The sequence below is a fragment of the Halomonas sp. HAL1 genome (assembly GCF_030544485.1).
GTDB classification, from domain to species: Bacteria; Pseudomonadota; Gammaproteobacteria; order Pseudomonadales; family Halomonadaceae; genus Vreelandella; species Vreelandella arctica.
Window position 1 is genome coordinate 3,147,786 of the sequence record NZ_CP130610.1, and the last position, 57,671, is coordinate 3,205,456.

Here is a 57,671-nt window from a genome sequence, read left to right on the forward strand (position 1 = left end):
GATCACCGACTGACCAATCATGGCGCAGCCCGCCATGCCACCCAGTAGGCCAGAGCCAATATTGGCAAGCCCCTGCCCCTTACATTCGCGATTTTTATTACTCGGCGTATCGGTCAGGTCATCGACAATGGTGGCGGTCATCATCGACTCAAGCAGGCCCACCACAGTCAGCATCAACGCGTAAGGTAAAATGATCCATAGCGTTTCCAGGTTCAGCGGCACACTGGGCCACAGAAAAACAGGCAGCGTATCGGGCAGTTCTCCCATATCACCGACGCTGCGGATATCCATCCCGCTGATCATATAGACCGCGGTAAGCACCACAATGCAGACCAGCGGTGAAGGAATCGATTTACCGATGATCGGTAAATAGGGGAACAGATAGATAATGCCCAAGCCCGCCAACGTCATGGCATATACATGCCAGGTCACATCGGTCAATTCCGGTAGTTGCGCCATGAAAATCAAAATCGCCAGCGCATTAACAAACCCGGTAACCACTGAGCGCGACACGAAGCGCATCAAATCCGCGAGTTTCAGGTAACCGGCTATAATCTGCAGTACACCGGTAAGCAGCGTTGCCGCCAGTAGATATTCAAGCCCATGTTCGCGCACCAGCGTCACCATCAGTAACGCCATAGCGCCAGTTGCCGCTGAAATCATGCCGGGGCGACCACCGGTGAAGGCAATAATTACTGCGATACAGAATGAGGCATAAAGACCAACTTTGGGGTCAACGCCTGCGATGATTGAAAAGGCAATCGCCTCGGGAATCAGCGCGAGGGCGACCACGATTCCCGAGAGCGTGTCGCCTTTAATATTGGAAAACCACTCTTGCTTACTATAGAGAGACATTCAGGGAGTCCATGGCTGGAGGTTAAAATAGTACAAACCCTCGACGCGACACAGTGGCGCACGCAAGACGCGCGGTATCAGACTAATGAGCCAGTGCTGGAGCAATCTAAGGTTCGGCCCGCCAATCGGCGGAAGAATGGCAATAGCATGCCGTAACGCCATGACAACGCAATTAACGTGTCTAGACGTATCGCTTGGGGAGGGGGAAACCTAGGGCGGAGTCATCAGCCCTGAAGTGGGTAGTACTTGTGTTGAATTTGAGAGGGTCATTACTGTTATGCCTTGCTGTCAGAAGAACGCCTGTCAGAAGAACGCAATGTTAAATCGCGTTGTAATAAGCCGCCGCATTCTAGCAGCAATTATTGCTGACTGCACCCGTCCTACACCCTTTGCAGGGTGCCCTCTAGGTTCAATTTGGCGTACCATTGCACCGCTAAAAGAGACATTTAATCCCAACTTTTCACGTTGAAGCGGCACGCCATTCCTTGCCCCATAAGCATGCCGAATAAGCCTGCCGATTAAAGAGGAGCAGCACATGAGCCAATCTATTGCAGTCATCAAAGGCGACGGTATCGGCCCCGAAATTATGCAGGCCACGCTACGAGTACTCGACGCGTTAGATTGCGGCTTGACCTACCAACATATTGACGCCGGCCTGGGCGCACTTGAAAAGCACGGCACGCTGATTCCCCAGGAATCGCTGGATGCCATCGAAAAATACGGCATTGCCCTTAAAGGCCCGCTGACTACGCCGATTGGCAAGGGCTTCTCCTCAATCAACGTACAGCTGCGCCGTCACTTTGATCTTTACGCCAACGTGCGTCCTGCGATTAGCTTCCCCGGCACTAAATCGCGTTACGACGACATCGACATGATCACCGTGCGCGAAAACACCGAAGGCGCCTACCTTTCCGACGGTCAGGAAATGATCGACGACGGCAATACCGGCATTTCGGTGATTAAAGTCACCCGCAAGGGCTCTGAACGTATTGTGCGCTACGCCTTTGAGCTGGCCAAAAACAACGGCCGCAAAAAAGTCACCGCGGTACATAAAGCCAACATCATCAAAACCAGCTCTGGGCTGTTCTTGGACGTGGCGCGTGAGATCGCCAAAGAGTACCCCGAGATCGAATTCCAGGAGATGATCGTCGATAACGCCTGCATGCAGCTGGTGATGAACCCGCATCAGTTCGATGTGGTGGTCACTACCAACCTGTTTGGCGATATTCTCTCTGACCTATGTGCTGGCTTGGTCGGTGGTCTGGGCCTGGCGCCTGGGGCGAACATCGGCGAAAAAGCGGCAATCTTTGAGGCCGTGCACGGCTCCGCGCCGGATATCGAAGGCAAAAACATTGCTAACCCCTGTGCCCTACTGCTGGCTGCCGCGCAAATGCTCGATCACCTGGGCATGAACGAGAAAGGCGACGCTATCCGCCAGGGTATTCGTACCGTGCTGGAAACCCGCCGCGATATGGTGACCCCCGACATGGGCGGAACCGGCAGCACCGATTCCTTTGCCCAGGCGTTGGTCGAGTACGTACAGGGCTAGTTCATAACTAACCAGGTGGTTTGTCTTAAACGTCGTTAAAGCGGTAACGTAATAAATGCAACGCATTGAGGGTGACCAGCACGGTCGCCCCGGTGTCCGCCATTACCGCGACCCACATCCCCGTAATTCCCAGCGCGGTAGAGACCAGAAACAGCGCTTTAAAGCCAAGCGCCAAGGCCACATTGGTTTTAACATTACGCATGGTCGCCCGGGAGAGCGCAATCATTTCGGCAATGCCCGCTACGCGGTTTTTAAGCAAAGCGGCGTCGGCGGTTTCTAGCGCCACATCGGTGCCGCTGCCCATCGCAATACCTACTTCCGCTGCCGCGAGCGCCGGTGCGTCGTTAATACCATCGCCCACTTTACCTATCGGCCCAAGACCTTGTGCCTGCCACTGGCGCACACGCTGGGCTTTGTCTTCGGGCATCAGCTCGCCTTCGGCTTCAATGCCCAACTGCTCACCAATGGCGGCCACGGTGCGGGCGTTATCTCCACTAAGCATCAGGGCCTGTACGCCTAGGCGCTCAAGCGCTTGGAGTCCTTCGCGAGCATCTTCACGGGGCTCATCACGCAAGGCAATCAGCCCTAACGGGCGCTCATTTTCTACCTCTATTTCTATCAAGACGGCCACGCTTTTACCCTGCGCTTCCAGCGCGGCAATGCGCTTATCGCCGTCACTGGTGGGCCAGTTGAAACGTTGCAAGTAGCGCGGACTTACCAGCATTAACTCACGCCCATCCACCCGCCCAGCAACGCCATGCCCTGCTAGCGCATGGGCACCTTGCACAGTAGGCAGCGGAGCATCCTGCTGCCGGTGAAAATACTCACTAATCGCCACGGCGAGGGGGTGGCTCGAGCCCTGCTCCAGCGCAGCGGCGAGACGCACTATTTCATCCCGCCTGTTTTTATCAACACTGCCGTCAGTTTCAAAGCTCTCAACATCTGTCACCGTGGGCATGCCCGCGGTTAGCGTGCCGGTTTTATCCAGCGCGACCCGTTTAAGCTTGCCTAACTGCTCTAATACCGCGCCGCCTTTCATTAACAGGCCGTGACGAGCGCCCACCGACAAGCCTGCTGCAATGGCCGCGGGGGTCGAGATCACTAGCGCACAGGGACAAGCGATCAACAGCAGCGCCAGGGCGCGGTAGATGGATTCCGACCACAGCATTGGCGACACCAGCGGCGGTATAATAGCGACCAGCAGCGCTACTGCCACCACCGCAGGCATATAGTAAAAAGCAAAGCGGTCGATAAAACGCGCCACCGGTGCTTTCGCCGCCTGGGCCTCCTCCACCAGCTTGATCACTCGGGCAATTGTATTGTTTTCAGCGCTTTTGGTTACCTCGACCTCCAGCACGCCGTCCAGGTTGACGGTGCCCGCAAACACTCCCTCGCTTTCACCACGCTCACTCGGCACCGATTCACCATTGACTGGTGATTCATCAATTGAGGAGCGTCCCGCCATAATAAGTCCATCGCAGGGTAGCCGGTCACCAGGGCGTACCTGCACCCGCTGGCCGGGCTGAAGTAAAGCGGCAGCGACGTCACGAATGCTGCCTTGCTCCATTAATCGCGCGGTAGAGGGCGTCAGCTTAGAAAGCGCGGAAATACTGCGGCGCGCCTGGGCGGCGGCAACCCCTTCCAGCATTTCCCCCACCGCAAACAAAAACACCACGACCGCGGCTTCGGCGGCGGCGTTAATCGCCAGCGCCCCAATGGCGGCAATGCTCATCAGCATCTCAATGGTGAATGGATTCCCCATCTTCAGCGCCTGCCCAGCACGCTGAACAATCGGCACAAGGCCAACCACCGTTGCGACGACAAACGGCCAAGTGCCCAGGCTAGGCCAGGCAAATTTAAGCGCCCAAGCAAGCGCCAGCAATACCCCACTCACAAGCACTAAACGCCCTTTAGGCGTTTTCCACCAAGGCGTATGAGTGGTCGCTTCAACCGTGTCCGCCGACTCATCAATTACCTGGTAACCCAATGCAGTGATGGTCGACTCTATCTCGGAATGGGGCAGCGTTTTCCCAGGCAGCGCGGTCAATCGCACCGAGCCGGTAACAGAACTCGCGGAGACTTCTTCGACATGGTTTAAACGCGTTAGCGCCGCTTCGACTTTACGCTCGCAGCCGCCACAATCCATGCCCTGTACTCGCAGAGTGGTGGGCGTGGCCGTCGCTTGTGGGGTCTTATCTTGCGTGGTTTTAGTAGGGGTCGTGTGACTCATCGCATGGAACTCCCAGTTCGACTATCTTAAGAGCAGCGTAATACCTGTAGCGACTAGAGGTTCAAGTAATGAAAGAACATTCTCCAACGCTCTCCACCACTGAGCGTTATATTGGCATTGGTGAACTGGCACGTGAGTCCGGCTGCAAACCGGAAACGGTGCGCTATTACGAGCGCATTGGTCTACTGCCTTCAGCACCGCGCAACGAAGGCAACCAGCGCCGCTATACGGCGTCGGCTGTCCGTCGATTAACGTTTATTCGTCATGCGCGGGATTTTGGCTTTTCGGTTGAGGCCGTACGGGAGCTTTTACAAATGGCGGATTATCCCGCCATGCCTTGCGAAGAGGTCGATACCTTGGCTAAACATCACCTAGCCGAAGTAGAAGCACGGCTTGCGCGGCTAACCGCGGTGCGCGATGAGCTACAGCGCATGATCAATCAGTGCGCGGGAGGCAATATTGGCCAGTGCCATATTATTGACGTGCTGAGCGACCATCGCCTGTGTGAGCACTCTGGCCCCCACGGTGGCGCGGATGTCATCGGTTAACGTGAAGTTAGCCCAGCCACACATCCAGAAACAGCATAATCACCAGCCCCATCGCTAAACCAAAGGTGGCTTTCTTCTGATGGCCGGATCGGTGGGTTTCAGGAATGATTTCATGGCTGATCACATACAGCATGGCGCCAGCGGCAAAGGCTAAGCCCCATGGCAGCAGTATTTGCGAAACGCTGACAATACTGGCGCCAAACAGCCCACCAATGGGTTCGATCAAGCCGGTTAGCGCAGCAATCGACCAGGAGCGCCACTTCGAGTAGCCCTCGCCCATCAACGCAACCGCGACGGCTAGCCCTTCCGGCATGTTCTGCAGGCCAATGCCGATCGCCAGCGGCATGCCGCCTTCTAGCCCATTGGCGCCAAAACCGACGCCCACCGCCATGCCTTCTGGCAGGTTGTGAATGGTAATGGCAAATACAAACAACCATACCCGGCGCAGTGATGCAGCCGCTGGCCCTTCGCGCCCCTGGGCAAAATGCTCATGGGGAAGATGCTCGTTAAGCAGCGCAATCGCGCCCATGCCTAACAAAATAGCGGTACACACAATCGCAGCGGGCACTGGTCCGCCGGAATAATAGATTTCAGCAGCATCCAGCGCGGGAATAATCAGCGAAAAGAACGACGCCGCCAGCATCACCCCAGCGGCAAAACCCAGCGCCAAATCGCGAAAGCCACGGCTGGGCGCTTTGCCTAGCAGCACTGGTAATGCGCCTACAGCCGTTAGCAGCCCGGCCGTTAAGCTGCCCAAAAACCCTAATAACAACGTATTTTCCATGAACAACATAAACCCGGTTAGCAATTAGCAAGACATAAAACAGAACGACACGTTGTTGTCTAGGTTTTGTACGAAAAGTCGCTGGAGAAAGGCCCGACTAGGCCAAAATCGGCGATCGTCACCTCGCCCGCCTCACTCTGCATTGCGCATCGCCAACGAGTCAATTAACACCTAGGCCTGGCGGTCTCAATAACCAAGCCCCCTTCTATTCCGCTGCATGTAAAATTTCACTTACAATGTGTTAATAACATTGTGTGCTATATCGCTACAAAAAAGTGATTTTACACGGAATGTCTATTATGATCTGCATAACTATACAAGCCCTATACGATCGAGACATTTTATAAATGCTAAGCCTTCACCGCCATTCACCTCAACATAGCGCCCTATTGCAACATACTGCCTGTATTTCATTCACCCCTGCTGGTGAGATTAAAGAGGCAAGCCCTCTATTTTTGAACGCTGTGGGCTACACGCTCGAGCAGGTTAAGGGACAGCATCACCGTATGTTTTGCTTTCCTGAAGAAACCAACCAGCCCGAATACGCCGCTTTTTGGGAAACACTCGCCGCAGGCTACAGCCAGCAAGGGCGCTTTCGGCGCTTAAACGCTGAAGGGAAAGAAATTTGGCTTGAAGCGACCTATATACCCATCAAAAACCGGCGTGGAAAAGTTATACAAATATTTAAAGTCGCTAGCGACGTTACAGACAAACATCAAAATGCGGCGCGTGAGCGAGCCATTCTTCAGGCTCTGAATAGCTCTATGGCAGTGATTGAATTCACTCCAGATGGGTATGTGCTGGATACAAACAGTAATTTTGAACAAACAATGGGCTACGCAGCTGAACAGATAAGAGGTGTTCATCACCGTCAATTTTGCCCTGATGCGTTTTACCAGCAGCACCCTGATTTTTGGGAGCAGTTAAGCCGTGGCGAACTGAAGCAGGGTAAATTCGAGCGCATTGATGCCCGTGGTAACACCATCTGGCTGGAAGCTACTTATAATCCAATCCACGATGAGCAAGGAAAAATCATCAAAGTAGTCAAATTTGCCACCGATATTACCCGCTCAATTCAAGCCTCAGAAGCAGCGCATGTCACGGTTAATACGGCGCAAACTTCATCAACACAGACTGAAAAAATAGCCCAGAGCGGCTTAATCCACCTCAAACAAATACTTGAGGATTCAGAACAAGCCACACACACGCTCAACGAGGCACAGAGCTTAATAGCAGCCCTTAATCAACAAGCTGATCAAATTAATAAAATCACCGCCTCAATTGCGCAAATTGCCAATCAGACCAATCTGTTGTCACTTAATGCGGCGGTAGAAGCAGCGCGAGCCGGCGAGCAAGGCCGCGGTTTTGCGGTGGTCGCGCATGAAGTACGCCGTTTAGCCAAGGGCTCCAGCGAAGCGGTTGAAGAAATTACCCGAGTGCTTAAAGACAACAGTGCATTGGTGGAACGCACTACGCATGCTATGCAGCAGGTGGTGGAACAGGGCAAATCGAGCCAAGCCAGCGTGGGCGAAATTGAGGTCATTGTGAATGAAATACTGATTGGTGCGCGCAGTGTGTCAACGTCTATTGAGCAGCTAGCGTTGGAATCTCCTCGCTGATCCAATAAAAAAGCCAGCACTGATGTACTGGCTTTTTTAGCTTATACCACGCTGTTAACGCAGGGGCGTTTTGCGCAAATAGGGCAGGATCGTTTCGTATTCGCCATATTTCTGTTTGGCGTCTTCATCAGAAACGCTAGGGGGAATAATGACGTCTTGCCCTACCATCCAGTCAGCCGGAGTGGCAACACCGTGCTTCGTGGTGGTTTGCAGTGCATCCAGGGCACGCAGAATTTCAGCAAAATTACGCCCCACGGTCATGGGGTATGTCATCGAGAGCTTCAACTGCTTATCCGGCCCGATAATAAATACCGAACGCACCGTGGCACTGTCTGCCGGCGTGCGGCCATCAGGTAAATAGGCATCTTCAGGCAGCATATCGAATAGCTTGGAAACAGTCAGGCTATCGTCGGCGATGATAGGAAAATCAACATCGCTGCCGGAGACGTTCTTAATGTCGGTGCCCCAGCGTTTGTGGTCTTCCACGCCATCTACCGATACACCAATCACCTTGGTGCCGCGTTTTTTCCACTCTTCGCTCAGGGTGGCAACAGCACCAAATTCCGTCGTACAGACCGGGGTAAAGTCTTTGGGGTGTGAAAATAGGATAGCCCAGCTATCGCCAATCCATTCGTGAAATTGAATCGGCCCCTGGCTAGTCTCCGCTTTAAAATCAGGCACGACTGCATTGATACGTAATGACATTGCTTTCCTCCTTATTGGACGTTGAACGCCCTAATACTTTATTTGTCTTTCAACGCCTTCACTATAGATCATTCAGTGCTAAGACAGCCAGTGGCAAGACAACGTTCACTCTGTATGGCCAAGCCCAGTATAAAGGCGTAAAACCCTAACGATAAAACGTACAACGGCGCCCTAAGGCGCCGTTGCATAACAATAAGCTGTAAAAGGATTACTCAGCCGCTTTGGCGTTTTTATCATCCCGCTTAACGCGCTTGATCCACTGCTGTTTCGCGTAGTGGCGCAAATTGGCTACATTGTCGGTCTCATCGACAATGTCCTGCCCCAGAATGGTTTCGATAATATCTTCAAGCGTAATCAAGCCGACAAAGGTGCCGTGCTCATCATAAACCACCCGCATATGCAGGTGATCTTTAAGCATCGAGGTAAACACCTGCTCTACATTATTTGAAACATCCACGCTACCAATCGGGTGCATCAGCTCACGCATCGTTTTGGCATCGTCTGCATGGTACATATCAGCTTTATGCACATAGCCAAACGCCTGCTCGCCGTTATCCATCACGGGAAAACGCGTAAACGGTGCTTTGCCATACTGCTCATCAAACGCGGAGACGGTCATATCAGGCAGCACCGTGACACACACGGTACGTGGCGTCATCGCTTTGCTCACCAGGATATCGTGCAAGTTGAGCATATTGATGATGGTGCGTGACTCATCCGCATCCAGCACGTTCTCCTCCAAGCCCACGCGCGCGAGGACTTTGATTTCATCGCGCAGGTCGACATCGTGCTCCGATTTACCCAAGCGACGGGTAATCTGCTCTGACATCCAGATAAAGGGTAGCAGACCCAGAATCATCGGTTTCAACAGGCGTGGCAGAAACGGCGATAAACCGCGCCAGTACGTTGCACCAATGGTCTTCGGAATAATTTCCGACAGGATCAAAATTGCCATTGTCATCACCGCCGAAACGATGGCAATAGAGGCTTCACCAAATACCACGGCCGCCTGAGCACCTACCGCCGTTGCCCCCACTGTATGGGCGATCGTATTGAGCGTCAAAATAGCCGCAAGTGGCCGGTCGATATTGGCTTTTAGCTGCGTAAGCGAGGCATGCAACTTAGGATTATCTTCTTTCTGCTTAGCAATATAGCTGGGTGTAATCGAAAGAAGCGCCGCTTCAAGGATGGAACATAAGAACGAGAACGCGATTGAAAGGGTAGCAATCGTGATTAAGAGGAACATGAGGGCCTAGGGTGATGGATTATTTCGCGTTTATAGGGGTAAGGCGGCCGAATGTCAATATCAGCTATCACCAAAGCAGTAGAAACCATCAGTTGGCCTCTTACACCGCCCCCATCGCGTGCGCCTTTCATAGTTAACTTTTGTTCACATTTGAATGGTTACAAACCTAGTGTAAAGAGAACTATATTATTAAAAATGAGTTAAGATTCATCAATAAGGATGCAGTTAATAAAAATTAATCTCGCTTGATGATAAAGCCTCTTTTCACTTAGGTGCCTCCCCTTGTGCCTGTGCTCCCAGTATTATTTAACTAAATACAGAGAAGGCAAAATGTACAATACCTTTTTTAACGCATCACTCTATAAAGCATTACTAAATCATACGGCCTGTATTTTCTTTACGCCACAAGGGGTTATCAAGCACGCTAGCCAATCGTTTTTAGAGGTAATGGGCTGTCGGCTACAGGAAATTAAAGGGCAACATCACCGTATTTTCTGCGATGCCGCCGAAACACAACGCCCAGAGTATCAAAAATTTTGGCTGTCGCTTGCCGCTGGTAAAAGCCACCATGGGCGCTTTCGCCGTTTTAAAGAAGATGGAGAAGAGGTGTGGCTTGAAGCAACCTACCTGCCAATATGCACGCGTATGGGTAAAGTAACTCAAATTCTTAAAATAGCGAATGAAGTTACTAAAAGCCATCAAGAAGCTAGACACCAAGATGCGCTGTTGCATGCCCTACACCGCTCCATGGCCGTGATTGAGTTTACGCCAGAAGGCGATATCTTGGATGTAAACCAAAACTTTGAAAAAGTAATGGGTTATCGCAAAGAGGCACTGATCGGCAAACATCACTCTATGTTTTGCCGACCTGATTTCTATCGCCAGCAGCCCCGATTTTGGCAGAGTCTTGCCAGTGGCGAATTCAACAAAGGCCGCTTTGAACGGGTAGATGCACAGGGCAAAACCGTATGGCTTGAAGCGACGTATAACCCTGTTGAGGATGAAGACGGTAATGTTATAGAAGTCGTTAAATTTGCCAGCAACATTACGCCACTGGTAGAAAAAGCCACCGCCACGACAGGTACGATAAGCTCAGCACAAAGCAGTACGTCGCAAATCGAGCAAACCGCTAAAGACAGCTTGAGCCACTTAGATGAGATGGTTAAAGGCGCAGAGCAGGCAGCGCAAACGCTAGCCCAAGCGCAAGAACTGATCGATGAACTGCATAAGCAGTCACAAAGTATTAATAAAATTACCGATTCGATTGCAAAAATTGCCAGTCAAACCAACCTGCTCTCGCTAAACGCCGCTGTAGAAGCCGCCCGCGCGGGCGAGCAGGGCCGCGGTTTTGCCGTTGTAGCCAATGAGGTACGTCAACTCGCCAAAGGGGCCACCGAGGCGGTAGCGCAAATAACCCAGGTACTTAAAGACAACAGCAGCTTGGTAGAACGTACGACCCAATCCATGCAGCAAGTGATTCAGCAGGGCAAAGCCAGCCAGTCCAGCGTTAGTGAGATTGATACCATTGTGAATAAAATTCTTCACGACGCACGCAATGTCGCTAACTCTATCGAACAACTCGCCGCCGATACGCATGTTTAGCCAGACCTATTTCATGCACAAGGAAGTGCACCCTTTACATAGGTACACCGGCTGCTAATGACGCCGGTGCGGATAAGTAAAGACAGCCTCGGTTCCCCACGCTAAGCCCTTAACGGCAACGCAACCCCGATAGCAACAAAGATACCGCCGCAGGTGCGGTTAAATCCGCGGCCAACGCGTTTTAGCCAGTGACGAATGCGGTTGGCCATATTGGCGAGTAAGCCTTCAACTAAACATTCAATCGCCACAAAGGTGCCTGCCAGCACGAAGAATTGCAGCATTAAACTGCCTTGTGGGTCGATAAACTGAGGTAGGAAGGCGCTGAAAAACAGTAGCACCTTGGGGTTGGTAATCGATGCCAGTACGCCTTGCCGATACAGGTGCCACCCGCTCGCTCGGCTTGCATTAATATCAATGTCGCCCGTAATTGGCGGCGAACGCCATACCTGAATACCCAACCAAATAAGATAGGCCCCGCCGACCCATTTCAGCACGGTCAGCCATACCACTGATGATTTAAGCAATGCACCAATTCCAAACATGCACAGGGCAATAATCAGCATAAACCCTGTCGCACCGCCAACAATGGTAAATAGGGTTTTACGGCTGCCATGCATGGCGCCGTGGGTCAGCGCTAACAGGCCGTTTGGCCCTGGCGAAAGCGATAGGCCAATGCAGGCGATCAGGTATAAAAGCCAAGTGTCCAGTAGCATGTTAATGCCTCACCCGTGGGAAAATGCGTGCGTGTTGCCAGCATGTCACCGTTGCTTGGCGTTTTCCATTCGTAAATGCACGCCAATAAAAACGCCTCCTGGGCGTATACCCAGGAGGCGTTCGGCTTCTTACTTTAATAACACGTTCGCGCGTCGCTGATGCGGTTACATAACGCTTAGGCGAAGACTTCCGTCCACTCGTTGCGCTTGGCCAGCAGGTTGCGGGCCAGTTCCTGGGCGCCTTCCAGGCTGTGGCTGGCGGCCCAGCCGCACTGCATTTCATTGCAGGCAGGCACTTCGGTAGCAACTAGCACATCGTTCAGCGTTTGTTCGATGATAGTGATTACGCCGTCGTAGTCGTCGTGATTGATCATCGCGATATAAAAGCCGGTTTGGCAGCCCATGGGGCTGATATCGACCACTTTATCGGTGTGATTGCGCGACAGCTCAGCCATTAAGTGCTCAAGGGAGTGCAGCGCTGGCATCTCCATGTGATCTTTATTGGGCTGGCAGATCCGCAGGTCGTACTTATGGATACGGTCGCCGTTCTGGCCTTCTTTGATGTCGGCTAAACGCACGTACGGGGCTTTTACCTTGGTGTGATCCAGGTTAAAGCTTTCGACGTTCATCTTTTTATCGGTCATGTTGGCTCCTTTTTGCTTAAACCTTTTCGCTTACACCTTGGGCGCGTCAAAATTCCATGGCTCATCGGTGTAAACGCACACGTTGGCATCTTCAATATCACCATCGGGCGACTCAACGTGCTTGGCGAAGAAGTCTTGAATCTCTTTACGCTGGCAGTGCGCTTCAAACTCTTCACGACTGGCCCAAATTTCATGAAATACGATCGGATAACCGGTGCCCTGGGCAAAGGGATTGTCGATCTGGCGCGTTACCGTGTAGTGAATGCAAGCATCTTCCCGGTGCGTATTCGGCTCTAGGGTCTGAAGTGCTTTAAATACGGCTTCTTCCTTGCCTGGTTTGGGCTTAAAGCCGGCAACACAGTAAATTTTTTCTGACATGCTCATATCCTAAGTCGTTAAGCGTGCGTCATTATGCGGCTTGTCTACGCAGGTTCACAACCTAGCGAATAATGCGTTCGGCCAATGCGCCTAAATCAGTGACCGTCATATCGGGCTCAATGCCCCAGGGGTCAAAAGGCGCATCGGAATTACGCCGTATCCAGGCGCTGCGTAACCCGGCGTGGGTGGCGCCAATCACATCAAAGGGATTGCTGGAAATTAGCCAGGTGTGTTCTGGGCGGGTTTCCAGGCGGCTACGCAGATGGGAATACACGGCGGGGTCCGGCTTGAAGCGCTTGACTTCATCCGCGCTAATGACGTCATCCATATGGCTCTCAACGCCCGCACGCGTCAGTAGCGTCGAGACGGCATCGGCAGTGCCATTCGAAAACGCCACACAGCGGATGCCCGCATCGCGCAGCTGATCCAAGGCGGGCACGACATCGTCAAACGCAGGTAGCTCACCATACACCGCCATCAAGTGATCGTGATCGTTATCGGAAAGGCCGGTTTGTAGCGCCCGGTCGATAAAGACCAGCGCTTCGCGGGTACATTCAGAAAAAGGCACATAGGCGCCCATCAGGCCGTGGCGGAAGCTGTATTCAAGCTGCTTCTCCCGCCAGCGGCGGGCAAATTCGCCTGCTTTGGAAGCATCGGCCAAGCGTCGTTCCAGCTCAACGGTCACTCCCTGGGTATCAATCAGCGTGCCGTAAACATCGAAGGCTAATACCGGCTGCATCGTGGGCCTCTCCTTTACTATCAATTGGCTAACAACTGTATTCAGCATAGTCGTGGCCTACAAAAACAAAAGCGCCGCTGCACAGGCAGCGGCGCTCAAAAGGCTAAAACAGGTGATTAAACTGTAAAGGCAGCCTCCTGCTGGCCAGTTTTAAGGTCGCCGGAGCGCACTAGTTCATCAGTTACGCGGTCGATGGCGCGTTTGGCGCGGCCAATCATTTCGTCCACTTCACCCCGGTTAATGGTCAGCGGCGGTGCAAAGCCGAGAATGTCGCCTTGGGGCATGGCGCGGGCAATCAGGTTCTCTTCCATCGCGGCTGCTGCAACACGCGGGCCGACTTTCAGCGCTGGGTCGAAGTGCAGGCGCTGCTTGGCGTCTGGCGAGAACTCCAGCGCCGCCATCAGGCCTACACCGCGCACGTCGCCCAATAGCGGATGACCTTCAAAGTTAGCTTTTAGCTGCTGCTGGAAGTAGGCACCGGTTTCCGACGCGTTACCCACCAGGTTTTCACGCTCAATGATATCCAGGTTAGCAAGCCCTGCCGCACAGCCCAGCGCATGGCCTGAGTAAGTCCAGCCGTGGCCGATGGGGCCGTATTCGCCGGTGCCTTGCTCAAGCACTTGCCACACTTTCTCACCGACAATCACGCCGGAAAGCGGTTGGTAAGCACTGGTTAAGCCTTTGGCGATGGTGACCAGGTCAGGCTTCATGTTGTAGTGATGGCTGCCGAAATCAGAACCGGTACGGCCAAAGCCACACACCACTTCATCGGCAATCAGCAGCACGTCATACTTCGCCAGCACGGCTTGGATGGCATCCCAGTAGCCTTCCGGCGGCGGTACGATACCGCCCGTACCCAGCACGGGCTCGCCGATAAAGGCGGCGACGGTATCCGGGCCTTCTTCCAAAATCATCGCTTCGAGTTTCTCGGCGCAATAGGCAGAGAACTCAAGCTCGGTCATGCCGTGCTGCTCAGCGGCGCGCAGGTAATAGTGCGGAGCTTCGGTATGGCGAATGGTGTCAATCGGCAGATCGAAGTGATCGTGGAACGCTTTCAGACCGGTCAGCGAGCCAGAGGCGATACCGGAACCGTGGTAACCACGCATACGCGAGATGACCTTTTTCTTCAGCGGGCGACCCAGTACGTTATTGTAGTAGCGCACGATCTTGAGCTGGGTTTCGTTGGCGTCTGAACCGGACATGCCATAGTAGACCTTGGACATGTTCATGCCAGCGATCTTCAGAATACGCTCGGAAAGCTCGATCTGCGGCTCGTTAGAGTGGCCTACGTAGGTATGGTAGTAGGAGAGCTCTAGCGCTTGCTTGTAGATTGCCTCAGCGACTTCGGTGCGGCCATAGCCGATGTTGACGCAGTAAAGCCCGGCAAAGCCGTCGATAAATTCACGACCATCCTTATCCACGATGTTGATGCCTTTACCGCCGGTAATCACGCGGCCCGGCAGGTCGCCGTGGGCGAAATCACGCAGGTGGGTAGAGGCGTGGAAAGTGACTTTACGATCGCGTTCGATCAAATCCTGATGCAAGCTCATAGCGTTCTCTCTGTACGGTAAACCTCCCCGCATTGCGGGGAGGATGTTTTAAATTATTGTCAACTTGGCGATTAGCTGCCTGAGACTGAACCCAGCGCACCCAGGCAGTAATATTTCGTTTCCAGATATTCATCAATACCGGTGGCGCCACCTTCACGGCCAAGGCCGGACTGCTTCACGCCGCCAAAGGGTACCGGCGGGCCGGTCATTTTGACGGAGTTAACGCTGACCATGCCGTATTCCAGTGCGCGCATCAGCTTCCAGATACGGCGGATATCGTGGGTGTAGATGTACGCGGCCAAGCCGTACTCGGTGTCGTTGGCCATTTCGATCACTTCGTCATCGGTGCTGTAAGCGGTAATCCCGGCTACCGGAGCGAAGTTCTCTTCCCGCCATACCTTCATTTTTGGCGTTACGCCGGTCAGCATCACCGGCATAAAGAAGTTCTCACCGGGCGCCTGGCTTTGGTCTCCGCCAATCATCTTGGCGCCTTTGGAAATGGCGTCATCGACAATAGCCGCCGCTTTTTCCACCGCCTGACGGTGAATCAGCGGGCCCAGGTCAATTTCACCCTGAAGGCCATTCCCCACGGTGAGTGCCGCCATGCGCTCGGCGAACTGCTCGACGAACTCATCATGAATGGATTCGTGTACCAAAATTCGGTTGGCGGCTAGGCAGTCCTGCCCGGCGGTTTGGAACTTGGCATCGACTGCTGCGTAGGCGGCCTGCTTCGGGTCCATATCCGGCCCAACGATAAACGGCGCGTTGCCACCCAACTCCAAAGAGAGTCGCTTAACGGTATTAGCACTCTGCTCGATCAGCAAGCGGCCCACGCGGGTGGAGCCGGTGAAGGAGAGCGCACGAATACGCGACTCGCCGCAAAGAATTTTTGAGACTTCCGCCGGGTCGCCCAGCACGACGTTGAAAATCCCTGCCGGAATCCCTGCCCGCTCGGCAAGCTCCGCCAGCGCCAGCGCCGAGAATGGCGTTTCGTTGGCAGGCTTCACAATCACCGGGCAACCCGCTGCCAGTGCTGCGGCGGCCTTGCGGGTGATCATCGCCAGCGGGAAGTTCCACGGCGTAATCATCGCGGCAATGCCGACCGGCTCTTTAATGGTGCCGAGTGACGCATTCGGGATATGACTGGGAATAGTTTCGCCGTAGGTACGCTTGCCCTCTTCCGCGAACCAGCGTACGAAGCTGGCACCGTACTCGACTTCGCCACGAGCATCGGGCAGTGGCTTGCCCTGCTCCAGCGTCATGATGGTGGCGAGGTCTTCACGGTTGGCTTGAATCAGGTCGTACCAGGCCAGCAAACGCTCGCAGCGTTCATCAGCGCGCAGTGCCCGCCAGTGTACAAACGCCGCCTCTGCAGCATCCACAGCGGCAGTGATCTGCTCGGCTTCCAGCAACGGGATATGGCCAATGGCTTCATTGGTGGCGGGGTCATAAACCGCTTCTTCGCGACCGCCTTCCCCATGGGTCCATTTACCGTTCACGTAGGCGTACTGCCGAAACAGACGCGGATCTTCCAGGCGCTTGGCAAGCGTGGTCGATAGTGTGGTCATGGAAACCTCCCTCAAATGCAGTCTGGCTAACCGAGCGCTGCAATAACTGTGTGGCATTGTCAGCAAGCGCTCATTAGCCTTGCCATCGAATGCACATAGGTTAACGGAGAGGCACCACGAAGTGTTTTTGAAAACCGAGGCTTATCACGCAACTTTTTTTGTCAGAGGGCATTTGGCAGTGGTTTTTTTTGGTGCAGCATTCATTTAACGCTTTGTGACGACAGCGCGCCTCGGACAGAAAAATTAAACAATTGTTGCGAATAAATATTTCAGCCCCACACAGGTAATTTCTCGGTTAAGCTTGGTTTCTCTTTATTAAAATTAGCCAGCAAGCTATAGCAGTGTGATGGAGTCATTGTTTGTAAAACTGTTTGAAGAACTTTGAGAGGGTGTCCGTGTTTCGACTTTCTTATTACCAGCAGCTCTCACAATGTATCGGCACCATGTCGGTACGGCATAAGTACGATATCGACCGCCACGATGTGCGTCTTCGGTCACTGCATTTGCACACTTCACTACTGGCACTGTTCTATTTTTCTTACACGCTGGTCGATATTTTCTTGCTACCCGATGTCGCTATCCGCTCGTTGTTACTGCGCACCCTCATCGTTGGCCCGCCCACTATCATGCTCTTTGCTTATTTCAAGCGCCCTGTTTCGGTAATCCCCCCATTTATAACCGAAGCGATAAGTAGAGTTGGTTAGGCCGCCATGGCCACCTTCTGTTTCGGTGTTATCCCACCCAATGCCATGTTCGGTCGCTCGTGGTTGTACGTCCAGAGCCAGCGTGTGGCAAAATCCTGTACTTCAGCGATCGAGTCGAAAAGATAATGGCTCAACCAATCATAACGGACTGTTCGGTTGTAGCGTTCAACATAAGCATTCTGCTGCGGATTCCCCGGCTGGATATATCGAAGTTCAATGCCTTCCTGCCTTGCCCAGGTAACGAGCTTACCGCTGATGTATTCCGGGCCGTTGTCACAGCGAATGGCTTTTGGCTTGCCGCGCCATTCGATCAACTGCGTGAGAGAGCGTATTACGCGCTCTGCCGGCAGCGAGAAGTCTGCATCGATGATCAGACCTTCCCGGTTGTAGTCATCGAGCACGTTGAACAATCGATACGTTCGGCCGTCTGCCAACTGGTCGTGCATGAAGTCCATAGACCAACAGCCGTTCAGAACCTGCGGTACCGACAAGGGTTCCGGCTTTTTCCGCACCAGTCGCTTCTTGGGCTTGATCCGCAGGTTAAGCTCCAGCTCCCGGTAAATCCGGTAGATGCGCTTATGGTTCCAGCCGAAGCCCTTCACGTTGCGCAGATACAGGTAACACAGCCCAAACCCCCAGTTACGCTGGTTATGGGTTAAACGCACCAGCCAGTCGGCAATCACCGCGTTCTCATGGCTCAGCTTTGCCCGGTAGCGATAACAGGTCTCACTGATACCAAAGGCCACACAGGCCAGCCGTACACTGCAGCGATCGGCATCAACTGCATTTTTTGCCATCTCTCGGCGTTGAGATGGCTTTACCACTTTCCCTCAAGGGCCTCCTGGCGAAGCTCGGATTTCAAGCGCTCTTCGGCGTACATCTTCTTGAGTCGACGGTTTTCGTCTTCCAGGTCCTTGAGGCGCTTCATCATGGACGCGTCCATACCGCCATACTTCGAACGCCATTTATAAAACGTGGCACTGCTCATACCGTGCTCGCGGCAAAGTTCAGGAACCGGCACGCCAGATTCGGCTTGCTTCAGAATCGCCATGATCTGGCTGTCGGTAAAACGTGATTTTCGCATGTGGAATCTCCTGTCTGTTCAGAGTACAAAATTCCACTTATCACCGCGATTATTTTTCGGGGGGATTACCTTTCTATACGCCGAAAAGAGCTGGCGGCCGTGTTGGTGGTATGCATTGCTACCGTGGTTTGGTGTGCCGTACTGCTTGGTTCCGAGAATCCGCACGTCTTGGGCTACTTTTACGCGGGGCTGGTGTTTCTTATGGTGTTAACCATTGTCCTCATGCCGGCTTTTGAATACAGCTTCTACGGCTCACTGTTTGTCTTCGCGTGCCTGTATGCCACGATAGGTTTTTTAGCTGGGGCCGACAGCAGCTATGTAGTGAACCATTTGGCGCTTAGTGTCCCTGTGCTGGTATTAACGTTATTAGCCAATTACCGTTTTTGTGCAGAGTCCCTGCGGCTCTACTTGGAAAAGGTGAGTGTCGAAACGCTGCGCGAAGAGCTAGCCGCACGCAATGCCGAGCTTGAAAGAATTTCCCATGTGGATCCGTTAACAGGGCTTGCCAATCGTCGAGCTCTCGACCGCCACGCCGCAGAGCTTCAGCAACAGCCCCCCAGGCAAAGCTACATTGCAGTTATTATTGTCGATGTGGACTATTTCAAAACCTTTAACGACTACTATGGCCACTCCGAAGGGGATCGCTGTCTGCGCGCCGTTGCCAGCGCGATTCGCACCGCCTGCGACGCGGATGATATCGTGTGCCGTTTTGGGGGCGAAGAGTTCCTAATTTTACGTTCAGAATATAGCCCAAGACCGCGCTGCGCCCTTGCTCTAGCGGAAAACATTCGCCATCAAGTCGCCAATTTGGCTATTCCCCATCAGACCACCCAGGAGGGTAAAGTAACTGTAAGCGTAGGGGTATGTACCGGGCCATTCGACCCTGAAACAGAACTCGAAAGCTTGATAAAAGCGGCCGATATTGCGCTTTATGAAGCCAAACGCGAGGGGCGCAACCGGGTGCGCTTCGGCTCATATGCGACGGGTAGCGCCCTTCCTCAGTTTCCGGTTTATCTCTTTAATGCAGTTAACGCGAAGTAGCTTGCCGCCTAAACCTCGGTATCAATACCGATCGGCACACGCTTGACGGTTTTGGTGACGATATAGGTGAAGTAGCGCTCGATACCGGCTTCGGACACCAGCCACTTATCCATCAGGCGCTGGTAGCTATCGATCGTACGCGCTTCAAACTTCACCAGATAATCGACGCCGCCCCCCACTGCCACGCACTCGGTGACTTCGGGAGTTTGCATCACTAATGCCTCAAAACGAGAGAAGCTTTCGGCATTGTGTTGCTTAAGTTCGATCTGCACCCAGACGGGATTGCGCGGCACCAGCACGTCTGCATTGATACGTGCGGTGTAGCCTTCGATAACACCGGCCTTTTCCAGGCGCTTTACCCGCTCCCAGCAGGGGCTGACCGATAGGTTGATCGCCTCGGCCAGCTTAGATTTAGTGATCCGCCCATCGCGGGAGAGGATATCGAGGATTTTCAGATCGTAACGGTCAAGTTTCATCATGCCGGGGGTTACGCCTCCAGGCGTTCGACAACATCGGCAATCACCGCCAGGGTGTCCCCCATATTGATGAGCGAGGGCGCACGGCGAGCCATTAAGATGCCATCGCGCTCGGCTTTGTAGGCCACTGGTGCAGTGCCACTGCGAGTCATGTCATACACATAGGCAATCGTCTGGCCTTTTTTCACCTCGTCGCCCAGCGCCACCAGCAGCTCCAACACGCCGGAGTGCTGACTCTGCACATAGCAGCTAGCGTCGGGCATATCGAGATACATCTGCCCGCCTGCGGGCATTTCGACTTCGCCTTTGACTAGCCCGTAGTGAATCAGGAAATTGCGCACGCCGCGTTCGGCAATCGCAATGCTCAGGGGCGTCGACGTGCCGCCGCCGCCAAGCTCTGTGGCCACAAACACTTTGCCCTGGCGCTCGCAGGCGGTATCGAAGAGCTTTTCCGCATCCAGCTCAAACATCACCATGGCGTAGGGGGCGCCGAACGCTTTGGCGCCTTCCAGAGCGGACTGCTGCTGCGCTTTGTTATCCAGTACGTGAGACGCACCAAACGGCAGAATATCCAGCGTACGGCCGCCAGAGTGCAGATCAAGTACCACATCACTCATCGGCACCAGCACACGGGTAAAATAGTCGGCAATCTGCGGCGTGACACTGCCGTTAGGGTCGCCGGGGAAACTGCGGTTGAGGTTGCCCTTATCCATCGGCGAAGTGCGCTTGCCCGCCATAACGGCTGGGGTGTTCATGCATGGGACGATAATCACCCGCCCTGTCACGTCTTCCGCTTTAAGCGTCGAAGAGAGCTTCAGCAGCGAGGTGATGCCTTCGTACTCATCGCCGTGGTTGCCGCCGGTCAGCAGCGCCGTGGGGCCGTCGCCGTTCTTGACCACGGTCACCGGAATCATCACCGCGCCCCAGGCGGATTCGTCTGTAGAGATGGGCAGTTTTAAAAAGCCGTGCTGCACGCCATCGGCATCAAAATCAACGGTGGCGGAAATGGGGCTTGGCCGCAATTGGTTCGCTTGATCAGTCATTGGATATTCCTTTTTTACAAACCACTACTTAACAAACAGCTGGCGCGGAAAATTGGCCAGGGTTTCGCAGCCGTCTTCGGTAATCAAAATGCTTTCGGTAATTTCCAGGCCCCAGTCATCTTCCCAGAGCCCCGGCATAAAGTGGAACGTCATGCCCGGCTGCAGAATGGTTTCATCCGAGGGGCGAAGGCTCATGGTGCGCTCACCCCAATCAGGCGGGTACGAAATACCGATCGGGTAACCACAGCGGGCGCCGCCACGGTCAAAACCGTATTTATCCATTGCCGCGCCCAGCGCCATGGCAATATCCGCCGTGCGGTTGCCAGGTTTGGCTACTGCCAAGCCGTTTTCAATGCCTTCCAGAAGGGCGGATTCCGCGCGAATAAAATCCATTGGCGGTGTGCCCAGAAACACGGTGCGCGACATCGGCGCATGATAGCGCTTGAACACCCCGGCAATCTCAAAGAAAGTACCTTCACCTTTGCGAAACGGCGTGTCGTCCCAGGTCAGGTGCGGTGCGGCGGCGTCTTTTCCTGTAGGCAGCATGGGCACGATGGCAGGATAATCGCCGCCAAATACTTTGCCGTTCTCATCCACAAAGCCTTCGATGCCAACGCGGTAAATTTCCGACACCAACTTGCTCTTCGGCAAGCCTGGCTCAATCACTTCCAGAATACGCGTATGCATGCCCTCCACGATCTTGGCGGCAATGCGCATATAGGCCACTTCCTGAGGCGATTTGATCGCCCGACACCAATTGACCAACGCATTTGCATCCATAAAGCGCGCATGGGGCAGCTCTTTCAGCAGGCTCAGATAGGCCTTGGCGGAGAAGTAGTAGTTATCCATCTCCATACCCACGACACCTAAATGCCAGCCGCGATCAGGCATGATCGACTGCGCCAGATACTCCATCGGGTGCATATCCGGATTCTGCACATAGTAATCCGGGTAGTAGGTAATGTTGTCGGGATCAATCCAGCAGGTGCGCAGGGCACCGTTGGCATCCATGCGCCGCCCGAACCATACCGGCTCGCCTTCAAGGCCCACCAGGACACACTGATGAACATAAAACGACCAACCGTCGTAGCCGGTTAGCCAAGCCATATTGGAAGGGTCACTGACGATTAATACGTCAATGCCACGACTGGCCATTTCAGTACGCACTTTCCACAAGCGGGTAGCGTACTCTTCGCGTGTGAAAGGTAGGGAAACCTGAGTCATCGGGCAACTCGCCATTAAGGATCACCAAGAACCAACGCGCTGCCTACTGTTAGGCATACAACGCTGGGCCACAGGATCGACCTGGCCACCACCGATCAGGCGTCGGGGTTGCATCTGCTGCGGTTGCAGCAGGCCCGCCAATGTCGTCTTAAGGCGATACTAGCACCGACCCTTGGTTAGCGGTCAAAGGCTTTATGACAAAAAGTGCATAGAACATCATTATTTAGGTTGAGCGAGCTTGCAACAGCCCCCATCGCTCACCATGATAACGACAGTGAAGGCACTTTTAACGAGAGGAGGCGAGATGAAAATTATTGTCCATATTGACGAAGCTGCACAGTGGCAGGAGGCGCTTTCACAGGCACTGCCCCAAGCTACCGTGCTAACTAGCGATGCACCCGCGGAGGAGCGCAAACAGGCTGACTACCTCGCCATTTGGAAAGCGCCTGCGCATTTGCTGCAAGAACAGACTCAACTAAAAGGGATTATCAACTTAGGCGCCGGGGTGGATTACCTGCTGAAAACGCCAGGGCTGCCTAGCGATGTACCGATTGTGAAGTTACGCGATGCGGGCATGGGCGAGTTAATGGCCGATTACGCCCTGTATGGTGTGCTGCATTTTTACCGCAGCATGGACCGTTACCGGAAACAGCAGCAAAGCGCCACCTGGCAACCACAGGCAGTGGTAGAGAAATCCCAATGGCCGGTGGGTGTACTAGGCCTGGGGGCGATAGGTGGTTTTGTGGCCAGCGCTTTGCAGCAAGCTGGTTTTCCGGTGCTGGGCTGGAGCCGCTCGCCCAAGCAAATTAGCGGCGTACACTGTTTTCACGGCGATGACGGGCTAACCGAACTGCTAGGACAGGTGCAAAGCTTAGTCACTATTTTGCCTGACACGGAAGCGACCAAACACATTCTTAACGCCGAGCGTCTTGCCCAATTACCCAAAGGCGCCAGCGTGATCAACCCAGGCCGGGGCAGCTTGATTGATGAACAGGCATTGCTGGAGGCGTTGGGCAGTGCTGACCAGCCGGGCCACTTGCGAGGGGCACTACTGGATGTCTTTCAGGAGGAACCGCTGCCGACAAACAGTCCGCTATGGCAGCATCCCAATGTGGTCGTTACACCGCATATGGCGGCGCCTACGCCGCTGAATGATGCCATCGATCAGGTAATTTCCTACTTACATGCCTTTGAATCGGGTGAAAAACTCTCCACCGTCAACCCGGACGCGGGCTACTGAAGCCCTCCTCCACCGCGGTTATACTAGCGCGCTGGGAACCAAGCGCTGGCTAAAGGCTCTTAGGAAGACACCATTTTTGGAGGGACGGCCTTGGTCAATGTTTTCTCACGACAGCCTAGCCGCATGCTTGCGGGGATAGGGTTGAGTCTTGCCGCTTTCTGGTTGAGCGGCATGGCGTTAGCAGCAGACACACTCAAAGACCCACGCCCCTTTGAGGCCCAATACCGGCTTGAAGTGCGCGGCTGGCCTGGGGCCACCATCACCCACCGGCTCACTAACGAAGGTAGCCACTGGTTAAGCGACATGCGTTTTTCCATTACCGTGGCACGCGGCCAGGAATTCAGCCGTTTTGCTGTCAACGGCGATGAGACCCAGGCGCTGCTCTTTAATAGCAGCTACTCAGTGCTAGGCGTCGGTGATAGCTATGAATTAAACGAAAACGATATTCCCAGCTTAGATCGGCAAACGGCGCTGTTTGATTTATCGCGCCGGGCGGGGCATGAAAACTGCATCGAGAGCGCTCCCTGCGAGATTGAGTTTGTTGATCAAAAGGGGCGTGATGAGCACTTTCAGTATTATGTTACAGAAAAAAATACCAACGCCCCTGACACCATTAGCGTCCCTGCCGGTGAGTTTGAAGCGCTGCAGGTATCCTTGATTGATATAGAGAAACCTGACCGCCTGCTGCAACTTCACTTTCACCCCGACTGGCCCGGCTTGATTCTGTCTGCGGTGTACCAAAAAGAGGGCAGCCGCGAAACGCAGCTGACGTTAACCAACTTCAACCCAGACGGGGGCACGACGCCCTAAATGTTTTCAGGCTTATTGATTGTTTTGTTACCGCTGGTTCTTGGCTACTTGGTACCGGTGCATGCCACCCTCATTCAGCAGTTAATAAACCGAGCCGTTAGCGGCTCGGTTTATTTGATTTTACTGTTCATGGGCATCAGTTTGGCGGGTCTCGAAAACCTAGCTAGCCAATTTTCACGCTTAGGTGGCAACGCCCTACTGCTATTTAGCATTACCACCGCCTTTAACCTAGCAGCGCTTTGGTGGTTATCATGCCGTTTGCCCTTTAAGGCAGGCAACTCGCCGGTGGTAAAGAATGCACCCACCAGTAAATTGGCCGCCATGCAGGGCTCGCTGTTGCTCGTTGCTGTGGTGGCGGGCGGCGTTATCGTCGGCCTGCTGGCAGGGCCTCTTGTGGGCGAAGGGCTTTTCAGCACCGCCGATTTACTCGCCGAATGGGTGCTTTACCTACTATTAGCCCTGATTGGCTGCCAGCTGCGCAACTCAGGCATGCCTCTTAGACAAATCCTGCTTAACCGTATGGGGCTGATGATTGCAGTCACCCTAGCAATCAGCTCATTATTGGCGGGCCTGGTTGCCGCACCGCTGCTTTCACTTAGCTGGAACGAAGGGTTGGCGATGGCCTCGGGCTTCGGCTGGTATTCGCTGTCCGCTATCTTGATTGGTGATCAGTTAGGCCCACTAATGGGTGGCGTGGCGTTCTTCAACGACCTCACCCGCGAGCTGCTGGCGTTTATCCTGATTCCGTTGGTGATCCATCGCCATACCGCGTTGGCGATTGGCTACGGCGGGGCGACCTCCATGGATTTCACCTTGCCCGTCATTCAGCAACATGGCGGCGTGGCCTGCGTCCCTATCGCCGTGGTCAGCGGGTTTATTCTTTCGCTGCTATCCCCCCCGCTGATCCTGTTTTTTCTTTCGCTATCGGCTTAAATGCTACGAGGCCATGCTTTTTTTCGCAATGGCCCTCGCCCCCTGCCCTAAGCGATTAATAAGCAAGCCAAAGTTATCATTTACTTTTGTTAAAAAGTCAGCCCAGCTCACTAAAGACAAAGGGGAATTCAATAAACAAAAATAGAAAAAACACCTCTTATCTTTTATTAAACTTTCAACATAACCCTTTAAAGCCAAAGCATTTAACGAACTTAACCGCTCTTCCATTGCGCTTCTTTAGCTCTCCCAATACTTATTTAACACGTATATTGATGTAGGTTATGGTCGCCCACCATTTAGCTAACCTATGATTTCTCAACTATAGTTTTTAAGTAGCGCCTGTTCTTAAGTAGCGACTTCCGATGCAACGCCAAGAGGCATGGTAGCCGAGTGTGAGGCAAGGAAGTCATTAGGGAGTAGTGAACTAGGTAGTTAAATACTAGATATCTAAATATTAGATAGCCAAATACTGTCTGAATTAAGGCTATCTAGTTAAAAGCTATCAGTTAAACAGTATTGACCATGGTAATCCAGGGAGGTAGAGCATGGGCGATGTGGCTTTGAGTGAGGTTGCTAACGTTAAAAGCATGTCGGACGAGAGCATGGTAGAAAATGACGAAAAAGAGGGGCCTAGACTGAAGGATGCTCCTTTTACCGATAACCAAGCAATCCCCCGGCACCATTTAAATCAAACTGTTACCGATCGCCGTTATGACATTATTGATCGAAGCCATAACGATAAACTCGACTCTCCACAACGCATTCTATTTGTTACCACTGAAATTACCGATTTCGTTAAGGTCGGCGGTCTGGGTGACGTCTCCTCGGCGCTTCCCCGCGCACTGGCAGCGCATCACGATGTACGGGTATTAATCCCCGCTTATCGGGAAATGGTTCAGTCCGATTATGACATCGTGATGGTTGGTCATTTGCCCGCTTTTGCAGGATTGCCAGCGTGTGATATTGGCCAGCTAACCTGCCGCGATGGGCTGATTGTTTATGTACTGCTCTGCCCAGAGCTTTATGAGCGTGAAGGCACTCCCTATGGCACCGGCTCTAGCGGTTATGGCGATGGTCAAGATGAAGGCTGGAAAGATAATGATATCCGCTTTGCTCGCCTGTCCCGGGCAGCTGCCGATATTGCTTTGGGCAAGGCAAATATCGATTGGCAGCCCCAGTTATTGCACCTCAACGATTGGGCATGTGGCTTGGCACCGGCGTATTTGCACTGGCAAAGCCAAGGGCAACCCATCCCGACTGTTTTCACCATTCATAACCTGGCTTACCAGGGCGTGTTTGATGCCTCGCGCCTTGAGATGCTCGGCATTCCTGACGAGGCGTTTCATATTGATGGCATCGAATACTATGGCGACATTTCCTTTATGAAAGCGGGAATCGTCTATGCCTCGCAAGTGACCACCGTTAGTGCGACCTATGCTCAGGAGATCACGACACCGAAATTCGGCTGTGGGCTCGACGGGCTACTTCGTTGCAAAGCCGAACAAGGTTGCTTGAGCGGCATTCCCAATGGCATTGACGACTCCTGGGACCCACGCACCGATAGTCTTTTGATCCAAGCGTTCTCCTCTAACGATTGGCGCGGTAAGCGTGCCAATGCTGATTATGTTCGTCGTCACTTTGGACTAACCCCCAGCCAAGGCCCCTTGTTTGCGGTGATATCACGCATGGTGCATCAGAAAGGGCTTGATCTGACCATCGAGGCCGCGAAGGCCATTGTCCATGCAGGCGGCCAAATCGTTTTTATGGGCTGCGGTGAACACCACGTTGAGGAAGCCCTGCGTAAGCTGGCCATTCGCTTTCCTGGCGCCATCACGGCCTATATCGGTTTCGATGAGTACCAAGCTCGCTGCCTTTTCGCGGGGAGTGATTTCCTGTTAATGCCGTCACGCTTCGAACCCTGCGGGCTAAGCCAGATGTATGCCCAGCGTTTTGGCTCACTACCGATCGCTCACCGCACCGGCGGCCTGGCCGATACGATTGAGGACGGCGTGACCGGCTTTTTGTTCGACGACATGCAGTTCGGCAGCTACATGCATGCCATTCAGCGCGCCTTTGCCGTGTACCGCTCAACCGATCTGTTCAATGCCATGCGCGGCGCTGCGATGGCGGGACGTTACCACTGGAAACAGTCAATAGTGCCCTACAGCAAGCTGTACCTGCAGGCCCTTGAGCAGGCAGGTAACGAGGCGACCCAGGCCCAGTAAGGAAAGTCCTGGTGAGAATGCCCCTGTGAAAGCGACCGGTGAAAGAGGTGGCAAGCGATGTTTGAAAGGCCTCAGCTGCAAAAGAATAGGTTTCAACCTGCCTTCGGTGCGCAAATCGTTAAGAACGGCTTAACTCGGTTCGTGCTCTGGGCGCCGGGCGCTCGCCGGGTTGATGTAGAGGTTGAAGGTCTGCCCAGTGTCACCATGGATCAGGCCGATAACGGCCGCGTAACGGCCGAAGTGGCCTGTGGGCACGGTGCTCGCTACCGCTACCGAGTGTTCGATAAGGACGACGAGCAGGGCAGCCTAGTGCCCGACCCCGCCGCCCGTGCTCAGGCCGGTGATATAGACGGCCCCAGTGTGGTGATCGACCCCAATCACTATCAGTGGAAAAACGCCAACTGGCAGGGACGCCCATGGCACGAAACCGTGCTTTACGAACTGCATGTCGGCACCCTGGGTGGCTTTAAAGGCGTGCGCCAACACCTGCCCTACCTGGCCGAACTAGGTGTCACTGCCATTGAGTTGATGCCGGTCTCGGAATTTCCCGGTGCGCGTAACTGGGGCTACGACGGCGTGCTGCCCTACGCGGTGGAAGCCTCCTACGGCAGCCCTGACGACATGAAAGCACTGATCGACGAGGCCCACTCCTACGGCCTGATGGTGTTTCTTGATGTGGTTTACAACCACTTCGGCCCCGACGGCAACTATTTGGCCAACTATGCTGGCGCCTTCTTCCGTGAGGATTTGGTCACGCCCTGGGGGCCCTCCATCGACTTTCGCCAACCGATGGTACGCCGTTATTTCATTGATAACGCCTTGATGTGGCTAGAGGAGTATCACCTGGATGGCTTGCGCTTCGATGCTGTCCACGCCATTAGCGAGCAGGATTTCCTGGTCGAGTTGGCCGACACAATACGCACCCGAATAACCCCCGAGCGGCATATTCATCTGGTGCTAGAGAATGAAGGCAATACCGCCAGCCTGCTCAACCAACAGCAGTTTACCGCTCAATGGAATGACGACTGGCACAACGTGATGCATGTCTTGCTGACCGGCGAGCAGGAAGGCTATTACAGCGATTTTGTCGATAACGCTTCGCCCCGGCTGGCCCGCTGCCTCAGTGAAGGCTTTATATTTCAGGGCCATACATCGCGTCATGGCCACTCCAGAGGAGAGCCCAGCACCCATCTGCCGCCGACTGCCTTTGTAGCGTTTCTCCAGAATCATGACCAGACCGGCAACCGCGCACTCGGCGAACGGTTGAGTATGCTCGCCGATGCCGACTCACTGGCAGCCGCTGAGGTTTTACTGCTGCTGTCACCCATGATTCCACTGCTGTTCATGGGCGAAGAGTGGGGTTCCACCCGGCCCTTTCTATTCTTCACCGAACATCAAGAGGAGCTAGCCCAAGCGGTTCGCGAAGGGCGGCGGGCAGAGTTTGCCGACTTTAGCGCTTTTCTTGACGAGAAGAGCCGCGAGCGCATACCCGACCCTAATGCGCTGACCACCTTCGAAGCCTCCATCCCCGACTTCGCCGCGAGGGAAACCTCTCCCTTTGCCGCCTGCCTGCACCGCTATCGCACGCTATTGGCGCTGCGCCACCAGCATATTGTGCCGCGCCTAATTGGCGCAGAAGCACTGGAGGCAAAAGTGCTCGGCGACAAGGCAGTACTCGCCCGCTGGCGAATGAATGACGACACCCAACTGGTGATAGCACTCAATCTTGGGCAGCAGGCGGCAGCCACGCCGGGGCTGGGAGTAGGTCAACTGCTTTATGAAACCACCGAAGGCGCCGCAAAGGCCGCCGAGAGCGGCCGGATGCCACCCCGCGCCGCGGCTGCCTGGTTGCGCCACAACCCCGGTGACGAAGAGGTAAGTGTATGAAAGTGTCGTTGAGAGAGCTCGCCGAAGCGGCCGGTTTACTGCTTGAGTGGGAAAATAGCGACGGCGAGCCCTGCCAATTGTCTGAGCAGGCTCAGCGTAACCTACTGGAAGTACTCGGCTACTCAACGGCGAGTGAGTCCGCCATGGAGGAAGGCTTGCAACGCCTGAAACGCCTGCATGCACCGCAAAGCCCTAGAGAATGGCCACCGCTGCTTACCGCCGACTGTGACACGCCGATCACGCTGCCCTCGCCGTTGCCGCCCGGCACCGTATTTACATTGCAGCTTGAACAAGGCGGCTCTCAAAAAGGTTACCTCGACGATGACGGTGCGGTGCCCAACGTTACCGAGATTGGCTACCACCAGTTGCAAATAGCCGATACCGAACTGACCCTGGCCGTCGCGCCACATCAGTGTTATTCACTGAGTGACGCCAGCGGTGAAGCCACACCACGGCTGTGGGGCTTGGCAGCACAGCTCTACGCCTTACGGCGCCCCGGTGATGGCGGCATCGGCGACACCTTGGCGCTGGAACAGTGCATTTTGCATGCCGCCGAGCAAGGCGCGGATGCCCTGGCGATTAGCCCTACCCATGCCATGTTTAGCGCCGACCCTGAGCGCTACAGCCCCTACTCCCCCTCCACCCGCCTACTCTACAACGTGCTTTATAGCGCTGCGGAAACTCTGCTGGGCGAGACCAGCGTTCATGACGCCCAGGCCCGTAATGGGTTGCAAGCTGAGCTGCGCCGCCTGGAAGCCGATGACTACCTCGATTGGCCCGAGGCAGCACGCGTCAAGCTCTCCTGGCTGCGTTATCTCTTCGATGACTTCATGGTGCGTGAAGATGATGAGGCACAAGCCCTACATCGAGAGATGCAGGCATTTCGCCGTGCAGGTGGCGCATTGCTGGAAGATCATTGCCGCTTCGAAGCTCTGCAAAGAGAGCTCGGTCCCGGCGACTGGCGAGAGTGGCCTGAAGAGCTACGCGACCCAGCCAGCCCTAAGCTCGCTCACTTCGCCGAAACCCGCGCCGATGAAATCGGTTTTCATGCTTTCTTGCAGTGGATAACCGCCGATGGGCTTTCCCATGCCCAGCGCACAGCCCGCGAGAACGGCATGGCGATTGGCTTGATCGCTGACTTGGCGGTGGGAGCGGATGCCGGTGGCAGCCAAACCTGGAGCCGCCCAACAGATATGCTTGAAGGCGTCTCGATTGGCGCTCCACCCGACCTGTTTAATGCCTATGGTCAGGACTGGGGCCTCGCCGCCTTTTCACCCGACGGCCTGAAGCGTTCAGGCTTTCGAAGTTTCATCGACATGCTGCGCAGTGCCTTTGCCCATGCTGGCGGGGTGCGGATCGATCATATCCTTGGCTTGTTGCGACTATGGCTCATTCCCCGTGGCGCACCGCCCACTGAAGGCGGTTATCTCCGCTACCCCCTAGACGACATGCTGCGCCTAGTGGCGCTGGAATCCTGGCGACACCGTGGCATCGTAATTGGTGAAGACTTGGGCACCGTCGCCCCTGGCTTTCGCGAACACCTTTCCGCTCGCGGCATATTGGGCATGCAGGTGCTGTGGTTCGAGCAGGACGAGGCGCATAACTTCCTTGCCGCCAGCGATTGGAACCCACATGCCATGGCCACCTCTTCAACCCATGACCTGCCCACCGTGGCGGGCTGGTGGGCGGGGCGCGACATCGAATGGCGCAGCCGCTTGGGGCTGCTCAAGGAAACGCAAAGTGCTGAAAGCGAACGGCTAGCCAGGCGCCAGGAGCGAGCCAAACTCGCCGCTACGCTGGGCTTACTGGGTGTGAAGCCGACGACCGAAACGCTCGAAGCAGCCGACATACCCGCCTCGCAGGTACTCGATGCGTGTGCGCGTCACTTAGCCGCCACGCCCGCGCCGTTACTCTTGCTCCCGGTTGAAGACGCTCTAGGGCTTGAGGAACAAGCCAACTTACCGAACACGGTGGATGAGCACCCTAATTGGCGTCGGCGCTGGGCATACGATGCCAATGATTTACTGACATCGGATGAGGTTCGTCAACGGCTCGCGGCGCTGACGCGTGCACGTAAAGACTCCTCCTCTGGCAAACCATCACGATCCGCCCTATCTGGGAAATCGACTCATGAATGAAATCCTCGCGACTGTGCGGCTGCAGTTTCACCGCGACTTTACCTTAGAGGATGCCGAACACTGGGTAGACTATTACGCCAGCCTGGGGGTGAGTCATATCTATGCCTCACCGCTACAGGCATCACGTGCCGGTTCGCCCCATGGTTACGACGGCGTCGACCCCACACGCATCGACCCCGAGTTAGGCGGCGAGGCAGCGCTTGAGCGCTTAGTGTCACGGCTTCGCTCGCGCGGCATGGGGCTAATCCTTGATATTGTCCCCAACCATTTGGCGGTGGGTGGCTCACAAAACCAGTGGTGGCAGGACGTGCTGGCCTGGGGGAAGGATAGCCCCTATGCCGACTTCTTCGATATCGACTGGCACGCTGGCCTCAACAACGCCCTTAACAACGGTATCAACCACACCGACCCATCGCTTGTTGGAAAGCTGCTTGTGCCGTTCTTGGGTGACCCTTACGCCGAAATCCTGCATTCGGGTGAATTAGAACTGAGCTACGACGCTGATACGGCGGGCTTCCATGTTGATTATCACGAACACCGTTTTCCCATCGACCCTCGTCATTACGGCGACATACTACGCTTTGCTGAGCACAACGTGCTGCACGAACAGGCGGCTTTTTTCGATGCCCTGCAGCAACGCGAAGACGCCTATACCGCCGCTGACGAGGCGCGTTATCAACTAAGCAAAGTGATGGAATCCCCCGCTGCCCGGCAGTCGCTCGACGCTGTTCTGCCCCTGTTTGACGGTGCAAACCCCAACGGCGCCATTCGCCTGCATAACTTACTTGAACGCCAGCATTACCGCTTGGCGTGGTGGCGCACCGCTTCTGATGAGATCAACTGGCGGCGTTTCTTCGATGTCACCGAACTGGGTGGGCTACGCGTTGAAGTGCCGGAAGTGTTCGAGGCCGTTCATGCCCTGCCGTTACGTTTGGTCGAAGCGGGCTGGGTCGACGGCTTACGGGTCGACCACGTTGATGGACTTGCCGACCCACGCGGTTATTGCCTAAAGCTGCGCCAGCGCCTGGATGCCTTGCAAGCCAAGCGACCGGCCGATGTGCCTCTCCAAGTCGCTCTCTATGTAGAAAAGATTTTGGGTGATGGCGAAACACTACATGACGACTGGGGCGTGGACGGCACCAGCGGTTATGAGTTTATGAACGAGGTCTCAGGCATACAGCACGACCCGGCCAGCGCCGCACCACTGCGCAAGCTTTGGCAGGAAATCAGTGGCCGAGACGTTGATTTTTCAACCGAGGTACGTCTGGCCAGGCGCGAGATACTGACCTCACTGCTGGCCAGCGAATTCAATGCCTGTGCCAACGCCCTGCATGCCGTTGCCCGCGCCCAGCTTGCCAGCCGTGATATTACCCTGGCGGCCATCAGCCGGGCACTGGAAGCATTAATCGTTCACTTCCCCATTTACCGCAGCTATGCCGATGAGGCCGGGCGCCCCGCAGCCGATGCTCCCTTCTTCGCTCAGGCGATGCGAGGCGCTCGGCAGGCGCTAAATCCGCCAGATGTTGCAGTGCTCGAAGCGTTAGAGCGCTGGCTGGGCGGCGAAGCGCCTTGCGACATCGCTAAGGATGACGAGCGCCGATTGCGCCAGCGCGCCATAGTGCGCTTCCAGCAGCTCACCTCGCCGGTGGCGGCCAAGGCAGTGGAAGATACCGCGGGGTATCGTAGCGCCGTGTTGATCTCGCGAAACGATGTGGGCTTTGATGGCGAGCACTTCAGCCATTCTCCCAAGCATTTTCATGAGGCGAATGCCCGGCGTGCCCGCCAGTTCCCCCGCACCATGGTGACCACCGCCACCCACGACCACAAGCGTGGCGAAGATGTTCGCGCGCGTTTAGCAGCACTCAGCGAGCACGCCACTCACTTTGCGACAAACATTGAGCATTGGCGGCGGTTAGCCGCCCCGCTGCGCCGATCGTTGCCCAACGGGGTTGCTCCCTCACCGGGCGATGAACTGATTCTCTACCAAGTTCTTTTAGGGGCTTGGGCGCCAACGCTTGACCCGCTGGACAATGACGAGATGCAAACGTTTACCCAGCGGCTCGCTCAGTGGCAGCAAAAAGCCCTGCGCGAAGCCAAGTTACGCAGCCATTGGCTATGGCCAGATGATACTTATGAGTCCGCTTCTCAAGCGTTCCTTGAGGACTTACTGACCACGCCGCCCCTGCGCGATTCCATTGCAGCGGCGGCACGCACTATCGATCTACCGGGCGCCCTCAATGGCCTCGTACAGACGGTACTGCGCCTGACCGTACCCGGCGTGCCTGATCTTTACCAAGGTGGCGAATTCTGGGATTACAGCTTGGTCGATCCTGATAACCGCCGCCCCGTCGACCATGCTGCGCGTCAAGCAGCGCTTGAAGCGGCCCTAACGCCTACAGAGGCACTATTAACGTGGCGGGATGGACGAATAAAGCAAGCGCTCATCGCCCGGTTACTGGCGTTGCGCCATCGTCATCCGCGGCTATTTACCCACGGTGATTATCATCCTATCTCGGCAACCGGTGAGCATGCCGACCACGTGGTGGCATTTACCCGGCGTTACGCTGGCTACCGGTTGTTGGTGGTAGTACCCAGGCTGACAACTGCGCTGCTTGGCAACGCCGAACTACCGCATATTCCCCCGTCACACTGGGGAGATACTTTGCTACAGCCAGATGCTGGCGTTTGGCAGGGGATTTTGACCGAGTCTTCGCTGGAGATAGGCGACCACGGACTTCCTATTGCCTCCTTGCTGGCGGAACTACCCGTCGGTGTCTACCTGCGCGACGACGACACGGAGAGCAGTGGCGCTTGGGTTGCTTCTTGATGACGTCAACACCCTGTCACATCGAAAACGAGCGTCGAAAACGAATTGTGAAATAGCACATAGGATGAGCTGACATGACTGACGAAGAACGCGTACGTCAACTGGCCTACAGCATCTGGGAAGCTGAAGGACGCCCCGAAGGCCAACAGCAACGCCATTGGGACAGAGCGTTAAAGATCGTTGCCGCTGAGCAAGCAGCCAGTAACGACGCCGATTTGGAAGAAGTCGGTGAGCCTCTGGACGAAACACCTATCTTGGAGGAGGACTTGCCGCTAGAGGATGACGAGGTGGGCATACAGGAGAACCGTTTACCGCTGGAAGACCCCGACGGCGACCCCGCCTTTGATGAAGCTCCCTTTCGCGACGACACCGTAGTCGGGCAGGATCTGCCGGTACAGGATCGTGGCCATCCGCCCCAGGCACCCACCGATCCCGACGCTACAGCGAGTTCGATGGAGCCACTGCCTGAGGACTCCGCCACGGTGGCGCGTACCCGCCGCCCGCGGCGTAGCAGCGACCCGCTGGCCGCTAGCGAAGAGACGAACACAACTAAGACAGCCAACACACCTAAGAAAGCGGGTAAGGCGGCAACGGCTAAAAAGACAGATGCCAAGACAGCGAAAAAAGTGACACCAAAGGCGAAGAAAACCAACACGCCTAAGACAAGCGACCCCGAGAGTTAAAAGCTTTTTTTTAAAAACGGTCGTTAAAAGCTGTTGTTAAGAAATGTCGTTAAAAACGCTTGTTAACAAACAGACGTTAAAACGTTAGCTAACTCCCAAGTGCCCGAATGGCCCAAGGATGAATGCAATGAATACAAGCCACCCCTCGCGGGACAGCGATAAGTCCGTTGCCGCCGACGAAACCCCAAGCGTTATGCGGCACGCACGTGTTCACGAAGGGTCGTCGTTTCCTTTAGGGGCGACCTGGGATGGGCTAGGCGTTAATTTCGCGCTGTTCTCCGCGAATGCCACCCGAGTTGAACTATGCCTGTTTGATGAAACCGGCGAACAGGAAGTGGCGCGTGTTGAGCTGCCCGAATACACCGATGAAGTTTGGCATGGCTACCTACCCGACGCCCGCCCCGGCCAGCTTTACGGTTACCGTGTGCATGGGCCTTACGCGCCCGAGGAAGGCCACCGTTTCAACCCCAACAAGCTGCTGCTCGACCCTTACGCCAAGCAGATTGTGGGTGACCTGCAATGGGATGAAGCGCTGTTTGGTTACACCATCGGCCATCCCGATGGTGATTTAAGTTTCGATGAGCGGGACAGTGCACCGTTTATGCCACGTTGCCGAGTAATCGACCCGGCCTTCACCTGGGGGCGCTCACGAGGCGTGCAGCTGCCTTGGGATCACACCATTGTTTATGAGACCCATGTGCGTGGCTACACCATGCGTCATCCGTCGGTGCCGGAAGCACTTCGCGGTACCTTTGCCGGGCTGATGGTCAACGATGTGGTTGACTACATCCGCTCGCTTGGCGTGTCGTCAGTGGAGCTATTGCCGATCCACGCCTTCGTTGATGATCAGCGCTTGTTAGAGCAAGGGCTACGCAATTACTGGGGCTACAACACGCTCGGTTTTTTCGCCCCCCATTCGCGCTATATCTCTGGCGACAGCATTAATGAATTTAAAGAGTTGGTGGCGCGCTATCATGCCGCCGACCTTGAGGTCATCCTCGATGTGGTCTACAACCACACCGCCGAGGGCAACGAACTAGGCCCCACCCTTTCCCTTAAGGGCATCGACAACGCCTCTTACTATCGGCTGATGCCCGACGAACTGCGCTACTACATCGACGATACCGGCACGGGTAACACCCTTAATCTGAGCCATCAGCGTGTGTTGCAAATGGTCGCTGACTCACTGCGCTACTGGGCCACCGAGATGCGTGTTGATGGTTTCCGCTTTGACTTGGCGACCATTCTTGGCCGCGAACCCCACGGCTTCGACGAGGGCGGCGGTTTTCTCGACTCTTGCCGACAGGATCCCGTTCTAAGCCAAGTCAAGCTAATTGCCGAACCCTGGGACTGCGGACCCGGCGGCTACCAAGTCGGTGGCTTTCCGCCGGGCTGGGCGGAGTGGAATGACCGCTACCGGGATACGGTACGCGCGTTCTGGCGCGGCGATGAAGGGCAGTTACCGGAGCTTGCTACCCGGCTAATGGCGTCGGCGGATTTCTTCAAGCGGCGTGGACGGCGGCCTTTCGCCTCGGTCAACTTCGTGACGGCCCACGATGGCTATACCCTTTTTGATCTGGTGGCCTACAACGATAAGCATAACGAGGCGAACGGTGAGGATAACAAGGATGGCCATGGCCACAATTTATCGTGGAACCATGGCGTCGAAGGCCCTACTGACGATGAGGATATCCAGGCATTACGGCTGCGTCAGATCCGTAACTTTATCGCTACCACGCTGTTCTCCCAAGGCACGCCGATGCTGCTGGCAGGCGATGAACTTCTACGCACCCAGCAAGGCAACAATAACGCCTACTGCCAGGATAACGAGATCAGCTGGGTGGACTGGAACTTAGACGGTGACGCCCACGCCATGATTGAGTACCTGAGGCGGGTGATCGCGCTGCGATTGCGCTACCCCATCCTGCGGCGAGGTCGCTTCCTTTCCGGTGAGTACAACGAAGAAATGGGGCTCAAGGAAGTAACATGGCTGGCCCCGGACGGTGCCGAAATGGATATTGAGCGCTGGGAAGATACCGAGGCGCGCACACTCGGCCTCTTACTCGATGGTCGCGCCCAGCCTTCCGGCATACGCCGTGCGGGGGCCGATGTCACCTTGCTGCTAATTTTCAATGCGCACCACGAGGCCGTCGCTTTTCAACTACCGGCCGCCCCGAGTGGTAGCGGATGGTTATGCCGCCTCGACACCAGCCAAACCATTGAGGAAGCCCCCTTCCAGCGCGCCTTTGGTGAGGAACATAGGATGGAAGGTCGTTCACTGGCCCTGCTAGAGCTCGTACAGCACGGCGAAGGCGTCGTTACCTAGATATAAGGCGGCGCGGATACCTTCGCTGTCGTTTTCGCGCTGCAAGGAGAAGCATGCGATGAGTTCACCTGTCTATCCCACGTCCGGGGCTCTCCCGGCACAGAGTCAACACCAGGACCATGGCCTAGCGGCCACCCATGCCCCGCGCATTGCCATTGAAGCCGTCACCCCTTCCCTGGATCAAGGGCGCTTTGCGACCAAGGCCATCGTTAACGAAACGGTAGTGGTGAAAGCAACCATCTTCGCGGACGGACACGATGTGCTGGCAGCGGCTATCTGCTGGCATGACGATGAGGGGCAGCAACAGCGCGCGCCCATGAGCCAGGTCGAGCCCCTCGGCCTGGATGTATGGGAAGGGAGTTTCACCCCTCTCCGGGTGGGCCGCCATGGTTTTATTATTGAAGCCTGGTGGGATGTGTATGCCACTTATCACTACGAACTTGCCAAGAAACACCAGGCGGGGGTTCCCATCGGGCTCGAACTGGAAGAAGGCAGACAACTGGTGGAACAAGCCGCCGAGCGTAGCGAAGGAACGCTTTATGAATCACTGTCTGACCTCCTTGAGCAATTCCGGCTGGTGCAGAATGATGCAGACCGCGTCGCGCTGCTATTAGATGATGAAACCACTAGATTGATGCACGAAGCGGATACTCGTCCGCACCTAACCAGAAGCGACGCCCTCTATCCGCTCGAAGTCGAACGGCTTAAAGCGCGTTTTGCCAGCTGGTACGAACTGTTCCCCCGCTCGGAAACCGACGATCCCAATCGCCACGGCACGTTCAAGGATGTGCACAGGCGGCTACCGTTAATCCGCGACATGGGCTTTGACGTACTCTATTTTCCGCCTATCCATCCCATCGGTCGGGCGTATCGCAAAGGGCCTAACAACAGCCTTGAAGCCGGGCCGAACGACCCAGGCAGCCCTTACGCCATTGGTAGCGAAGAAGGCGGACATGACGCCATCCATCCTGAACTTGGCACCCGCGAAGATTTCCGCGATCTGGTGCGTGTCGCGGCGGATCATGGCCTAGAGATAGCGCTCGATTTTGCCATTCAGTGTTCACCGGATCACCCCTGGCTAAAGGAGCACCCCGGCTGGTTCTCCTGGCGGCCCGACGGCTCAATTCGCTATGCAGAGAACCCGCCAAAGAAATATCAGGATATTGTCAACGTCGATTTCTACGCCGAAGAAGCGATTCCCTCGCTGTGGCTTGAACTGCGCAATGTGGTTCAAGGCTGGGTCGATGAAGGGGTAAAGATATTTCGGGTTGATAACCCACACACCAAGCCGCTGCCCTTTTGGGAATGGTTAATTGCCGATCTTCGCCAACGTGATCCCGATGTGATTTTCCTGGCGGAGGCCTTTACCCGCCCGGCCATGATGCTGCGCCTGGGCAAGCTGGGCTTCACGCAGAGTTATACCTATTTTACTTGGCGCCATACCAAGGCGGAGTTAACCGAATACTTCACGCAACTCAATGAATCGCCCCTGCGTGACGGCTATCGGCCCAACTTTTTCGTTAACACACCGGATATCAATCCCTATTTTCTGCAATCGTCTGGGCGGGCGGGATTCCTGATTCGCGCGGCGCTGGCCACCATGGGATCAGGATTGTGGGGCATGTACTCCGGCTTTGAACTCTGCGAAGGCGCACCGGTACCCGACAAGGAGGAATACCTCGATTCAGAGAAGTACCAGATTCGCCTGCGCGACTATAGCGCCCCCGGCAACATCATCTATGAGATCGCCCAACTCAACCGCATCCGTCGCGAGAATCCGGCGCTGCATAGCCATCTTGGGCTGACCTTCCATGCGGTACACAACGACCGGCTTCTTCTCTTCGCCAAGCGCACCGAACTAAGCGACGAGGCCATCTTGGTCGCCGTCAACCTTGACCCGTTTGAGCCTCAGGAGGGCGCCTTTGAGTTGCCCATGGCGCTATTCGAACTTCCCGATGAGGCGGCGCTGCATGTGGAGGATCTCATGAGTGGCCGTCAATGGACTTGGCATGGCAAATGGCAATCGATGCACTTAGACCCCAGCGTTATGCCGTTCGCCATTTGGCGACTTCGCCCGGTTCACTAGCTTCCGGTTCACTAGCTACCGGTTTATTAGCTACCGGTTTATTAACAACGGTATTGGCTTGGAAGCCGCTAGTTCATGTCAATTGTTACCTAATGATCAAAGCAGAGAGGGTAAGCCAATGATGGATGCCAGCAGCGAAACACACGCCGTCGAGGCGATGGATTTCCTCGATGACCCACTCTGGTATAAGGATGCGGTGATTTACCAGGTACACGTGAAGGCCTTCTTCGATGCCAACGACGACGGTATCGGCGATTTCGAAGGTTTGATTCAGAAGCTGGACTATATCGTCAGCCTGGGCGTTAACACGATTTGGATTTTACCGTTCTACCCCTCGCCGCGTCGCGACGATGGTTACGATATCGCTGAATACACTAGCGTTAGCCCCGATTACGGCACGCTAGAGGATGCCCAGCGCTTTATCAACGAGGCCCACCGGCGCGGCCTGCGCGTATTGACCGAACTGGTCATCAACCATACGTCTGACCAACACGAGTGGTTTCAACGCGCCAGACAGGCGCCAGCAGGATCACCGGAACGCGACTTCTATGTGTGGTCAGACACCGACCAAAAGTACCCCGGCACACGCATCATCTTTCTGGACACCGAATCCTCCAACTGGACCTGGGACCCGGTGGCCGGCGCCTACTTCTGGCATCGTTTCTACTCCCACCAGCCGGATCTCAACTTCGATAACCCCGTGGTACTCGAGGAGATTCTCAAGGTCATGGAGTACTGGCTCGATATGGGGGTCGATGGCCTCCGCCTGGATGCCATTCCCTATTTGGTCGAGCGCGAAGGCACCAACAACGAAAACCTGCCCGAAACTCATGTGGTGCTCAAAAAGATCCGCGCGGTGCTCGACGAGCGCTACCCTGACCGCATGTTGCTCGCCGAAGCCAACCAGTGGCCCGAGGATACCCGGCCCTACTTCGGCGATGGCGATGAGTGCCACATGGCGTTCCACTTCCCTTTAATGCCGCGCATGTACATGGCTCTCGCCCAGGAAGACCGCTTCCCAATTACCGATATTCTGCGCCAAACCCCGGAAATACCGGCCACCTGCCAGTGGGCGATCTTTTTGCGTAATCACGACGAACTGACCCTTGAAATGGTGACCGATAAGGAGCGCGACTACCTCTGGAATCACTACGCCGCCGACCGTCGGGCTCGTATTAATTTGGGCATTCGTCGTCGGTTAGCGCCGTTGCTGGAGCGCGACCGGCGGCGTATTGAGCTGCTTAACAGCCTGCTGCTCTCCATGCCGGGCACGCCGGTGCTCTATTACGGTGACGAGATTGGTATGGGTGACAATATCTATCTCGGCGACCGTGACGGCGTGCGCACGCCCATGCAGTGGTCGGTGGATCGCAACGGCGGCTTCTCCCGCGCCGACCCGGCCAAGCTCGTGCTACCGCCGATCATGGATCCGCTCTACGGCTATCAAACGGTCAATGTCGAAGCACAAATTCGTGACTCGCACTCGCTGCTTAGCAATATGCGGCGGCTACTCGCAGTACGCAGCCAGCACCGTGCTTTCAGCCGTGGCACCATGCGGCCACTCTACCCCTCCAATCGGCATATTCTCGCCTACCTACGCGAGATGACACTCGATAATGGCGAAACAGAAACACTGCTGTGCGTGGCCAATGTAGCCAGCACTGCCCAGGCGGTGGAGCTCGATCTTTCCGCGTTTTCCGGTCAGGTGCCGGTAGAAATGGTCGGCGGAAGCGCTTTTCCACCGGTGGGTAAACTGGCTTACCTGCTGACGCTGCCTCCTTACGGTTTTTTCTGGTTCTTGCTGGCCCCGGCTACCGCCATGCCGGAGTGGCATGTGCCTGTACCAGAGCCCATGCCGGATTTCGTTACGCTGATTATCAAAAAGCGCCTTAACGAGATTTTTGAGGAGACACCCAGGCGACTACTCGAACGCGAGACGCTGCCCAGCTACCTGCCCAAGCGACGTTGGTTCGCCGCCAAGCAGGCGCGTATTGAGGAAGTCCACTTACACGCCACTGCCAGCCTTGAGCACAGCGGCCATACGCTGCTGTTTAGCGAAGTGGAGGTCAAACATGGTCAAGGCAGCGAGCGCTACCAACTGCCGCTGGCTTTCCTGGGCGAAGATGAACAGAGCAATCCGCTACCCCAACAGCTCGCCATGGCCCGTGTTCGTCGCTTCCACGAAGTGGGGCTACTCACCGATGCGGTCACCCTGGATGCCTTTACACTGGCGGTACTAGAAAACATGCGCCTAGGCACCGTGCTGCCTTATGAGAAAGGAGAAATTCATTTCTTGCCAACCGCCGCCTTCGCCGAACTGACACTTCCCGAGCACCTCGAGGTGGTGCAGCAGAGTGCCGAGCAATCCAATAGCTCGGTGATCATCAATCATCAATTAGTGCTCAAGCTGTTCCGACGCTTGGAGCCAGGCATTCATCCCGAAGCGGAAATCGGCAGTTACCTGACTGAGCGGGGCTTTACGCATACCGTGCCTTTGTACGGCGTGGTCACCCGGCTCGAAGAGGGAGCCACGCAAACGCTCATGATTCTGCAAGGCTTCATCGACAACCAGGGCGATGCCTGGTCATGGACGCGCAATAAGCTGGAACGTGCCATTCGTGAAGCGGTGGCGGACGACGAACGGGCAAGCGAGCCAAAAGCCGAAGCCCGCTACGGCGCCTTCGAGGAGCTGGCAGAGTTTGCCACGACCTTAGGGCGTCGATTGGGTGAGCTGCATATGGTGCTGGCGACGCCCAGCGACGACCCAGCATTCACGCCCGAAGTCGCCGGTCCCTCCCATGTGCAGCACTGGACACAACGCGTGACGCAGCGTGTTGAGGAAGCGCTAAACGTGCTGGAGCAGCACAAGAACACTGCCAACGAAGCCGAACAGCGGCTTGCCGACATTATTTTGGCTCGCCGCGCTACGTTGATGGATGCCATCAAAAAGATGGCGGAACTTGCCCAAGGCAGCCTACTCACCCGTATTCATGGCGATCTACATCTTGGCCAAGTTCTGGTGGCTCATGATGATGCCTTCATCATCGATTTTGAAGGCGAACCGGCCAGGCCCTTGGAAGAGCGTCGCGCGAAGGATAGCCCGCTGCGCGATGTGGCTGGCATGTTGCGCTCCTTCGACTACGCCTATGCCAAGGTGGAGGAAGCCCGGCCCGGCGACAATGAAGGCGCTGATACGCATACCGGCACCAGCCATGCGGTGGTGGAGCAGTACCTGCTTAAAGGTCGCCAAGCCTTTCTCAACGCTTATTGGCTGGCCACCATGGAAATACCCCACGAATGGAAGCAAGCCAGCGGAGCCGCTGCGGCGGTGGATCTGTTCGTGCTGGAAAAGACGGCTTACGAAACCGCCTACGAAGCCGCCAACCGCCCCGAATGGTTGGGTGTGCCGCTGCACGGCTTAGCTGCCCTCATCGAACAACTTAGCCCAGGAGAGCCACATGAATAATGTTATTCACACCCGACCCCTTCTGGATCGCAGCTTGTGGTTGACTGAGGAAGACGCCAGCGCTCTAGCGCAAGGAACCCATCGCGATCCCTTCGCCATCCTCGGTATTCACAGTGATGGCAAAGGGCAGTTTTTGCGCGTATTCCTACCCGGCGCGGTAGGGGTTGATGTACTCGACCGCGACGGCGGCAGTGTGCGTTGCTGCCTGACGGGCATGCAAATCCCTGGCCTATTCGCTGCCCGGCTGCCGCATGCGGCTCCCTATCTGCTGCGTATTCGCTGGCCCCAAGGCGAACAGATAACCGAGGACCCGTATAGCTTCGGCCTGCTGCTGGGCGAAATGGATCTCTACCTGCTAGGCGAAGGCAATCATCGGCAGCTGGGGCACTGCCTGGGTGCCCAGCCCATGACGGTGGATGGCGTCAACGGCGTGCGCTTCGCCGTTTGGGCGCCGAATGCCCAGCGTGTTTCCGTCGTGGGTAACTTCAATAGCTGGGACGGCAGACGACACATAATGCGCCTGCGCATCGCTGCCGGGGTGTGGGAGATATTCGTACCGCGCCTTGGGCCTGGGGAGGCGTACAAATATGAGGTGGTCGAGGCCCACGGTGCGATTGGCCTGCGTGCCGACCCAGTTGCTTTAGCCACCGAAGCACCGCCCTCTACCGCCTCGGTGGTAGCTGATACCACCCCCTTTACCTGGCATGACGACGCATGGATCGCCCAGCGGCAAAATATCCATGACTCGACCCATCCAATAAGCATTTATGAAGTGCACGCTGCCTCCTGGCGCAAACATGGCGGCGACAACGGCGAACTCTATAGTTGGCGTGATCTGGCCGAGCAATTAATACCTTATGTGCTGGACATGGGGTTCACCCACGTCGAGCTATTGCCCATCATGGAGCACCCGTTCGGCGGCTCCTGGGGTTACCAGCCGCTGAGCCAGTTTGCGCCTAGCGCCCGCTTCGGTAAACCTGCCGACTTTGCCTACTTCGTTGATGAGTGCCATCGCGCAGGGCTGGGCGTCATTCTCGACTGGGTGCCGGCCCACTTTCCCACCGACCCCCACGGTTTGGCACGCTTTGATGGCACCGCTCTGTACGAATATGAGCATCCTTTTGAGGGGTTCCATCAGGATTGGGACACCTATATCTATAATCTGGGAAGGCGCGAAGTGCATGGTTTTATGCTCGCCTCGGCACTGCACTGGCTGCGGCATTTCCATGTCGATGCACTACGTGTCGATGCCGTTGCCTCAATGCTCTATCGCAACTACTCCCGTAACGAAGGCGAGTGGATTCCCAACCGCTTTGGTGGTCACGAAAACCTGGAAACCATCGACTTCCTGCGCCACCTCAATGACGTCATCAGCGAGGAAGCCCCCGGCACCATCGTTATTGCCGAGGAGTCAACCGCTTGGCCCGGTGTCACCCAGCCGACCAAGGAGGGCGGGCTGGGCTTTGCCTATAAATGGAACATGGGTTGGATGCACGACACACTGGAATACATCGCCAAGGACCCGGTATATCGCAACTACTCGCATCACGATATGACCTTTCCGATGGTCTACGCTTTCTCTGAGCACTACGTCTTGCCGATTTCTCACGACGAAGTAGTCCACGGCAAGGGGTCGCTGATCGGTAAGATGCCCGGCGATGAGTGGCAGAAGTTCGCCAATCTCCGCGCCTATCTTGCCATCATGTGGTCGCAACCCGGTAAGAAGCTGCTGTTTATGGGCTGCGAGTACGGTCAGTGGCGGGAGTGGAGCCACGACCGTGAGCTGGATTGGTCGCTGCTCGCCGAAGCCCGGCATGCCGGTGTCCACCGTTTACTTAGCGACCTTAACCGCTGCTACGTCGAGCTGCCCGCTCTGCACCAATGCGATAGCGAACCACGGGGATTTACCTGGGTCGTGGGCAATGACAACACCAATAGCGTTTTTGCCTGGCTACGCTGGAGTGCCACCGGTGAGCCGTTGCTGGTGGTTGCCAATATGACCCCAATTCCACGTATGGGTTATCGGCTGGGCGTGCCGCTGACTGGGGGGTGGGAAGAATGTCTTAACAGTGACGCGGAGTGCTATGGCGGTTCCAACATGGGCAACCTGGGTCGGCTAACCGCTGAAGACTCCCCCCTGCATGGGCAAATCGCCAGCCTGGAGTTGACGCTACCGCCACTCGCGGTATTGCTGCTACGTCCGGCCGGCATGCCCCACACTGACTGAGGTGCTCAGCCAAAACACGACCTAAACCTGGTGGCAGTATAAGAATATGCACGAATTTAATATTGGATTATTAGTCGTTGCAGCTAGCGCCTTATTGCTAGGGCTATTATCAACACCGCTGAAGCGCGTCGGCTTGCCCGACTCCGTCAGCTTGCTGCTGGTCGGGGTGGTGTTGGGGCCTACCGGGTTTGGGCTTCTTGACCCAGCGCAGTGGGGGAATGAAATGGCCATTTTAGAGCAAGTGGCCCGTCTAGCCCTCGCCATTGGTTTGATGGGTATCGCGCTGCGGCTCCCCAAATTCTATATTTTTCACCACTGGCGATCGCTCTGCGTGTTATTGCTGGTGAGCATGCCGGTCATGTGGCTGTGCAGCAGCGTTATAACCAGCTGGGCTCTTGGTCTGCCATTAGGAGCGGCGTTACTCATCGGTGCTGTGATTACCCCCACAGACCCGGTGGTTGCTTCTACCCTGGTGACCGGCCCCGTTGCTAAAGAGAACCTCCCCGCTTATCTACGCCATATCATTTCGAGTGAATCGGGTGCCAACGATGGGCTGACATTCATCTTTGTCATGTTTGCTGTGTTTTTGCTGACGTTACCAGCTGATCAATCAATAACCGTACACATGCTAGGGATTATAGGAGGCGATATTTTAGCGGCCCTTATGTTGGGAGCCATCATCGGTTACACGGTAGGCTTTGCAATGCGCAAGGCTGAAGAAAAAAACACCATCGACCAACCGTCGATGCTAATGGTAACCACAGCGCTTGCGCTCACCACCCTTGCCGCGGTGAAGCTGGTGGGCAGCAATGGAATCCTCGCTGTGTTCGTAGCAGGGTTAGCATTTGATCAACAAGCCAACGCTTCAGAACGGCAGGAGGAAGAAAGAGTGGTGGAAGGCGTGGACCGCTTTTTCACCTCCCCAATTTTCGTCTTGCTCGGTTTAATGATCCCCTGGCAAGCGTGGCTCTCCTTGGGGTGGCCAGCCCTGCTGCTGGTGATTGGTGTACTTTTCCTGCGCCGCTTACCCATTCTGTTATTAGTAGGCGGCCGTATTAGGGATCTTCCCAGCAAGTTAGATGGCAGTTTCTCAGGCTGGTTTGGGCCGATTGGGGTCGCCGCGCTTTACTATGCGGCATTGGCTCATCATAAAACCGATGTTGCTGAACTTTGGCCCGTGGTGAGCTTGCTGGTAGTGTCGTCCATCTTGGTACACGGGCTGACCGCCATGCCGTTTTCGCATCTTTATAGACGAATGAAAGATTCCAGCGCTTCATCGTAAGAGTGCACTTAGCGTTCTATTCGCTACTGATTTTGCGCTTTCTTTCGCTGCCAGGTTAGCGACGGCGGGCGTTGATTGGTTAGGATAAGCGGCACTGCACGATTATCCAGTTATTATTCACCGCTCAGGATGCCCACCCGCCATGCTCAACGGAATTTAGTTAAGCTTCTTTATTGCTGCCTTTGCGTCGCCGCTCTGGCAGTGGATGGTGGGTGGCGATAGTGAACTCTTTGCTCGCTTGGTGCAGTCACTATTCGATATGGCGGAAGTGAGCGTCGATATTATTTTGGTGCTGCTTGGCACCATGACGCTGTACCACCTTCTATGTGCTGGCGGTCTATTTCGGTGAGGTGGGCATTACCCGCATCCGCCATGGTCTCGGCTGCGCGCTGGTGGCTGATTTAGCAGGTGTTACCACTGCCATTGCAGTGTGCTACTGGTTCTTTGGGTAAGTGCTGAAACGTTCGATTTTCATAGAATGTCTGCCACACTTATGGGCGACGTACGCTTTAAACGCCAACTGGGATTGGAGGTTTGAGCCCTTAACACTTTATAGAAACAGTTTCGCATGGATTGCGCAGCCTTATCGAGGCTACAAGGAGAGTAAATAATGGGTGTCAGTACAGTGTTTGTGGCGCTAGCCGCATTTTTCTGGGGTGTGTCCGGCGGGATTGGTAGCATCCTTATAGAGAGTGGCTGGGCCCCGTCAGTCGTTTCATTTTACCGTGGGTTTATCGGGCTTCTTTTCGTACTTGTTTGGTTGCTGATTCGGCCCCGTAGCAGCGGGTTCTCGAATCGACAGTTATGGCTTTGGTCTACTATCGCGGGCCTTGGTGTTGCAGGCAATTTCTCCTTCTATTTCATAAGTATTGAGCACGGTAGCGTGGCCGTTGCAGCTACATTGATGTATTGCGCCCCGGTATTTGTATATCTCATATCATTCGCGCTAAAGCTTGAAAGGCCCACGGTATCAAAATGGGCGGCAATCGCCTTAGTGATGATTGGTATTGTGCTTTTGACAAAGCTTTACGAGATTGGCGCAAGCGATTTATCGCTGATCGGTGTGGGTGCTGGGCTACTTGCAGGGCTCTCTTACGCCGTTTTCATTTTCGGTTTTAAATACGCAGCTCCCCATGGGAGCCCTCAGGCAATCCTTTCGATTGCCTTTGCAGTGCTTTCCATCGTGCTGATATTGCCGAGCGATATTGATCAAACCGTGAGCGTTGTAAGCTCTTCAGAATGGCCGCTGTTTTTAGCCCTGGGCGTACTGGGGGCGGGTCTCTCCTTTGTGCTTTACATTGTCGGCCTGAAACACACCGCGCCCGCGTTAGCTTCGATGATAGCCATGGTAGAGCCCGTTACTGCAACACTATTTGGCTTCTTACTCTTAGATGGAAGCCTCGACATTATTCAGATAATCGGTATGGGACTGATCCTGGTGACCGTGACCGCACTGAGCGTTACGTCGAGCTAGGCATAGCTTTTTACAAGTGCTCGTTGTAAGCGCTCTTTGTAAGCGACTAACCATTGGTTCGTTAGATCTTCTCGGCAATGCGGTGGGCTAATCTATGAATAAAGGGTCCGCTGATAAACGCGATGATCCCTGCGGCTGGCCACGCCAACAGCCATGCATGCATCCAGATGCCGACGAAGTCAGCATGCGTACCAATATTCACGTAGGTCACCCAGGCAGACATAATCAGCGACAGCGTAAACGACATGAGAATTGCGAAAATAATTCTATGTTTCATAGAAAGCCCTTAACTACCGCTTCACGTACATCAAAGCCATCCTGCTGGTACCGTCGCGCCAGCAGAGATGAACTGTCATTGATCTTGGTTAACGCTTAATTACCCGCTTTCGCCGCCCGAGCAGCGTGGAGCTTCTTGTAGCTGTCGATCAGGCGCTGGTGGCGCTCAAGGCCCTCTAACTGCATGTTAGTCGGGGTTAGGCCATGGAAGCGTTCCTCGCCACTTACTGAGCCCACGACGGCCGCCATGGTTTCCTCGCCAAACATGCGCTGGAAGCTATGTAGATAATCGTTTAGCTCCAGCTCGTCATCCAGCACAATTTCCAGCACCGCGTTCACTGCTTGATAGAACAGGCCGCGCTCGACGGTGTTGTCATTGTATTGGAGGAACATCTGCACACAGTCCAGCGCCTCTTCATGACGCTGCAGCGCCAGATAGACCAACAGCTTCAGTTCCAGAATCGTCAGCTGACCCCAGACGGTGTTCTCGTCAAACTCAATGCCGATCAGGGTAATAATGTCGGCATGGTCATCCATCTGGCTCTCTTCCAGCCGCTCGACCAGATCAGTGAGCTGATCGTCGTCGAGGCGGTGCAGGTTGAGAATATCTTCGCGGTAATCCAACGCCTTATTAGTGTTATCCCAGATCAGATCTTCGATGGGATATACCTCGGAGTAGCCCGGCACCAGAATACGGCACACCGGTGCGCCCAGGTCTTCGTGTACCGCCATGTACACTTCAGCGCCCAACTCTTCAAAGATGCCAAATAGCGTCTCGGCCTCTTCATCATTGCTGCCAGAGAAGTCCCACTCGCTGAACTCGAAGTCGGACTTGGCACTAAAGAAACGCCAGGAGACCACGCCGACCGAGTCAATGAAGTGCTCCACGAAGTTGTTCGGCTCAGAGACCGTCTGCGAATTGAAGGTGGGCAGCGGCAGGTCGTTCAGGCCTTCGAAGCTGCGGCCTTGCAGCAGTTCGGTCAAGCTGCGCTCCAGCGCCACTTCAAAGCTCGGGTGGGCACCAAAGGAGGCAAACACGCCGCCGGTGCGCGGGTTCATCAAGGTGACACACATCACTGGGAACTGCCCGCCCATGGAGGCATCTTTTACCAGCACCGGGAAGCCCTGTGCTTCCAGGGCGTTAATGCCTTCGACGATACTTGGGTACTTGGCTAACACTTCCTGCGGTACATTCGGCAGGGCTAGCTCCTGCTCGAGGATTTCACGCTTCACCGCCCGCTCAAAAATTTCTGACAGGCACTGCACCTGGGCTTCTACCAGGGTATTCCCTGCACTCATACCGTTACTAAGAAACAGGTTTTCGATCAGGTTGGAGGGGAAGTAGACCGTTTCACCGTCGGATTGGCGTACAAACGGCAGCGAGACAACACCCCGGTCTTCACGACCCGAGTTGGTATCAATCAGGTTGGAGCCGCACAGCTCGCCTTCCGGGTTGTAAATGGCCAGGCAGTGCTCGTCGAGAATTTCTACGGGCAGCTCGTCGTTCGGGCCCGGCTTGAACCACTTCTCATTGGGGTAGTGAACAAATTCACTGTTGGCAATCTCTTCACCCAAAAACTGGTCGTTATAGAAGAAGTTGCAGCTCAGGCGTTCGATAAACTCGCCCAGCGCCGAACAAAGCGCACTCTCTTTGGTCGCGCCTTTGCCGTTGGTAAAGCACATCGGTGAGGCCGCATCGCGAATATGCAGCGACCAAACGTGAGGCACGATATTGCGCCAGGAGGCGATCTCGATCTTCATGCCCAGGTCAGCCAGGATCGCACTCATATTGGCGATGGTCTGCTCCAGCGGCAGGTCTTTACCCTCGATATAGGTGCTGCTGCCTTCCGGTGCGCCCATAAGCAGCGCTTGGGCATCTTCGTCTATGTTCTCTACCGTCTCGATCTGAAAGTCGGGACCAGTTTGCACCACTTTCTTCACCGTGCAGCGGTCAATGGAGCGCAGAATGCCCTGGCGATCTTTTTCAGAAATATCTTCCGGCAACTCGACCTGAATTTTGAAGATCTGCTTATAGCGGTCTTCCGGGTCGACGATATTGTTCTGGGAAAGACGGATATTCTCAGTGGGAATGTCTCGAGCGTTGCAGTAAACCTTTACGAAGTAGGCCGCGCACATGGCAGACGACGCCAGGAAGTAGTCAAACGGTCCTGGTGCCGAGCCGTCGCCTTTGTAGCGAATCGGCTGGTCGGAGATAACCGTAAAATCGTCGAACTTGGCCTCCAGGCGGAGGTTGTCGAGATAGTTAACTTTGATTTCCATGAGCGGGCATCCGGAGCAATGAGTGTGCCTAGGCTTTTGCAAAAACAAGCCAGCAGGCGAATTGCGGCCCATTATCCAGTTTTTTACTCGCTTCGTCTTGGTCAGTCGCCTCCCGAATCGCCTATCCAGCGTCGAGAAGAAACGGCAACGCTTCATCCAGCAGTATTTCGGGAATCTCTTCAGCTATATAGTGGCCGCAAGGGAGTGTTTTGCCTTTTACATCGGTAGCGACTTTTTGCCATTCACTGAGTGCATCGAAGCAAGCTTCAATGGCGCCTTCAGCGCCCCACATCACTTTTATCGGACAGGTGAGCTTAATGCCCGCGTCGATATCGGCCTGATCATGCTCCAAATCGATGGTGGCACTGGCGCGGTAGTCGCCACAAATACCGGTGGCGGTGCCTGGGAGCGACAGGCAGCGCTCGTATTCGGCCAGCGCTTCTGGGAAGAAAGGCGCCATACCGGCACTGCGGGCACCCATTACGCTTTTCAGATACTGGGCGGGGTCGCTCTGGATCAGCCTTTCCGGCAGCGGCTGGGGGCGAATCAGGAAGAACCAATGCCAGTAGCTGCGCGCAAAGGCCTCATTAGTGCCGCGATACATGGCAAGCGTTGGCGCGATATCGAGAAGCACCATACGCTCAACTCGCTCAGCGTGGTCCACGCCTAAACGGTGGGCGACTCGAGCCCCACGATCATGGGCCAGCACTTTAAAACGTTCAAAGCCCCGCGCGCTCATTAGCTCTGCCATATCGGCAGCCATGGCGCGCTTGGCGTAATTTAGGTGCTCAGGATCGTCGTCGGGTTTACTGCTGTCGCCGTAACCGCGCAGGTCGGCTGCGATAACGGTGAAATGCTGGGCAAGCTCTTCTGCCACTTTGTGCCAAATCACGTGGGTCTGTGGGTGGCCGTGGAGCAGAAGAAGTGCCGGGCCGCTGCCGCCCATTCGAAACGTAATGTCGACACCGTTAACGTGACGTGTCTGTTTTTCAAACCCTTCAAACATGGTGAGCTCCTGACTTATGTCATGACGAATCAATTCAGCCTGCGCTGATATTACGCAGCAGAGTTCTTTTTAATAAAACAACATCCGGGCATGATGGTGCCACTTATCGTTAACGAGAGAACTACTATGAAAGCGATCGCCTTTACCCAAAGCCTGCCTATTGATCATCCTGATGCGCTTCAAGAGATTGAGTTACCTATCCCAACGCCAGAAGCCCACGACATTCGCGTTGCAGTCAGCGCGGTTTCCGTAAACCCTGTTGATGCCAAAGTGCGCAATAGTGCCCTACCGCAAACCGGCGAGCCGCGCGTACTTGGATATGATGCGGTGGGTATTGTGGACGCCGTTGGCAGCGCCGTTACGCGTTTTCAGCCGGGTGACCGGGTGTGGTACGCAGGCAATATCGCCCGCCAGGGCTCTAACGCTGAGTTTCAACTGGTCGATGAGCGCATCGCCAGCCTAGCGCCGAAAAGCCTTTCTGACACTGAAGCCGCTGCGCTTCCACTAACCGCCATTACCGCTTGGGAACTGCTGTTTGACCGGCTAGAGCTGGGCATGCGTGATACCCAAGGCAAAAGCCTATTGGTGATTGGCGCCGCGGGAGGCGTTGGCTCGATCCTGGTGCAACTTGCTAAACAGCTCACCGATATTACCGTGATTGGTACGGCGTCTCGGCCCGAAAGCCAAGCCTGGGTGAAGTCGCTAGGCGCTGATGCCGTTATTAATCATCACCAGCCGCTTGATCAAGAGCTTAAAGCAGCGGGCTTTGACGGCGTGGATATGGTGATTAGCCTTAACCAGACCGATCATCACTTTGAGGCCATTATTGAAGCCCTCAAGCCCCAGGGAAAACTGGCGCTTATTGATGACCCTGAGCTAATCGATGTGCGTAAGCTCAAAATGAAAAGCCTGTCGCTGCATTGGGAACTGATGTTTACCCGCCCGCTGTTCGCGACGGATGATCTCGCCAAGCAGCATGACCTGCTTACCAAAGTAGCGGCCATGGTCGATGACGGTCGCCTAAAAACGACTCTAGGCGAGGTATTGGGCCCGATTAACGCCGAGAATTTAAAGCGCGCACACGCTCTGATTGAGAGCAACCGCACGATTGGCAAACTGGTCTTGGAAGGCTTTTAATACGCGCTCAACGTCACGTCCATCGCTGGCTATGGCGATGGGCGTACCAGTACTTGCTGGAACAGGATCGTTTCAAACTGCTCCATCGGCTCGACGGATTTAAGCGTTTTGGCACGCAGAATGGCACCTTCCCAACCGGTGAGAATAAAGCTGGCGAGCGCCTCGGGTGCGGTGTGGCTGGCAATATCACCCCGCGCCTGAGCATCCTGCAGGCAGCGCACGAAGCGCTGTTCCCAGCGCTGTAGCACGAGGTTTAACGCATCGCGGAAGGTGTCGCTCTGGCCCGAAAGCTCTTGGCCAAGGTTGCCAATCAAGCAGCCCGTGGCATGATCGCACTCGTGCATATGGTCACGGCCTGCTGCGAAGTACCGTTTCAGGCGCTCAAGTGGTGGCGTCTCACTATCTTCCAGCAGTGCCACCAGCGTTTCGTCATAAGTAGCCGCAAAGCGCTCAATCACCGCCAGCCCGAAATCCTCTTTGCTGGAGAAGTAGTGATAGAAGGAGCCCTTGGGTACACCGCAGGCCTTTAAAACGGCATTAATACCCGTCGCGTTGTAGCCTTGCTGACTAATCAGCTCGGCGCCACTATCAATTAATTTGTCGCGGGTTACATTGTTTTTCATATACTTAAAGTAGACCAGTCAGTCTATTACTATCAAATGAGTGAAAGCCAAGTAAGTAAAAGCCAAATGATTGAGTGCCAAGTAAATGTTAATTACATGTTATTTGCACATTGTTTGACTAATCGCTGCTTAACAATGCGTGATGCTAGCATCATACGCTTATTTTTCTGGAATTTTCGCCCTAGCCAACGGATGACGCGCGGTAATGACACCAAAACGCTCCCTCTCTTCTCCACAATCGTCTTACCAACGAGGCCGCATTCGTATAGGCGCTGTGGTGGCATTATTGATTCTTATGGGCACCCTGGCGCTCGCCTGGTGGATTATTACCCAACCGCCCCGTATTGAGCGAACCCCACCGCCGGAGCCTCCACCTACTATGGTAGATGTCGTCACGGTAAACGCGAGTGTTCAGGCACCTAATCTTTACGGCTTTGGGCGCGTTGAAGCAGAGCAGGAGGCGATGTTAGCCAGCCGTGTGGCGGGGCAATTGGAGCGTTTTGCCGATGGCGTGGTGCCTGGCCAAGTCGTTGAACAGGATGCCGCCGTGGCGTTTATTGATCAAGCCGACCTAGCATTAAGCCTGGAAGATGCCGAAGCGCAGCTGGCCACTGCGCAAGCGTTACTTGCTTTAGAGCAGGCGGAACAGCAGCGCGCGCGCAGTGAGTACGAATCCTTTGGGCGTCAGCTTTCTGCTGAGCGACGTTCGCTGGTACTGCGTGAACCCCAGCTGCGCCAAGCACAAGCCGAACTCACCCAAGCACGCGTGGCCCGCGATCAGGCAGCACTGAATGTTGAGCGCGCCACCCTCACCGCCCCCTGGCGCGCCATGGTGCAGGAGCGCTTGGTCGGCGCTGGCAGTCTGCTCAGTCAAGGAACCGAGGTATTGCACCTGGTGGGCGTCGAGCAGTTTTGGGTGCGCGCCTCACTACCCGGTGAGTGGATGGAGTGGCTGGAAGCGGGCAGTAGCGTGACGTTAACCAGCCGCGGCTGGCCCGAAGGCGCCACACGTGAAGGCACGCTGGTGTCGATGTTGCCCAGCCTGGAAGAGAATGGCCTGCAGGCACAGCTACTCATCGCAGTGAACGACCCTCTGGCGCTAGAGAGCGACGGCCCGGCCCTGCGCCTGGGCGATGTGCTTCGCGCCTCCTTTCAACCCGCTATTCAAGAGCAGCTCATATCACTACCCTTTGCCGCGCTTCGCCCAGGGGATGTTACGTGGCGGGTCGACGAGGAGAATCGCCTGCGTCGCACGCCAGTCACACTAGCCTATCGCGGGGAAGATGACGCCTTGATTCGTAGCGGTCTGGAAACCGGCCAGCAGGTCGTCACCGCGGGCTTGGCCCAGCCTCGAGAAGGCCAGCTAGTGCGCATTCGTCGGCCCAACGACACCCCGGCCCAAGCGGGAGATGAACCGGGAGACGAATCATGAAGGTACCACGCGGCCCATTGGCATGGATGGTGGATCACGGGGTAGCCCCCAACTTATTGATGGTGCTGTTTATCGTCGGCGGCCTAATGGCGTCGCTAGCGATTAAAAAGGAAGTATTCCCTGAATTCGACATCGAAGTCGTGCAAGTCACTATCAGCTACCCTGGCGCCACGCCGGAGGATGTGGAACAGAGCCTGCTGCTACCGGTGGAAGCCGCGATAGCCGATGTAGAGGGCATCGACGAGCTGACAGCGACGGCCAGCGAAGGCAGCGCCAACGTCAGCGCTACGCTGATTGACGGCATTGATGTCATGCGCGCCTATCAGGATATTCAGCAGGCAGTGAACGCTATCACCACGCTGCCCAGCGCCGCCGATCCACCACGTTTCACCCTGGCGGGACGCTCTCGCAGTGTGCTCAGCCTACAAGTTTATGGCCAGGTCGGCCTAGAGGCACTCCACGATGCGGCTGAAGATGTACGCGGCGAGTTGCAAGCCACATCGGGCATTTCCCGCGCTGAGCTTTCCGGCAACCGCGAGCGGGAGATTCAAGTCCATCTGGATGAAGAGGCCATCGAGCGCTTTGGTCTCGACCATCAGGAGCTGGCTAGCCGCATCGCCGAAGAGGCGCTTGACCTTGCCAGTGGTCAGCTAACAACGGCCGAAGGCGAGTGGCTAATTCGCTATCAAGGGCGGCGCAATAGCGCTGAAGCCTTTGCAGAGCTGCCGATACTCACCAGCACTCAGGGCGCTCCGATTACACTCGGTGAGATCGCCAGGGTCAGTGACGGTTTTGCCGAGACCGATCGCGAGGAGTTCTATAACGGTCAGCCTGGCCTCTCTGTGGATGTTTACCAGATTGGCGACCAGACCCCGACCAGTATCTCTGAAGCGGTCAACGGAGAGCTTGAGCGCTTGCGGGAAGGTATGCCGGAAGGCGTCAGCCTGGATATTTCCCGCGACAGCTCAGAAGTTTACGAAGACCGTCTTAGCCTGCTGTTAAAAAACGCCTGGATGGGCTTAGCGCTGGTATTGGTACTCATGGCGCTGTTTCTGGAAGCACGGCTAGCCTTCTGGGTCACCCTGGGCATTCCGACGGCGTTTCTGGGCGCCATGCTGTTTCTGCCCTGGATCGGCGTCTCGCTCAACATGATGTCGATGTTCGCCTTTATTATCGCCCTTGGGATCGTGGTGGATGACGCCATTATCGTTGGCGAAAATATCTACAGCTACCGGGAAGAGGGCTACTCGCTGCGCGATGCAGCGGTGAAAGGCGCCAGCGAGATCGCCACGCCACTTACGTTTGCCATTCTGTCCAATATCGTCGCCTTCCTGCCGCTGCTTTTTTTACCGGGCTTTTTAGGGCTGATTTTTGCCACGGTTCCGGTGGTGGTGGTGACCGTCTTTCTGATCTCCTGGCTGGAAGCGCTCGTCATACTGCCCGCCCACTTAGCCCATAGCCGCAAACCGCGCCAAACGCCGGCGTGGCAGCGTCCGCTTGAATCACTTCGCCAGCGCCTTCAGGGCGGCTTGCACCACTTCACCTATCGTCAGTTCGAACCGTTTCTGCAGCGCGCGCTGAACCAACGCCTGCTGAGTATTTCGCTGGGCATCGCCATTCTCTTGATCGCCCTCTCCTGGGCAATGAGCGGGCGTTTGGGCTTTTCCCTGATGCCACGGGTCGAATCGGATCAGGTGCAGGCAACGGTAACGCTGCCCATTGGCAGCAATATCAGCGTTAGCCGTGAGCTTAGCCAACAGCTGCTCGACGCCGCCGATGTCCTCAGCGAGCGCGAAGAAACACTCAGCTTTAGTAGCTCGCGCAGTCGCCTGGACGGCGAAAGCCTGGAAGTACGTTTGGATATTGCCAGCGAGAGTTTAGAGGCTTGGCCACCGTCGCGCATCGCCCGGGAGTGGCGCGACCTAACCGGCGATTTGCTCGGCGCTCAGTCAGTGCGTTTTGAGGCTGATGTCGGCGGCCCCGGCAGCGGCGCGGCGCTCAGCCTGCGCCTTTCCCACCCGGACACGCAGGTATTGGAAGCCGCCGCTGAACGCTTGGCGGAAACATTGGGCGGCTATGGACTCACCGATATCGACAGCGGCCTGGGCGACGGTAAACCTCAGTTAGAGATGCGTCTTTCTGCCGAGGGCCGTGCGTTGGGGCTCACAGGCAGCAATTTAGCCGAAGCGCTACGCGGACCTCTTCAGGGTGCCACGGCACTTGAACAGTACGTCGGGCGCAGCGAAATCAGCGTTGAGGTTCGTCTGCCCAACGACAACCGCGACAGCCTGAATGAGCTCTACCGCATGCCGGTGCGCACGCCTGATGGCCTCAGCGTGCCACTTTCACGGGTAGCCGACATCACCATCAGCCAGGCCTCTAGCAGTCTTGAGCGCATTAACGGGCGACGCATTATTACCGTGACCGCCGACTCAGAAAGCGATCTGGCCATTAACCAGGTACTGGCAACGCTGCAGGAAGAGGTGTTCCCCAACCTTGAAGCAACCTGGCCAGGGCTTGAGGTCAGCATGGGCGGTCGTCAGCAGGACACCGCCGACAACTTGGCCACGCTCAAGACCTCCATGTGGTTAATGATTGCCGCTCTTTACGCACTGCTCGCCATTCCGTTCCGTAGCTATTTGCAGCCGCTGCTGGTGTTGGCCGCCATTCCCTTCGGCATTGTCGGTGCAGTGGCCGGCCATATGATTATGGGTTTCGGGCTTTCGATTATAAGTTTGCTGGGCATGCTCGCGCTCTCTGGCGTGGTGATCAACGATGCGCTGGTGCTGATTGACTACGCCAACCGTAAACGCCGCGAAGGCATGGATGCCCGGGGCGCCATCGTGGCAGCGGCTACCCGCCGTTTACGGCCGATTATGATGACCACGTTGACGACCTTCTTGGGCTTGGCACCTATGATCTTGGAAACCTCGCGACAAGCACGTTTTATGATTCCTATGGCGATTTCGCTAGGTTTTGGCATGCTGTTCGCAACGGCTATTCTGTTAATT

44 protein-coding genes (2 of these 44 cut by a window edge) are annotated in these 57,671 nt (G+C 55.5%); 24 read left to right on the top strand and 20 right to left on the bottom strand.

Features of this window, described 5'->3' with window-relative positions; translation table 11 throughout:
- On the bottom strand, positions 1–855 hold the 5' portion of the coding sequence (locus Q3Y66_RS14800; RefSeq protein WP_008956305.1) for a SulP family inorganic anion transporter. Its footprint begins 636 nt before the window's first position; the window shows 855 of its 1,491 coding nt (coding positions 1–855); it begins with the start codon at positions 853–855; the stop codon falls past the left edge of the window.
- A gap of 535 nt (positions 856–1,390) precedes the next feature.
- Here Q3Y66_RS14800 and Q3Y66_RS14805 point away from each other — a divergent pair.
- Positions 1,391–2,404 carry an isocitrate dehydrogenase gene (locus tag Q3Y66_RS14805; protein ID WP_008956304.1) on the top strand — a complete coding sequence of 338 codons (1,014 nt, stop codon included), beginning with the start codon at positions 1,391–1,393 and terminating at the stop codon, positions 2,402–2,404.
- Between the two features lie 25 nt (positions 2,405–2,429).
- Here Q3Y66_RS14805 and Q3Y66_RS14810 read toward each other — a convergent pair whose 3' ends face one another.
- Complete coding sequence (locus Q3Y66_RS14810; RefSeq protein WP_008956303.1) at positions 2,430–4,634, bottom strand: heavy metal translocating P-type ATPase; 2,205 nt, start codon at positions 4,632–4,634, stop codon at positions 2,430–2,432.
- Between the two features lie 68 nt (positions 4,635–4,702).
- Between Q3Y66_RS14810 and Q3Y66_RS14815 the strand changes: the two genes are divergently transcribed.
- Positions 4,703–5,182, top strand: a complete 480-nt coding sequence (locus Q3Y66_RS14815) for a helix-turn-helix domain-containing protein (RefSeq protein ID WP_008956302.1) — start codon at positions 4,703–4,705, stop codon at positions 5,180–5,182.
- Positions 5,183–5,189: 7 nt separating this feature from the next.
- Here Q3Y66_RS14815 and Q3Y66_RS14820 read toward each other — a convergent pair whose 3' ends face one another.
- Positions 5,190–5,966, bottom strand: a complete 777-nt coding sequence (locus Q3Y66_RS14820) for a ZIP family metal transporter (RefSeq protein ID WP_008956301.1) — start codon at positions 5,964–5,966, stop codon at positions 5,190–5,192.
- Positions 5,967–6,313: 347 nt separating this feature from the next.
- Between Q3Y66_RS14820 and Q3Y66_RS14825 the strand changes: the two genes are divergently transcribed.
- On the top strand, positions 6,314–7,585 hold the full coding sequence (locus Q3Y66_RS14825) for a PAS domain-containing methyl-accepting chemotaxis protein (protein WP_008956300.1): 1,272 nt from the start codon (positions 6,314–6,316) through the stop codon (positions 7,583–7,585).
- 54 nt (positions 7,586–7,639) lie between these two features.
- On the opposite strand, the gene Q3Y66_RS14830 is transcribed toward Q3Y66_RS14825, so the two are convergent.
- Both Q3Y66_RS14830 and Q3Y66_RS14835 read right to left on the bottom strand, forming a co-directional pair.
- Positions 7,640–8,290: a peroxiredoxin gene (locus Q3Y66_RS14830; protein ID WP_008956299.1), complete on the bottom strand. Its 651-nt coding sequence runs from the start codon at positions 8,288–8,290 to the stop codon at positions 7,640–7,642.
- 208 nt (positions 8,291–8,498) lie between these two features.
- Positions 8,499–9,536 (bottom strand): CNNM domain-containing protein, encoded by a 1,038-nt coding sequence (locus tag Q3Y66_RS14835; protein WP_008956298.1) that lies wholly within the window; start codon positions 9,534–9,536, stop codon positions 8,499–8,501.
- 330 nt (positions 9,537–9,866) lie between these two features.
- Here Q3Y66_RS14835 and Q3Y66_RS14840 point away from each other — a divergent pair, with 330 nt between their 5' ends.
- On the top strand, positions 9,867–11,138 hold the full coding sequence (locus Q3Y66_RS14840; RefSeq protein ID WP_008956297.1) for a PAS domain-containing methyl-accepting chemotaxis protein: 1,272 nt from the start codon (positions 9,867–9,869) through the stop codon (positions 11,136–11,138).
- Between the two features lie 101 nt (positions 11,139–11,239).
- On the opposite strand, the gene Q3Y66_RS14845 is transcribed toward Q3Y66_RS14840, so the two are convergent.
- The 6 genes from Q3Y66_RS14845 to Q3Y66_RS14870 all read right to left on the bottom strand — a co-directional run bounded on the left by Q3Y66_RS14845 (position 11,240) and on the right by Q3Y66_RS14870 (position 16,730).
- Positions 11,240–11,851, bottom strand: a complete 612-nt coding sequence (locus tag Q3Y66_RS14845) for a LysE family translocator (protein WP_008956296.1) — start codon at positions 11,849–11,851, stop codon at positions 11,240–11,242.
- Positions 11,852–12,027: 176 nt separating this feature from the next.
- Entirely contained in the window at positions 12,028–12,495 is a 468-nt protein-coding gene (locus Q3Y66_RS14850) for an S-ribosylhomocysteine lyase (RefSeq protein WP_008956295.1), read from the bottom strand.
- A 30-nt stretch (positions 12,496–12,525) separates the two neighbouring features.
- Positions 12,526–12,873: a putative quinol monooxygenase gene (locus tag Q3Y66_RS14855; RefSeq protein ID WP_008956294.1), complete on the bottom strand. Its 348-nt coding sequence runs from the start codon at positions 12,871–12,873 to the stop codon at positions 12,526–12,528.
- 61 nt (positions 12,874–12,934) lie between these two features.
- The gene (locus tag Q3Y66_RS14860) at positions 12,935–13,612 is read right to left on the bottom strand and encodes a haloacid dehalogenase type II (RefSeq protein WP_008956293.1); all 678 of its coding nucleotides are present in this window, start codon (positions 13,610–13,612) and stop codon (positions 12,935–12,937) included.
- A gap of 116 nt (positions 13,613–13,728) precedes the next feature.
- Positions 13,729–15,162, bottom strand: a complete 1,434-nt coding sequence (locus Q3Y66_RS14865; protein WP_008956292.1) for an aspartate aminotransferase family protein — start codon at positions 15,160–15,162, stop codon at positions 13,729–13,731.
- A gap of 71 nt (positions 15,163–15,233) precedes the next feature.
- Entirely contained in the window at positions 15,234–16,730 is a 1,497-nt protein-coding gene (locus Q3Y66_RS14870; protein ID WP_008956291.1) for an NAD-dependent succinate-semialdehyde dehydrogenase, read from the bottom strand.
- A gap of 395 nt (positions 16,731–17,125) precedes the next feature.
- Between Q3Y66_RS14870 and Q3Y66_RS14875 the strand changes: the two genes are divergently transcribed.
- On the top strand, positions 17,126–17,434 hold the full coding sequence (locus Q3Y66_RS14875) for a hypothetical protein (protein ID WP_303319499.1): 309 nt from the start codon (positions 17,126–17,128) through the stop codon (positions 17,432–17,434).
- On the opposite strand, the gene Q3Y66_RS14880 is transcribed toward Q3Y66_RS14875, so the two are convergent.
- Positions 17,431–18,518, bottom strand: a protein-coding gene (locus tag Q3Y66_RS14880) for an IS3 family transposase (protein WP_085942797.1) whose coding sequence is annotated in 2 segments (ribosomal slippage) — positions 17,431–18,263 and positions 18,263–18,518 — 1,089 coding nt in all. Because the reading frame shifts where the segments join, the coding sequence is not laid out codon by codon here. The two genes, Q3Y66_RS14875 and Q3Y66_RS14880, sit on opposite strands and share 4 nt — an antisense overlap.
- 99 nt (positions 18,519–18,617) lie before the next feature.
- Between Q3Y66_RS14880 and Q3Y66_RS14885 the strand changes: the two genes are divergently transcribed.
- Entirely contained in the window at positions 18,618–19,559 is a 942-nt protein-coding gene (locus Q3Y66_RS14885; RefSeq protein WP_303319500.1) for a diguanylate cyclase, read from the top strand.
- Positions 19,560–19,567: 8 nt separating this feature from the next.
- On the opposite strand, the gene Q3Y66_RS14890 is transcribed toward Q3Y66_RS14885, so the two are convergent.
- From Q3Y66_RS14890 to doeA, 3 genes are read right to left on the bottom strand one after another with little or no spacing between them, the layout of a single operon-like run.
- Positions 19,568–20,038, bottom strand: a complete 471-nt coding sequence (locus tag Q3Y66_RS14890) for an Lrp/AsnC family transcriptional regulator (RefSeq protein WP_008956062.1) — start codon at positions 20,036–20,038, stop codon at positions 19,568–19,570.
- An 8-nt stretch (positions 20,039–20,046) separates the two neighbouring features.
- On the bottom strand, positions 20,047–21,078 hold the full coding sequence (gene doeB / locus Q3Y66_RS14895; RefSeq protein WP_008956061.1) for a N(2)-acetyl-L-2,4-diaminobutanoate deacetylase DoeB: 1,032 nt from the start codon (positions 21,076–21,078) through the stop codon (positions 20,047–20,049).
- Between the two features lie 24 nt (positions 21,079–21,102).
- Positions 21,103–22,302, bottom strand: coding sequence for an ectoine hydrolase DoeA (gene doeA / locus Q3Y66_RS14900; RefSeq protein WP_008956060.1), 1,200 nt, complete (start codon positions 22,300–22,302; stop codon positions 21,103–21,105).
- 304 nt (positions 22,303–22,606) lie between these two features.
- On the opposite strand from doeA, the gene Q3Y66_RS14905 reads away from it, so the two are divergent.
- The 3 genes from Q3Y66_RS14905 to Q3Y66_RS14915 all read left to right on the top strand — a co-directional run bounded on the left by Q3Y66_RS14905 (position 22,607) and on the right by Q3Y66_RS14915 (position 25,285).
- The gene (locus tag Q3Y66_RS14905) at positions 22,607–23,542 is read left to right on the top strand and encodes a glyoxylate/hydroxypyruvate reductase A (RefSeq protein WP_008956059.1); all 936 of its coding nucleotides are present in this window, start codon (positions 22,607–22,609) and stop codon (positions 23,540–23,542) included.
- A 141-nt stretch (positions 23,543–23,683) separates the two neighbouring features.
- Positions 23,684–24,352 (top strand): hypothetical protein, encoded by a 669-nt coding sequence (locus Q3Y66_RS14910; RefSeq protein ID WP_337998517.1) that lies wholly within the window; start codon positions 23,684–23,686, stop codon positions 24,350–24,352.
- The gene (locus Q3Y66_RS14915) at positions 24,353–25,285 is read left to right on the top strand and encodes a lysine exporter LysO family protein (protein ID WP_008956057.1); all 933 of its coding nucleotides are present in this window, start codon (positions 24,353–24,355) and stop codon (positions 25,283–25,285) included.
- Between the two features lie 3 nt (positions 25,286–25,288).
- Here the strand turns inward: Q3Y66_RS14915 and Q3Y66_RS14920 are convergent, their stop codons facing one another.
- A complete protein-coding gene (locus tag Q3Y66_RS14920; RefSeq protein ID WP_008956056.1) occupies positions 25,289–25,513 on the bottom strand; it encodes a hypothetical protein in 225 nt (74 codons plus the stop codon).
- Positions 25,514–25,830: 317 nt separating this feature from the next.
- On the opposite strand from Q3Y66_RS14920, the gene glgA reads away from it, so the two are divergent.
- The 12 genes from glgA to Q3Y66_RS14980 all read left to right on the top strand — a co-directional run bounded on the left by glgA (position 25,831) and on the right by Q3Y66_RS14980 (position 47,906).
- On the top strand, positions 25,831–27,510 hold the full coding sequence (gene glgA, locus Q3Y66_RS14925; RefSeq protein ID WP_008956055.1) for a glycogen synthase GlgA: 1,680 nt from the start codon (positions 25,831–25,833) through the stop codon (positions 27,508–27,510).
- A gap of 57 nt (positions 27,511–27,567) precedes the next feature.
- Complete coding sequence (gene treZ, locus Q3Y66_RS14930) at positions 27,568–29,397, top strand: malto-oligosyltrehalose trehalohydrolase (protein ID WP_008956054.1); 1,830 nt, start codon at positions 27,568–27,570, stop codon at positions 29,395–29,397.
- Positions 29,394–31,535 (top strand): 4-alpha-glucanotransferase, encoded by a 2,142-nt coding sequence (gene malQ, locus Q3Y66_RS14935; protein ID WP_008956053.1) that lies wholly within the window; start codon positions 29,394–29,396, stop codon positions 31,533–31,535. Before treZ ends, malQ begins: the two co-directional genes overlap by 4 nt.
- The gene (gene treY / locus Q3Y66_RS14940) at positions 31,528–34,362 is read left to right on the top strand and encodes a malto-oligosyltrehalose synthase (RefSeq protein ID WP_008956052.1); all 2,835 of its coding nucleotides are present in this window, start codon (positions 31,528–31,530) and stop codon (positions 34,360–34,362) included. The genes malQ and treY overlap by 8 nt, the downstream gene beginning before the upstream one ends.
- A 74-nt stretch (positions 34,363–34,436) precedes the next feature.
- A complete protein-coding gene (locus Q3Y66_RS14945) occupies positions 34,437–35,045 on the top strand; it encodes a DUF2934 domain-containing protein (protein WP_008956051.1) in 609 nt (202 codons plus the stop codon).
- Between the two features lie 127 nt (positions 35,046–35,172).
- Positions 35,173–37,371: a glycogen debranching protein GlgX gene (glgX, locus tag Q3Y66_RS14950; protein WP_008956050.1), complete on the top strand. Its 2,199-nt coding sequence runs from the start codon at positions 35,173–35,175 to the stop codon at positions 37,369–37,371.
- Positions 37,372–37,429: 58 nt separating this feature from the next.
- Positions 37,430–39,457 (top strand): alpha-1,4-glucan--maltose-1-phosphate maltosyltransferase, encoded by a 2,028-nt coding sequence (locus tag Q3Y66_RS14955; RefSeq protein WP_008956049.1) that lies wholly within the window; start codon positions 37,430–37,432, stop codon positions 39,455–39,457.
- Positions 39,458–39,575: 118 nt separating this feature from the next.
- Positions 39,576–42,923 carry a maltose alpha-D-glucosyltransferase gene (gene treS, locus Q3Y66_RS14960; protein WP_008956048.1) on the top strand — a complete coding sequence of 1,116 codons (3,348 nt, stop codon included), beginning with the start codon at positions 39,576–39,578 and terminating at the stop codon, positions 42,921–42,923.
- Complete coding sequence (gene glgB / locus Q3Y66_RS14965) at positions 42,916–45,150, top strand: 1,4-alpha-glucan branching protein GlgB (RefSeq protein ID WP_008956047.1); 2,235 nt, start codon at positions 42,916–42,918, stop codon at positions 45,148–45,150. Before treS ends, glgB begins: the two co-directional genes overlap by 8 nt.
- A gap of 46 nt (positions 45,151–45,196) precedes the next feature.
- Positions 45,197–46,432: a cation:proton antiporter gene (locus Q3Y66_RS14970; protein WP_008956046.1), complete on the top strand. Its 1,236-nt coding sequence runs from the start codon at positions 45,197–45,199 to the stop codon at positions 46,430–46,432.
- Positions 46,433–46,637: 205 nt separating this feature from the next.
- Positions 46,638–46,781, top strand: coding sequence for a hypothetical protein (locus Q3Y66_RS14975; RefSeq protein ID WP_008956045.1), 144 nt, complete (start codon positions 46,638–46,640; stop codon positions 46,779–46,781).
- A gap of 258 nt (positions 46,782–47,039) precedes the next feature.
- Complete coding sequence (locus Q3Y66_RS14980; RefSeq protein WP_202945527.1) at positions 47,040–47,906, top strand: DMT family transporter; 867 nt, start codon at positions 47,040–47,042, stop codon at positions 47,904–47,906.
- 61 nt (positions 47,907–47,967) lie between these two features.
- Here Q3Y66_RS14980 and Q3Y66_RS14985 read toward each other — a convergent pair whose 3' ends face one another.
- The 3 genes from Q3Y66_RS14985 to Q3Y66_RS14995 form a co-directional block, all read right to left on the bottom strand.
- The gene (locus tag Q3Y66_RS14985; protein ID WP_008956043.1) at positions 47,968–48,183 is read right to left on the bottom strand and encodes a DUF2798 domain-containing protein; all 216 of its coding nucleotides are present in this window, start codon (positions 48,181–48,183) and stop codon (positions 47,968–47,970) included.
- A gap of 95 nt (positions 48,184–48,278) precedes the next feature.
- Complete coding sequence (locus Q3Y66_RS14990) at positions 48,279–50,462, bottom strand: OsmC domain/YcaO domain-containing protein (RefSeq protein ID WP_008956042.1); 2,184 nt, start codon at positions 50,460–50,462, stop codon at positions 48,279–48,281.
- Between the two features lie 121 nt (positions 50,463–50,583).
- Positions 50,584–51,468 carry an alpha/beta fold hydrolase gene (locus tag Q3Y66_RS14995; protein ID WP_008956041.1) on the bottom strand — a complete coding sequence of 295 codons (885 nt, stop codon included), beginning with the start codon at positions 51,466–51,468 and terminating at the stop codon, positions 50,584–50,586.
- A gap of 126 nt (positions 51,469–51,594) precedes the next feature.
- Between Q3Y66_RS14995 and Q3Y66_RS15000 the strand changes: the two genes are divergently transcribed.
- Positions 51,595–52,605, top strand: coding sequence for a zinc-binding alcohol dehydrogenase family protein (locus Q3Y66_RS15000; protein WP_008956040.1), 1,011 nt, complete (start codon positions 51,595–51,597; stop codon positions 52,603–52,605).
- A gap of 29 nt (positions 52,606–52,634) precedes the next feature.
- Here Q3Y66_RS15000 and Q3Y66_RS15005 read toward each other — a convergent pair whose 3' ends face one another.
- Positions 52,635–53,228, bottom strand: coding sequence for a TetR/AcrR family transcriptional regulator (locus Q3Y66_RS15005; protein WP_008956039.1), 594 nt, complete (start codon positions 53,226–53,228; stop codon positions 52,635–52,637).
- 205 nt (positions 53,229–53,433) lie between these two features.
- Here Q3Y66_RS15005 and Q3Y66_RS15010 point away from each other — a divergent pair, with 205 nt between their 5' ends.
- Together Q3Y66_RS15010 and Q3Y66_RS15015 are read left to right on the top strand one after the other, a co-directional pair.
- Positions 53,434–54,660 carry an efflux RND transporter periplasmic adaptor subunit gene (locus Q3Y66_RS15010; protein WP_035586012.1) on the top strand — a complete coding sequence of 409 codons (1,227 nt, stop codon included), beginning with the start codon at positions 53,434–53,436 and terminating at the stop codon, positions 54,658–54,660.
- Positions 54,657–57,671 carry the 5' portion of an efflux RND transporter permease subunit gene (locus Q3Y66_RS15015; RefSeq protein WP_008956037.1) on the top strand. 123 nt of this gene lie beyond the right edge of the window, so 3,015 of the gene's 3,138 nt are visible here — the first part of the coding sequence; its start codon is at positions 54,657–54,659; the stop codon falls past the right edge of the window. Before Q3Y66_RS15010 ends, Q3Y66_RS15015 begins: the two co-directional genes overlap by 4 nt.

Coding starts and splice junctions, on each gene's coding strand:
- Q3Y66_RS14970 (WP_008956046.1), top strand. CDS start 45,197: ATGCACGAATTTAATATTGGATTATTAGTCGTTGCAGCTAGCGCCTTA.
- Q3Y66_RS15010 (WP_035586012.1), top strand. CDS start 53,434: ATGACACCAAAACGCTCCCTCTCTTCTCCACAATCGTCTTACCAACGA.
- Q3Y66_RS14825 (WP_008956300.1), top strand. CDS start 6,314: ATGCTAAGCCTTCACCGCCATTCACCTCAACATAGCGCCCTATTGCAA.
- treS (WP_008956048.1), top strand. CDS start 39,576: ATGATGGATGCCAGCAGCGAAACACACGCCGTCGAGGCGATGGATTTC.
- Q3Y66_RS14830 (WP_008956299.1), bottom strand. CDS start 8,290: ATGTCATTACGTATCAATGCAGTCGTGCCTGATTTTAAAGCGGAGACT.
- Q3Y66_RS14920 (WP_008956056.1), bottom strand. CDS start 25,513: ATGGAAGAGCGGTTAAGTTCGTTAAATGCTTTGGCTTTAAAGGGTTAT.
- Q3Y66_RS14985 (WP_008956043.1), bottom strand. CDS start 48,183: ATGAAACATAGAATTATTTTCGCAATTCTCATGTCGTTTACGCTGTCG.
- doeB (WP_008956061.1), bottom strand. CDS start 21,078: ATGACTGATCAAGCGAACCAATTGCGGCCAAGCCCCATTTCCGCCACC.
- Q3Y66_RS14870 (WP_008956291.1), bottom strand. CDS start 16,730: ATGACCACACTATCGACCACGCTTGCCAAGCGCCTGGAAGATCCGCGT.
- Q3Y66_RS14905 (WP_008956059.1), top strand. CDS start 22,607: ATGAAAATTATTGTCCATATTGACGAAGCTGCACAGTGGCAGGAGGCG.
- malQ (WP_008956053.1), top strand. CDS start 29,394: ATGAAAGTGTCGTTGAGAGAGCTCGCCGAAGCGGCCGGTTTACTGCTT.
- Q3Y66_RS14955 (WP_008956049.1), top strand. CDS start 37,430: ATGAGTTCACCTGTCTATCCCACGTCCGGGGCTCTCCCGGCACAGAGT.
- Q3Y66_RS14990 (WP_008956042.1), bottom strand. CDS start 50,462: ATGGAAATCAAAGTTAACTATCTCGACAACCTCCGCCTGGAGGCCAAG.
- Q3Y66_RS15000 (WP_008956040.1), top strand. CDS start 51,595: ATGAAAGCGATCGCCTTTACCCAAAGCCTGCCTATTGATCATCCTGAT.
- Q3Y66_RS14850 (WP_008956295.1), bottom strand. CDS start 12,495: ATGACCGATAAAAAGATGAACGTCGAAAGCTTTAACCTGGATCACACC.
- Q3Y66_RS14840 (WP_008956297.1), top strand. CDS start 9,867: ATGTACAATACCTTTTTTAACGCATCACTCTATAAAGCATTACTAAAT.
- Q3Y66_RS14815 (WP_008956302.1), top strand. CDS start 4,703: ATGAAAGAACATTCTCCAACGCTCTCCACCACTGAGCGTTATATTGGC.
- glgA (WP_008956055.1), top strand. CDS start 25,831: ATGGGCGATGTGGCTTTGAGTGAGGTTGCTAACGTTAAAAGCATGTCG.
- Q3Y66_RS14915 (WP_008956057.1), top strand. CDS start 24,353: ATGTTTTCAGGCTTATTGATTGTTTTGTTACCGCTGGTTCTTGGCTAC.
- doeA (WP_008956060.1), bottom strand. CDS start 22,302: ATGACTCAGGTTTCCCTACCTTTCACACGCGAAGAGTACGCTACCCGC.
- Q3Y66_RS14845 (WP_008956296.1), bottom strand. CDS start 11,851: ATGCTACTGGACACTTGGCTTTTATACCTGATCGCCTGCATTGGCCTA.
- Q3Y66_RS14860 (WP_008956293.1), bottom strand. CDS start 13,612: ATGCAGCCGGTATTAGCCTTCGATGTTTACGGCACGCTGATTGATACC.
- treZ (WP_008956054.1), top strand. CDS start 27,568: ATGTTTGAAAGGCCTCAGCTGCAAAAGAATAGGTTTCAACCTGCCTTC.
- Q3Y66_RS14835 (WP_008956298.1), bottom strand. CDS start 9,536: ATGTTCCTCTTAATCACGATTGCTACCCTTTCAATCGCGTTCTCGTTC.
- Q3Y66_RS14820 (WP_008956301.1), bottom strand. CDS start 5,966: ATGGAAAATACGTTGTTATTAGGGTTTTTGGGCAGCTTAACGGCCGGG.
- Q3Y66_RS15005 (WP_008956039.1), bottom strand. CDS start 53,228: ATGAAAAACAATGTAACCCGCGACAAATTAATTGATAGTGGCGCCGAG.
- Q3Y66_RS14945 (WP_008956051.1), top strand. CDS start 34,437: ATGACTGACGAAGAACGCGTACGTCAACTGGCCTACAGCATCTGGGAA.
- Q3Y66_RS14810 (WP_008956303.1), bottom strand. CDS start 4,634: ATGAGTCACACGACCCCTACTAAAACCACGCAAGATAAGACCCCACAA.
- glgB (WP_008956047.1), top strand. CDS start 42,916: ATGAATAATGTTATTCACACCCGACCCCTTCTGGATCGCAGCTTGTGG.
- Q3Y66_RS14890 (WP_008956062.1), bottom strand. CDS start 20,038: ATGATGAAACTTGACCGTTACGATCTGAAAATCCTCGATATCCTCTCC.
- Q3Y66_RS14805 (WP_008956304.1), top strand. CDS start 1,391: ATGAGCCAATCTATTGCAGTCATCAAAGGCGACGGTATCGGCCCCGAA.
- glgX (WP_008956050.1), top strand. CDS start 35,173: ATGAATACAAGCCACCCCTCGCGGGACAGCGATAAGTCCGTTGCCGCC.
- Q3Y66_RS14995 (WP_008956041.1), bottom strand. CDS start 51,468: ATGTTTGAAGGGTTTGAAAAACAGACACGTCACGTTAACGGTGTCGAC.
- Q3Y66_RS14865 (WP_008956292.1), bottom strand. CDS start 15,162: ATGAGCTTGCATCAGGATTTGATCGAACGCGATCGTAAAGTCACTTTC.
- Q3Y66_RS14975 (WP_008956045.1), top strand. CDS start 46,638: ATGGTGGGTGGCGATAGTGAACTCTTTGCTCGCTTGGTGCAGTCACTA.
- treY (WP_008956052.1), top strand. CDS start 31,528: ATGAATGAAATCCTCGCGACTGTGCGGCTGCAGTTTCACCGCGACTTT.
- Q3Y66_RS14855 (WP_008956294.1), bottom strand. CDS start 12,873: ATGTCAGAAAAAATTTACTGTGTTGCCGGCTTTAAGCCCAAACCAGGC.